The organism is Glutamicibacter sp. AOP12-B1-11 (assembly GCF_052379245.1).
Taxonomy (GTDB): domain Bacteria; phylum Actinomycetota; class Actinomycetes; order Actinomycetales; family Micrococcaceae; genus Glutamicibacter.
Genome location: NZ_JBQSYL010000023.1, coordinates 1 through 56,425 on the forward strand (window position 1 = coordinate 1; position 56,425 = coordinate 56,425).

General features: G+C 60.4%; 51 protein-coding genes and 1 tRNA gene (1 of these 52 cut by a window edge). 22 read left to right on the top strand and 30 right to left on the bottom strand.

What is annotated here, in order from left to right:
• Positions 1-905: AAA family ATPase (locus tag ACT3UQ_RS13825; RefSeq protein WP_444637326.1), on the bottom strand; the 905-nt coding region annotated here is incomplete at its 3' end.
• Positions 906-1,262: 357 nt separating this feature from the next.
• Between ACT3UQ_RS13825 and ACT3UQ_RS13830 the strand changes: the two genes are divergently transcribed.
• Entirely contained in the window at positions 1,263-2,189 is a 927-nt protein-coding gene (locus ACT3UQ_RS13830) for a NotI family restriction endonuclease (RefSeq protein ID WP_441687851.1), read from the top strand.
• On the opposite strand, the gene ACT3UQ_RS13835 is transcribed toward ACT3UQ_RS13830, so the two are convergent.
• The 13 genes from ACT3UQ_RS13835 to ACT3UQ_RS13895 all read right to left on the bottom strand — a co-directional run bounded on the left by ACT3UQ_RS13835 (position 2,186) and on the right by ACT3UQ_RS13895 (position 12,511).
• Positions 2,186-3,133 carry a DNA adenine methylase gene (locus ACT3UQ_RS13835; protein ID WP_444637329.1) on the bottom strand — a complete coding sequence of 316 codons (948 nt, stop codon included), beginning with the start codon at positions 3,131-3,133 and terminating at the stop codon, positions 2,186-2,188. The genes ACT3UQ_RS13830 and ACT3UQ_RS13835 overlap by 4 nt on opposite strands.
• Positions 3,134-3,269: 136 nt before the next feature.
• Positions 3,270-3,584, bottom strand: a complete 315-nt coding sequence (locus ACT3UQ_RS13840; protein WP_441687853.1) for a hypothetical protein — start codon at positions 3,582-3,584, stop codon at positions 3,270-3,272.
• 145 nt (positions 3,585-3,729) lie between these two features.
• Positions 3,730-4,191, bottom strand: a complete 462-nt coding sequence (locus tag ACT3UQ_RS13845; protein WP_441687854.1) for a hypothetical protein — start codon at positions 4,189-4,191, stop codon at positions 3,730-3,732.
• A 52-nt stretch (positions 4,192-4,243) separates the two neighbouring features.
• A complete protein-coding gene (locus tag ACT3UQ_RS13850) occupies positions 4,244-4,903 on the bottom strand; it encodes a hypothetical protein (RefSeq protein WP_441687855.1) in 660 nt (219 codons plus the stop codon).
• Complete coding sequence (locus ACT3UQ_RS13855; RefSeq protein WP_441687856.1) at positions 4,904-5,986, bottom strand: transglycosylase SLT domain-containing protein; 1,083 nt, start codon at positions 5,984-5,986, stop codon at positions 4,904-4,906.
• Positions 5,987-6,024: 38 nt separating this feature from the next.
• A complete protein-coding gene (locus ACT3UQ_RS13860; RefSeq protein WP_441687857.1) occupies positions 6,025-6,618 on the bottom strand; it encodes a transglycosylase SLT domain-containing protein in 594 nt (197 codons plus the stop codon).
• 39 nt (positions 6,619-6,657) lie between these two features.
• Complete coding sequence (locus ACT3UQ_RS13865) at positions 6,658-8,262, bottom strand: MinD/ParA family ATP-binding protein (protein ID WP_441687858.1); 1,605 nt, start codon at positions 8,260-8,262, stop codon at positions 6,658-6,660.
• Positions 8,263-8,410: 148 nt separating this feature from the next.
• Positions 8,411-8,818 carry a glutaredoxin family protein gene (locus ACT3UQ_RS13870; protein WP_441687859.1) on the bottom strand — a complete coding sequence of 136 codons (408 nt, stop codon included), beginning with the start codon at positions 8,816-8,818 and terminating at the stop codon, positions 8,411-8,413.
• A 9-nt stretch (positions 8,819-8,827) separates the two neighbouring features.
• Complete coding sequence (locus ACT3UQ_RS13875) at positions 8,828-9,313, bottom strand: hypothetical protein (RefSeq protein WP_441687860.1); 486 nt, start codon at positions 9,311-9,313, stop codon at positions 8,828-8,830.
• Between the two features lie 65 nt (positions 9,314-9,378).
• Positions 9,379-10,269 (bottom strand): tyrosine-type recombinase/integrase, encoded by an 891-nt coding sequence (locus ACT3UQ_RS13880; protein ID WP_441687861.1) that lies wholly within the window; start codon positions 10,267-10,269, stop codon positions 9,379-9,381.
• 142 nt (positions 10,270-10,411) lie between these two features.
• Entirely contained in the window at positions 10,412-10,651 is a 240-nt protein-coding gene (locus ACT3UQ_RS13885; protein WP_441687862.1) for a hypothetical protein, read from the bottom strand.
• 72 nt (positions 10,652-10,723) lie between these two features.
• Positions 10,724-11,170: a hypothetical protein gene (locus tag ACT3UQ_RS13890; RefSeq protein WP_441687863.1), complete on the bottom strand. Its 447-nt coding sequence runs from the start codon at positions 11,168-11,170 to the stop codon at positions 10,724-10,726.
• 507 nt (positions 11,171-11,677) lie between these two features.
• Complete coding sequence (locus ACT3UQ_RS13895; RefSeq protein WP_096287451.1) at positions 11,678-12,511, bottom strand: hypothetical protein; 834 nt, start codon at positions 12,509-12,511, stop codon at positions 11,678-11,680.
• Between the two features lie 173 nt (positions 12,512-12,684).
• Here ACT3UQ_RS13895 and ACT3UQ_RS13900 point away from each other — a divergent pair, with 173 nt between their 5' ends.
• Positions 12,685-13,014 (top strand): thioredoxin family protein, encoded by a 330-nt coding sequence (locus tag ACT3UQ_RS13900; protein WP_096287449.1) that lies wholly within the window; start codon positions 12,685-12,687, stop codon positions 13,012-13,014.
• Here the strand turns inward: ACT3UQ_RS13900 and ACT3UQ_RS13905 are convergent.
• Complete coding sequence (locus ACT3UQ_RS13905) at positions 13,011-14,216, bottom strand: ROK family transcriptional regulator (RefSeq protein WP_096287447.1); 1,206 nt, start codon at positions 14,214-14,216, stop codon at positions 13,011-13,013. The genes ACT3UQ_RS13900 and ACT3UQ_RS13905 overlap by 4 nt on opposite strands.
• 486 nt (positions 14,217-14,702) lie before the next feature.
• Between ACT3UQ_RS13905 and xylA the strand changes: the two genes are divergently transcribed.
• The 7 genes from xylA (at position 14,703) to ACT3UQ_RS13940 (ending at position 23,260) form a co-directional block, all read left to right on the top strand.
• Entirely contained in the window at positions 14,703-15,890 is a 1,188-nt protein-coding gene (gene xylA, locus ACT3UQ_RS13910) for a xylose isomerase (RefSeq protein WP_096287445.1), read from the top strand.
• 101 nt (positions 15,891-15,991) lie between these two features.
• Positions 15,992-17,386 (top strand): xylulokinase, encoded by a 1,395-nt coding sequence (locus ACT3UQ_RS13915; RefSeq protein ID WP_096287443.1) that lies wholly within the window; start codon positions 15,992-15,994, stop codon positions 17,384-17,386.
• Positions 17,387-17,642: 256 nt separating this feature from the next.
• Positions 17,643-18,452 carry a DUF4190 domain-containing protein gene (locus ACT3UQ_RS13920; RefSeq protein ID WP_096287441.1) on the top strand — a complete coding sequence of 270 codons (810 nt, stop codon included), beginning with the start codon at positions 17,643-17,645 and terminating at the stop codon, positions 18,450-18,452.
• Between the two features lie 257 nt (positions 18,453-18,709).
• Positions 18,710-18,901: a hypothetical protein gene (locus ACT3UQ_RS13925; protein WP_096287439.1), complete on the top strand. Its 192-nt coding sequence runs from the start codon at positions 18,710-18,712 to the stop codon at positions 18,899-18,901.
• Positions 18,894-20,420, top strand: coding sequence for a sensor histidine kinase (locus ACT3UQ_RS13930; RefSeq protein ID WP_096287437.1), 1,527 nt, complete (start codon positions 18,894-18,896; stop codon positions 20,418-20,420). The genes ACT3UQ_RS13925 and ACT3UQ_RS13930 overlap by 8 nt, the downstream gene beginning before the upstream one ends.
• Positions 20,417-21,976, top strand: a complete 1,560-nt coding sequence (locus ACT3UQ_RS13935; protein WP_096287435.1) for an SLC13 family permease — start codon at positions 20,417-20,419, stop codon at positions 21,974-21,976. The genes ACT3UQ_RS13930 and ACT3UQ_RS13935 overlap by 4 nt, the downstream gene beginning before the upstream one ends.
• Before the next feature lie 57 nt (positions 21,977-22,033).
• Positions 22,034-23,260 (top strand): glycerate kinase family protein, encoded by a 1,227-nt coding sequence (locus ACT3UQ_RS13940; protein WP_096287433.1) that lies wholly within the window; start codon positions 22,034-22,036, stop codon positions 23,258-23,260.
• Between the two features lie 28 nt (positions 23,261-23,288).
• On the opposite strand, the gene ACT3UQ_RS13945 is transcribed toward ACT3UQ_RS13940, so the two are convergent.
• The 4 genes from ACT3UQ_RS13945 to ACT3UQ_RS13960 all read right to left on the bottom strand — a co-directional run bounded on the left by ACT3UQ_RS13945 (position 23,289) and on the right by ACT3UQ_RS13960 (position 27,153).
• On the bottom strand, positions 23,289-23,843 hold the full coding sequence (locus ACT3UQ_RS13945; protein ID WP_096287431.1) for a TetR/AcrR family transcriptional regulator: 555 nt from the start codon (positions 23,841-23,843) through the stop codon (positions 23,289-23,291).
• Complete coding sequence (locus ACT3UQ_RS13950) at positions 23,840-25,753, bottom strand: MFS transporter (protein WP_255248479.1); 1,914 nt, start codon at positions 25,751-25,753, stop codon at positions 23,840-23,842. Before ACT3UQ_RS13950 ends, ACT3UQ_RS13945 begins: the two co-directional genes overlap by 4 nt.
• 262 nt (positions 25,754-26,015) lie before the next feature.
• Complete coding sequence (locus ACT3UQ_RS13955) at positions 26,016-26,390, bottom strand: PH domain-containing protein (RefSeq protein ID WP_096287429.1); 375 nt, start codon at positions 26,388-26,390, stop codon at positions 26,016-26,018.
• A gap of 289 nt (positions 26,391-26,679) precedes the next feature.
• Entirely contained in the window at positions 26,680-27,153 is a 474-nt protein-coding gene (locus tag ACT3UQ_RS13960; protein ID WP_255248478.1) for a 6,7-dimethyl-8-ribityllumazine synthase, read from the bottom strand.
• A gap of 348 nt (positions 27,154-27,501) precedes the next feature.
• Between ACT3UQ_RS13960 and ACT3UQ_RS13965 the strand changes: the two genes are divergently transcribed.
• Positions 27,502-28,131, top strand: a complete 630-nt coding sequence (locus ACT3UQ_RS13965) for a maleylpyruvate isomerase family mycothiol-dependent enzyme (protein ID WP_096287425.1) — start codon at positions 27,502-27,504, stop codon at positions 28,129-28,131.
• Between the two features lie 49 nt (positions 28,132-28,180).
• On the opposite strand, the gene ACT3UQ_RS13970 is transcribed toward ACT3UQ_RS13965, so the two are convergent.
• Positions 28,181-29,203, bottom strand: a complete 1,023-nt coding sequence (locus ACT3UQ_RS13970; RefSeq protein ID WP_096287423.1) for an LLM class flavin-dependent oxidoreductase — start codon at positions 29,201-29,203, stop codon at positions 28,181-28,183.
• A gap of 297 nt (positions 29,204-29,500) precedes the next feature.
• On the opposite strand from ACT3UQ_RS13970, the gene phnD reads away from it, so the two are divergent.
• From phnD to ACT3UQ_RS13995, 5 genes are read left to right on the top strand one after another with little or no spacing between them, the layout of a single operon-like run.
• Positions 29,501-30,409: a phosphate/phosphite/phosphonate ABC transporter substrate-binding protein gene (gene phnD / locus ACT3UQ_RS13975; protein WP_096287421.1), complete on the top strand. Its 909-nt coding sequence runs from the start codon at positions 29,501-29,503 to the stop codon at positions 30,407-30,409.
• On the top strand, positions 30,409-31,251 hold the full coding sequence (locus tag ACT3UQ_RS13980) for a phosphonate ABC transporter ATP-binding protein (protein WP_096287419.1): 843 nt from the start codon (positions 30,409-30,411) through the stop codon (positions 31,249-31,251). The genes phnD and ACT3UQ_RS13980 overlap by 1 nt, the downstream gene beginning before the upstream one ends.
• Entirely contained in the window at positions 31,241-32,092 is an 852-nt protein-coding gene (gene phnE / locus ACT3UQ_RS13985) for a phosphonate ABC transporter, permease protein PhnE (protein ID WP_096287417.1), read from the top strand. The genes ACT3UQ_RS13980 and phnE overlap by 11 nt, the downstream gene beginning before the upstream one ends.
• The gene (locus ACT3UQ_RS13990) at positions 32,089-32,847 is read left to right on the top strand and encodes a tyrosine-protein phosphatase (RefSeq protein WP_096287415.1); all 759 of its coding nucleotides are present in this window, start codon (positions 32,089-32,091) and stop codon (positions 32,845-32,847) included. The genes phnE and ACT3UQ_RS13990 overlap by 4 nt, the downstream gene beginning before the upstream one ends.
• Positions 32,848-32,872: 25 nt before the next feature.
• Positions 32,873-33,469, top strand: a complete 597-nt coding sequence (locus tag ACT3UQ_RS13995; RefSeq protein ID WP_444637338.1) for a TetR/AcrR family transcriptional regulator — start codon at positions 32,873-32,875, stop codon at positions 33,467-33,469.
• 144 nt (positions 33,470-33,613) lie between these two features.
• On the opposite strand, the gene bioD is transcribed toward ACT3UQ_RS13995, so the two are convergent.
• From bioD to ACT3UQ_RS14035, 8 genes are all read right to left on the bottom strand, one after another.
• On the bottom strand, positions 33,614-34,324 hold the full coding sequence (bioD, locus tag ACT3UQ_RS14000) for a dethiobiotin synthase (RefSeq protein ID WP_096287412.1): 711 nt from the start codon (positions 34,322-34,324) through the stop codon (positions 33,614-33,616).
• Positions 34,321-35,499 (bottom strand): cytochrome P450, encoded by a 1,179-nt coding sequence (locus ACT3UQ_RS14005; protein ID WP_096287410.1) that lies wholly within the window; start codon positions 35,497-35,499, stop codon positions 34,321-34,323. Before ACT3UQ_RS14005 ends, bioD begins: the two co-directional genes overlap by 4 nt.
• Positions 35,496-36,671 carry an aminotransferase class I/II-fold pyridoxal phosphate-dependent enzyme gene (locus tag ACT3UQ_RS14010; RefSeq protein ID WP_096287408.1) on the bottom strand — a complete coding sequence of 392 codons (1,176 nt, stop codon included), beginning with the start codon at positions 36,669-36,671 and terminating at the stop codon, positions 35,496-35,498. The genes ACT3UQ_RS14005 and ACT3UQ_RS14010 overlap by 4 nt, the downstream gene beginning before the upstream one ends.
• On the bottom strand, positions 36,664-38,022 hold the full coding sequence (locus tag ACT3UQ_RS14015; protein WP_444637347.1) for an adenosylmethionine--8-amino-7-oxononanoate transaminase: 1,359 nt from the start codon (positions 38,020-38,022) through the stop codon (positions 36,664-36,666). Before ACT3UQ_RS14015 ends, ACT3UQ_RS14010 begins: the two co-directional genes overlap by 8 nt.
• Entirely contained in the window at positions 38,022-39,257 is a 1,236-nt protein-coding gene (gene bioB, locus ACT3UQ_RS14020; RefSeq protein WP_444637341.1) for a biotin synthase BioB, read from the bottom strand. The genes ACT3UQ_RS14015 and bioB overlap by 1 nt, the downstream gene beginning before the upstream one ends.
• A 160-nt stretch (positions 39,258-39,417) precedes the next feature.
• On the bottom strand, positions 39,418-41,769 hold the full coding sequence (locus ACT3UQ_RS14025) for a GNAT family N-acetyltransferase (protein ID WP_105569918.1): 2,352 nt from the start codon (positions 41,767-41,769) through the stop codon (positions 39,418-39,420).
• A gap of 7 nt (positions 41,770-41,776) precedes the next feature.
• Positions 41,777-43,132 carry a lysine N(6)-hydroxylase/L-ornithine N(5)-oxygenase family protein gene (locus ACT3UQ_RS14030; protein WP_444637343.1) on the bottom strand — a complete coding sequence of 452 codons (1,356 nt, stop codon included), beginning with the start codon at positions 43,130-43,132 and terminating at the stop codon, positions 41,777-41,779.
• Complete coding sequence (locus ACT3UQ_RS14035) at positions 43,129-44,649, bottom strand: pyridoxal phosphate-dependent decarboxylase family protein (protein WP_105569920.1); 1,521 nt, start codon at positions 44,647-44,649, stop codon at positions 43,129-43,131. Before ACT3UQ_RS14035 ends, ACT3UQ_RS14030 begins: the two co-directional genes overlap by 4 nt.
• Before the next feature lie 317 nt (positions 44,650-44,966).
• Between ACT3UQ_RS14035 and ACT3UQ_RS14040 the strand changes: the two genes are divergently transcribed.
• The 3 genes from ACT3UQ_RS14040 (at position 44,967) to ACT3UQ_RS14050 (ending at position 47,574) form a co-directional block, all read left to right on the top strand.
• The gene (locus ACT3UQ_RS14040) at positions 44,967-46,235 is read left to right on the top strand and encodes an MFS transporter (protein WP_444637345.1); all 1,269 of its coding nucleotides are present in this window, start codon (positions 44,967-44,969) and stop codon (positions 46,233-46,235) included.
• Positions 46,236-46,288: 53 nt separating this feature from the next.
• Complete coding sequence (locus ACT3UQ_RS14045; protein WP_105649317.1) at positions 46,289-47,374, top strand: glycosyltransferase family 4 protein; 1,086 nt, start codon at positions 46,289-46,291, stop codon at positions 47,372-47,374.
• Between the two features lie 124 nt (positions 47,375-47,498).
• Positions 47,499-47,574, top strand: a tRNA-Asn gene (locus ACT3UQ_RS14050).
• Between the two features lie 287 nt (positions 47,575-47,861).
• Here ACT3UQ_RS14050 and ACT3UQ_RS14055 read toward each other — a convergent pair.
• A complete protein-coding gene (locus ACT3UQ_RS14055; protein ID WP_096287390.1) occupies positions 47,862-48,896 on the bottom strand; it encodes a DMT family transporter in 1,035 nt (344 codons plus the stop codon).
• Between the two features lie 589 nt (positions 48,897-49,485).
• Between ACT3UQ_RS14055 and ACT3UQ_RS14060 the strand changes: the two genes are divergently transcribed.
• Complete coding sequence (locus ACT3UQ_RS14060; protein ID WP_444637348.1) at positions 49,486-50,862, top strand: MFS transporter; 1,377 nt, start codon at positions 49,486-49,488, stop codon at positions 50,860-50,862.
• 815 nt (positions 50,863-51,677) lie between these two features.
• On the opposite strand, the gene ACT3UQ_RS14065 is transcribed toward ACT3UQ_RS14060, so the two are convergent.
• Positions 51,678-52,526: a MurR/RpiR family transcriptional regulator gene (locus tag ACT3UQ_RS14065; protein ID WP_219844278.1), complete on the bottom strand. Its 849-nt coding sequence runs from the start codon at positions 52,524-52,526 to the stop codon at positions 51,678-51,680.
• A gap of 148 nt (positions 52,527-52,674) precedes the next feature.
• Here ACT3UQ_RS14065 and ACT3UQ_RS14070 point away from each other — a divergent pair, with 148 nt between their 5' ends.
• The 3 genes in view from ACT3UQ_RS14070 to ACT3UQ_RS14080 are tightly spaced (at most 6 nt apart) and all read left to right on the top strand, a layout consistent with a single transcriptional unit that may run on beyond the window.
• The gene (locus tag ACT3UQ_RS14070; protein WP_105569924.1) at positions 52,675-53,850 is read left to right on the top strand and encodes a C45 family autoproteolytic acyltransferase/hydolase; all 1,176 of its coding nucleotides are present in this window, start codon (positions 52,675-52,677) and stop codon (positions 53,848-53,850) included.
• Entirely contained in the window at positions 53,847-55,499 is a 1,653-nt protein-coding gene (locus ACT3UQ_RS14075) for an ABC transporter substrate-binding protein (protein ID WP_096287380.1), read from the top strand. The genes ACT3UQ_RS14070 and ACT3UQ_RS14075 overlap by 4 nt, the downstream gene beginning before the upstream one ends.
• Before the next feature lie 6 nt (positions 55,500-55,505).
• Positions 55,506-56,425, top strand: partial view of an ABC transporter permease gene (locus ACT3UQ_RS14080; RefSeq protein ID WP_096287378.1) — the 5' portion only. The gene runs 31 nt beyond the window's last position; the window shows 920 of its 951 coding nt (coding positions 1-920); the start codon lies at positions 55,506-55,508; its stop codon lies off the right edge, out of view.

Consider the following 56,425-nt stretch of genomic DNA (forward strand, 5'->3'; position numbering starts at 1 on the left):
TTAATGGCAACACCATTTGCGCCCTGCAAAACGATCGAGAACAGGCTATGCCATCGGGGATCGCTCTTGAAATCAGGTATCAGCCCCTCAGCCACTGCCGGGTCAATCTCCGAGAGCGCATCATGAGTGCGAGTAGCAAGTTCTGTGGCACGCGTTCTTACGGCTTCAACGACATCTGTCAGTAATGACTGAACAGTCTCTTCAGCTAGCGCAGCAGCGATCGCGAGCTTCATCGGTTCTTGAACCTCATCGTCTGCGTCGGTGCTTTTTCGATCGGACTGGAATAACGCGAAATGAGGAAGGTATGTTGAGAGCCTATTCCAGATTTTCACTCCATCCTCTTTGCCAAGTGAGATTGCTGCCTCGGCCAATTCGAGCTCAACTGCGTTCCATAGGGCTGCTCGTAGTTCAGGGTTGGTTGATTTGTTTACGCCTGCAAAAGTCTCGGCGTCCAAACGATCTTTCGCCAGCTTTTTGAGGCCTGTATTCCCGAGTGTGATTAATTCACTTAGCCCGTCATTTATCGGATGCTCGCAGACCGCATAGATTTCTTCTTTGGGCTTCGAACCGGAGCAGATCCATCTTCTCCTAATTTGAAGATGGCCGTCAGCGTCCAGAAGATGTTCAGCTTCAAGGCTCGTGTTGGCTTGGGCGTCAAGAACGAGGTCGGCGGGCAGCTCGGAGAACTTGCAGCTGATTTGGAAATAGTTTTCGTCAGTCGCAACATTCTTGTCAGTGACGTCAGCTTTCACGACGGCGCCACCGAAGAAGATGTCAAGTGCTTCGAGAATCGTTGATTTTCCAGCGTCGTTGCGTCCAACGATGGTGGTCAAATCTCCGAACGAGATCCACTGTTCCTGTTCGTAGCCTCGAAAGTTCTTCAGACCGACTGCAACTAGTTTCATGGTTGGTTTCCTTCAGAGCAATAATTATGGGCTCTTCAAGTCAACCATCGTTGTCCTTCGTAAGCGACTAATTATGAAATCGCGCAAATGAAACAGACAGGAGAAGCTCGATTTCCTCAAACAATTATACGTTATTCAACGCGCGATGTTGTAGCTACCACTGAACAGCTTCTATCGCCATTCAGCTGTCCGGGTAACCAAACGAAATCACATTGCGCTGAACGCACCACAGGAGTTTGGCTGTTCATTAGAGCCTGGCGCGGTCGCGATTTGCGAGTGTAGACGCTAGACCGATGATGGTCTCAACCGCGTTCTCCCTTATCCTAATGACAAAACAGGTTACTTTAAGGAAGAAAAATGGCTGCACGCTGGGGCATAGGTGAATGGTTCGGACATGATATATCAAAATTGACCCCAGGGGAGCGAGCCCACCTGGCACAGTTAGCCCTAAAGCAGCCTGGTACTGAACCTCCTATCTGCCCTTTCATGCAAAGTGTTTCTCCAGGCGCGTTGTGCAATAAAGAAGGCGGAGTGTGTTCTATGCGTCAGTATGAAGAAGGGCCAGTTCGGTTGGTGTCTTCCCAGCCAGCGACAACTTGTCCCAGTAGGTTCTTAGAACAAGGAACCGAAGGATCGATCTTTACCCAGATTGCCAAAGTCTTATTTAGCTCTACCGACGATATCTGGGTCATAAAGGAGATCCCATTTCTTCAAAAGATCAATCAGGATGGTTCCAAGGAGCGATCGGCGAAAGCCGGACGTATTGACTGGGTCATTGCTAAGGGCCAGCCGAAGCAGACTGGTCAGGCTTTGGAATGGGCGGCCGTTGAGACACAGGCGGTGTATTTTTCTGGCGGTAAGTTTAAGCCGGACTTTGACTCATACTTGACTGCACCACAGGGATTAACTTTTCCGCATGAGCAACGTCGTCCAGACTATCGGTCGTCTGGTGCGAAACGTCTTGCGCCGCAACTGGATGTGAAAGTTCCAGTGATGAGACGTTGGGGTAAGAAAACCGTAGTGGTAATAGATAAAAGTTTTGCCGACGAAATGAGTCCCATCGACGTCATCTCAGATGACGTCGATGGGAGTGAAGTAGTTGTTGCAATTGTCTCTTATACTGATGAAATGCACCTAGTGCTTAAATCGGTGATTCTTACCGAGCTTACTTCAATAGTGTCAGCCCTTCAGGCAACTGCACCGGTCGGGAAAGCGCAGTTCGAGAAAGAATTGAAAAGCGCTTTGTTAGATCCCAAACAGTTGAAGGTACACAAGCCGAACTAAGCTTTGAAAATTGCTAGTTCACGCATCACAACATGATGGGTCGATTTCATCGCAATATCACCTGTTACCAGTCCATGCGATGCGGCCAGTTCACGGACTTCGTGGGTGTCATCGTAAGTTAGAAGTGCGGGGCCAGGGTTATCTGCCGCTGCTTGAAAGAGTTTGTCGTGATCAAGTTCGTTATGCGTGTACAGTCTCTTTCCTGCTTTCTTCCCCGCGGCTGTGTACGGAGGATCCAAGAAAAGAGCTGCTCCCTGATTGCTGGCGATAGCTTCAAAAGCATCACCTTGTTTAAAAGATATGCGGTCTTGGATCTCACGGATGGCTTTCATACGCTTAACAAGAGTCTCTGGATACCAGCGTGAGGAAAGTCCTTTACCGCTTTCACCGGCCTTAACGAGGCCGGCGCCGGGAGCTAGGATTCCGCCGCGCTGACACCGGTTTTTTACGATGGTTCTGAAAGCGCGATTTGATATGCTTCGCGGCTTGCTGGCGATGGTGGATTGCACATTTTCCAAAGTAACTGTGAAGTTTAGGATTTTTTCACAGAGCTTTTGAACATCCACGTCACTTCCGTTGATTAGGCATTCCCAAACAGATGCAACTTCATCATCAAGTTCTACAAGCTTAACCCGATTCACTAGACCCTCTTTGGCAGCAGTAAGTCCGATCATCGCTCCACCAGCGAAAGGCTCAAGGAGAACATCGGGTTTGTTCTCCATATCTAGAAGCCAGCGTCGCGCTGTTGGTACGAACCATGTCTTGCCGCCTGGGTAACGGAATGGGCTGATTTGAGAGACTTGGGCAACATTGGTGGGCGTTTTTGAAGCCATGTCGCTGATGAGTGATGCCAGGGCGGTGGAGGACTGCTCGTCAACCAGGTGAGGGCGTAGTTGTTCGAGGTTCTCGCGGTTAGATTCATGTACAAGTATGTTGGCTTGCACGATTCCTCGTTTGGCGAGGTCTTCCAACCTGCGGGCCTGTCGAGTGAGTACTTGGGGCATTGCTTGTCCTCCGTAAATAGTTACGGGTTCACATTATCAAATTTTATGCATGAAGAGCTACAGGTGTGCCGGCATGTTATAGCTTGTCGATCCAAGTATCTTCGTCACGGTCATCCCAGGCCGAACGGGTGCTTTTTGCTTGTTCGCCGGCGATGGAATCGAGAATACGATAAACGATGGTTTTAACTTCTGAGCTTTTCACTTCCGTCAGGGCTTGTACATTGCGTCCGAGTGCTTGGACGATGAGGTGCTGTCGGTCCAATTGGTGACTGATACCGGCTTTGTCGAAGGCCTGGCGTATCTCTTGGATTTCTAGTTTGTTGGCCAAAGCGTCACGGGGGAAGCTTTCGTTCGTCGGGGCATCGCCTAAAGTGAATAAGTATTCATCCATAGCCAATCATCGTACTAGTGATCTGGTCTTCGCGAGTATCAAAGATTGCTTCGAAGTCTACGGTGTTATGAATCTAACCCTTGCGATATTTTCTCAGTATGCGAATGAGTGTTTTTCAAACCTGACTCTTTTTCTACAAGTTGTGTCAAAAGAGCTTTGGTTGATTGGCCGAAAGCCCTAAAGTAATCGCACCTATGCGGTCTTGATTCCATCCGTGTGCTTTGACTTCGTCTCTAAGCTCTCGGGCACGTAACGAACGGTCTCGCCGACCTATCCCTCGTGTGCCTCGACCGTTGTTGAAACGCCGCTTATTGGTTCTGTCTTGCATGTTCTCTGCCTTGGTGCCCGGTGATAAATGGTCAGGATTGACGCAGATGGTCACGTCGCACATGTGAAGTAGTTCTTCATCGGCAGCAAGTATTGTTCCGGTGGCCAGCTCGTAGAGATACCTGTGCGGCCGCACCATGCCACCGTAGCCTTTGCCTAGATAGTAGCGTCCGTATCCATCGTCGGCGATGGCTCCAGTCCAGATCCAGCACTTCTCATCGGGGCCTTGAAACACTTTGCTGGTAAAGCGATTGGGTACTTCAAGGTCGCGTAGGTTCATTGGTTGGCACCTTTCTAAGAGTGTGCGCTTGTCCTGTTAGAACTGGGAGCGGTTAGTTTTGGGTGGCCCATTCCATGAAGTCGACGGTGTAGTCGGCGACTTCCCAGCCGCGCTCAGGATTGTCTGTCATGGCCAGGTAGTAGATGCGTTGCTCGTCGCTGTATTCGGAGTTGTAGCCCTCTGCAATCCACCGCCACACCACGGGGACTTCGGTGTTAACAAATTCATTAGTCTCGTCGTCGCTCTCAGCTCCGTGTAAGGGTTCGCGGACTTTGACTGAGGGGATAGACCAGCCGTTGCGTTCTCCCCAGACTCTCCATGGTTCGTCGGTTGTGGGGCGGTCGGGGCCTGCGATTTTGTCAGCGAGGTCGGGAGACATGAGTCCGCTGGCACGTAGTATTGCTTTGGTTTCGTTGTAGTCGGTGCCCGGGTACCAGGTGGTGGAGATTTCTACGAACTTCTTGGCCACTGCTTCACGGTTAGTGCGGTCTACATTGGAGACATCGACAGCGTATTCGGACGGGTTCGCGTCGTCGAACGGGTTCTGCCCTTCGATGATGCTTGGCATGGGTTCAGCGGATGGTTCTGTTGTTTGGGATGCTGCGCGGTCGCCGAAGATCGCCCAGGCGGCACCTGAAATCAGAACTACGGTCAGTAGCGCGATTCCGATCAGAATGAGTCGGTCTTTGAGCAGTGATCGTTTGCTGGTCATTTAGAGCACCTTCTTTGCGATCAGGATGGGCTTGGGATCTACAGTATGGCGGCGGGTCGGTGTGCCACCACTGGCTTTGAAGCCTGGTTTGCCGATTTGGAAGTGGTTGTGTGCGCCACGTGCATTGCCAGTAGCTCCCTCGGTGCAGATTTTGGTACCGGCAGCTACATTCTGACCCTTTTTGACGCTGACTGACCCCTCGGCGCAGTGATGTACTTCGATGTAGAAGCCCTCGCCGTCGATTTGTTTACCCAGGATCCATGGCCCGTACCATTTCGACCAGTAGCCGTCTTTGCCAGCGTGGACGATTTCCATGTCTACCGGTGCGACGTTCTTCCCGCCGCCGCCTGTGGAGAAGTCGATTCCCTGGTGGTTCTTGGTGTCCCAATTGCAAGTAGTACCTTGTGGGCAGGGACGCGGTCCGTAGCCGGAAGTGATTCTGGAGCCAGGCAGTGGGTGGACCCATTTACCTGACTTTTCAAACTCCACCAGCTCAATGTCTGGATTGTCGCCGTCGATTGGGTTGCATGAGCCGGATTCGGAGTATTTAGTCTGTGCGAGGTTCTTGATTTTTTTGACGTATTTTTGTGTTTCTGCGAACGGTGGAATACCGCCGTATTTCGTGACGTTGCCCTGTCCAGCGTTGTACCCGGCCATAACGAGATCGGTCAGATCATTTCCGTTTTTTCCTACCAAGCCGGAGTTTTTCATATAGTCAACGAGGTACTTTAGGTAGCGTCCCTGTGCTGCGATGGCATCGTGTCCGTTGAAACGGTCGCCTTTACCGAACTGTGCCCAGGTACCAGGCATGAACTGCGTGAGCCCTCCGGCACCTACCGGTGAGACAGCTTTTGGATTCCAGTTCGATTCAGCTTCAATTTGAGCTGCATGGATTGCAGGTAGCATCCCCGACACTTCGGCAGCTTTGGCGATGTCTTCGCGGTACTCTTCTGGAATGGCTTTCCCATCGGCCTGACATGAAATGCTGTTCTGGTTTTCTGGGTTCTCCTTGTCAGTAGATTTTGAACCTGCAACCGATGAGATGACAACGAAGAGCAGGACGATGAGCATGATAAAGCTCATGAGTCCTAGTCCGCTGACAAGTCCTATCCCCTTTTTCATTAGGATGGATCTTTCGCGCAGGATTTAATTTGTTCTGCATAGGCTTTGACCTTGTTGACGTAGGTGCGAACCTCTGGGATGGCTGGCACCTCTCCTGCGTTGAGCACTGCGGTTTCGCCAGCAACATGGGCTGCGATAACAAGGTCTGTGTAGTCGGCGCCGACACCCTGACGACCTTTGAGCGTGTCTGCCAAGTGCTTGAGGTAGACCCCTAAAGTCCTGATGTGATCATGGCCATTAAGGATGTTTCCTTGTCCATGCTCTTTCCATACCTCCACGCTGGTCAACGCAATTCCGCGACTACCAACGGGTGATACCGCGTCCTCCTGCCAATTACTTTGAACCGTGATGATTGCGGCAATGACGCTCGGCTCTAGTCCTGATTTTCGTGCGGCACTGTTTACGTCGTCCTGGAAAGACTGCGGGACTTTCAGCGATTCACAGGTGGGCACGGGGGATTCCGCGGCCACACTATTGGAGGGAGAAGGACTGAAAGTGGCTTGGTCTCGTGGCTCCACACAGGAGGTCAGCAAGGTGCCTGCAAGTAGCAGTACGCTGAGGGACAGGGCCATTTTTTTAGTTTTTTTAGTCATCACAGTTCTTTCCGTTCTGGGATTGGCGGCTTGGGACGTTTAGCTTAGGCCGTTCATGATCGCGGCTCCTGCGTGGAGGTATGCTTCCTGCGTCCTTGGTGAGAGGGCATCAAAGTTGATCATTTCCCCGGCAGGTAGCTGCTTGTCGTAGGGGATAACTTTGACTTCCCGAACCCAAGGCTCAAGGTCAGTAATGCACTCTGAGGTGCTTCGGGTGGCTTCAGAACGCGGCAGTAGCTCGGTGATGACGGCGACTGAGTTGGCGAGCTTTTCAGCGTGTCCTTGTGCGCGGAGCGCGTCAATGGTCGTCATTGCTCCAGCCATGGCATCAGACTTGTTAGCGGTGGCGATGACTAGTTCGTCGGCTGTTTGTACCGATGCTTTCCAGGTGCCGGCATTAGATGCGTTGCCCGTATCGACGACGATGAGGTCATAGAATCGGTGCAGAATTTCGTACATGCGGTCGAAAGCGCGTCCGTCGATCACTTGCTTGTCTGAGCCCTGGTCTTGGGAAGGGAGCATGTAGAACCGGTTGTCGCCTTGGGACAGCACGTATTGCTTGAGCTTGTGTGATAGCTCGGCGTTTTCGAACTGGTCAATGTCGCGGAAAAGGTCAATGGCGGTTTTGACGTTGACTCCTTGCGGGACGATCCCGCGTGCGAGCATGTTTCCGGCGTTTTCGTTGTTATCCCAAACCAGGATGTTCCCGCCACGTACACGGCCGAGAACAGCGCCTAGGCAGTAGCTCAGAGTGGTTTTCGTTGCGCCACCTTTGACGTTGGGTACGGCAATGGCCCGGTGTTCACTAAGGGACTTCTGTACGGTAGCGCGGGAGGTGCGTAGAAGACGCTCGTGTGCGCCGGGAGCCAGGCGCGCATGTAGCGTGCGGTTTAGCGTGCCACGGAGCCCTTCTTGCGCGGGAGCGATCATCTGTGACTTAGTTTCAGCACGCGTAGCAAAGGCACGAGCTGCGCTTTCGGGCTGCGTGTTTATTTCTTCCGGTGCGGCTTCTGGTTCAGGCTTTGCTGTCGTTTCGACTGGTTTCACTGGAACGGCCACGGTTTCAGGTTTCGCATGATGTGCTTTTGGTGCAGGTGCTGCAGCTGGCTCTTCGGGATCTGCTGGTTGAACTTCCTCTTGGGAATCGGCGGGGGCGCTCACCGACGCTGGCACCTCAGCGGTTAGCACTTCATAGGCAGGTATCTGGATTCCGTCGAGGGCTTCAAAGTCCGAGGTGATCAGAAGATCAGGTGCCGCTGCTCCGGGGGTTGCTGCGATGTCGTGTGATGCGGTGACGGCTTCTTCGAACGTGTCGAACTTGTAGGTACCGAGCTCTGCGCCGAAGGCGTAGCTGGTGACTCGCAAAGTGATGGCCTGACGACGCTGAGTTGGTGTGATTTTGGTCTGCGCTGCCTGCAGGGTCACGGTGTCGTTGTCTAAGGCGACAGTCCATGCACCGACCGTCCAGGGAACATCGGCGCTACGATCCATCAACAGGTGCAACGTTCCGTTTTGGTTGTTGCGCTTGTGGGTGCGCAGGACACGCAAGACGCTGGAAAATGAATCAACGGTAATGGTGGTACCGTCGCGGGATTCCAGCTCGTAGCTGGCGGGGTTCAACGTGATGTTGTGAAGGGCACTCATGACTGCTTCATTCCTTTGGGTTAGGCACTGAATTCAGCGTTGAATCTTTGCTGGCCCTCGGGATTGTGTGTCACAAAGCAAAAACCCGTGGAGAGTTGATCACCGGTGATCAACTCTCCACGGGTTTTGAACCAGGGCTTCGTGGTTCCTAACGCGATGCCCCGTGTTGGGCCGCCTGTTGCGTGAGTAGCTGCTCTTGCATTTGCTGGCGCTGCTGTTCCTCCTGCCGGTATTCCTGGGCTGCCTGGATCATCAAGTCTGGTCGCATTCCTTGCCAGGTTTGATTGCTGGTTCGGACGATTGGCAAGGACTCGTAACCTTCAGACTTCAATCGCATCAGGATCTTGGCGTTGCTCTCGTTCGAAAGGTTCACGTACTCCACGGGGATGCCTTGGCGTTCGTAGTATTTTCGGGTTTGATCGCAATAGTTGCATTCATCTTGCCCGTACACGGTGATGCTCATGGTTTTTTCCGCTCTGTTTCGCTCGTCCGGGCTGCCCGGACAAGCGCTGGCGCTGTCCTGGGTTTGCGTGGTGTGCTTTGGCTGTTGAGACATGAGTAGCCCTTAGAAAGGGTTTTCTGTTTCCACGGTATCGGTGGCCTGCTGAGCTACTTTGACTGCTCCTGTGGTGACGACTTCGTGCACTTCATCGGGGTCGGCATCTTTGTAGTCGATCCACCAACCGGAGCGGGTGATTGTCCGGGCGGCGCGAAGGAGTTCCTCGATCTTCTCGTCGTCTCCTTGCAGCTCGTCCATGCCATCAGCGAGGAGCTGGTAGCGGACTCTCGTTGCCCAGGGGATCTGCTTTTCCGAGCCGGTCAATTCGGGAAGGTCATGTTCCAGTTCGAAGGCTTCTGCTTCGGCGAGGGTTTGCGCGTTGTCCTTGGCAAGCTCTTCGCTTCCTTGTGCTTTGAAGCATTTGTTGCAGGTGAAGTTTTGTCCCATCCAGCTTGCTTTGTTGGCTCGTTTGCCAGCCGGAGTTGCGGACAAGTCCTTAATTTCAGCGTGTCCACAGGTGAAATTGATCTTGTACTTTGTTGCGACAGCCATGATGTCGTCCTTTCGTGTGGCTGATGTGTCGCGGGTGAATCTGCTTTTTTGATCCTGGGCAGGTGTCAGTTGTTACTTGCATCGTGTTTTTTCTGTTGTTGACGCATGTCTTCGAGAGTTCGTGTCGTCGCCTGCGACACGGTGTCGCGTGATGGCAGCGCTTGCACCGCTGGCGCTAGGTGTTCTGTATTGCCCCTGGTGTAAATGCGAGTCGTTGAAATTGATGCGTGCCCGAGCAGTTCTTGAACAAGGATGAGATTGTGGGTTTCGGCGAAAATGTCGGTGGCGAAGCGGTGTCTTAGGCTGTGTCCACCGGGCCGCCCGGGGCCGAGTAGATCGCTGAGTCGTTGGCTGACGGATGCTGGAAGATAATGCCCGGTGGGGTTCTTACTCGACGGGAATACCCAGCCATTCGGAATATGCGTGATGAGTGGTTTGAGCATGTCGTGGATGGGAACGTAGCGGATTTTGTCGCCTTTACCCTGAACTCTGATCTGGTCCTCGTCGAAATCGCTGGTGTGTAGTGACGCGATTTCCACGGCACGCAATCCTGCGTAGAGTGCGAGGACGATCATGATCACGTCGCTGAGCCGACGGCACCGGGCTAACGCATCGTCGATGAACTCAAACGGTGTTGGGCGGGGCATGCTGATTGGCACACGGATTTTAGGGATGGACTTCACCGGACTAGCGTCAGTTTGTTCAGTATTGTGTCCCCATTTGTAGAGCGTCACGAGGGCATCACGGACGTTCTTTTTTGTTGAAGGGGCTTTTCCTGCGTGGATGATGAATTGACTGACGTGATAATGCTGGGCGTCCCAGGGCGAGCCGATGTCTATGGTCGAAAGCCAGTTGACGTATCTATGCGCGTAATACATGCGGTTCTTGACGCTGTTCGGCATGAGGAACGTTGAGAGCCAGTTCTTGTAAGAATCAAGGTTGTAAGCAGGTTCCATTACATGATTGTGGCTATTACACGGGTGGTAGTCGAAGAATTCCTGTTTCTGTCGCGTCATAGTTGGTCATGGAGAATCGATGAAAAAAATTTGGCCCAGCCAAAGGGCTGATCCAAATCAACACGGAGTATAAGCAAGCGTCTTATGCAGTCCGCATTTTGGCGACCAAGAGTGCGACCCAACCGATGGTTCCGAGAATTGCGAGGGCCAGCATAGATCCTTCGGACTGGTATCCACTACCGCCGACGATCCCGATCCAGCCATAGGCAGCGACGAGGAACGCGATAATGATTGCGGAGTTCAGCATGGCTCGTATCGGGTTGAGGATGAACGTAATCACGCACCCGATGAGTCCTGCGATAATCCAGAAAATGGTGAACATGGCGGGTACTTCCTATCTATTCTGGTGCGGTTCGTCGTGTTAAATCTCTATCGATTGGCACCGACAGTTTGGCTACATTGCTGCGCGTTGCCGTGGGGTAGCTTTCGAGCTGATGAAAGCTGTGTTGATGAATTGTGGGGGACAGTCCTTGATGGTTTGCCAGGCGCGTTCAACTAGGGCTGTTGATCGACTTGTCTCGATGATGATGCTGTCAGGCCACCCAGTAAGGAGATTGGGGCTATATGTTGTGGCACCGGCATCTTGGGCGACTTTACCCAGGAAGCATTTGAACTTTTCTTCATCTTCTTTGCGCAGCGCACGTTCTTTCATTCCCGGCATTGGGTAGTGGTCGCGCACTAGCGTGTCTGGATAGAAATTGTAGATGACTTCGTCGTAAAGTGACGCCGATTGAGGATCAATGCGAAAGCGAAGTGGAACTGACTTGTCGAACTGTTGCCGTTTGACGGTCACCGTAGTAATCACTGCTGCGACCAGGGCAAGAATGATCAGAATCTCCATGGTGATCACGCGCCTTTAGGAGGTAGTGGAGCACTTGTTGTTTGCAGAGGACCTGTCACTTCGATTTTGTACTGCGTTGGCGATTCGGGCCATGCGGGGATGCGTAGGTGTTCTTGGCAATAGACTTCTGTGAGTTCGCCGTTGGTGTTGGGGTGGCCTGTTGTCTTGACCTGCCATAGAGCATGTTCGGAGCAGGTGCGGATCTGGCAGATGCGGTTAGACATGTTGCTCACCAGACATCTGGGTGGTTTTGCTGTAACTGATAGTCCAGATCATCCAATCCGGTGATGGATCGGTTACATAGGTTTGACTTGCGCTTATGAGGGAATCGGGCGATTCAGAGTCAAACTGATAATCGAAGGGTTACTGGTTCAAGTCCAGTTGGAGGAGCTTTCAAAAGGCCCCGGTTCTCATTGCGAGAATCGGGGCCTTTGCCTTTGAGTATTCCTGCCGGATGTTTGAAGCCTCACGCCCGCCTAGGGCGCTAAAGGGATCCACTGTTGGGGCCTATGCCTGCGCGGGGTGGTTCCACAGTCTTCGAGATTCCAAATACCAGAAATAGGTGAAGAGGCCGATCTCGTACCACTCGATGATAAATAGCGCCTGCGCTACGCCCATGAGGGTAAGCACGAGCCATCCGACGATGCCCAAAGCCATGAGTACCAGCAAGACGGCGTACTGGGTTGAACGCCCACCGCTGGTATCGGTGTCGCAGAGGTCTTCGCGCCCCAGATGGCTGGCGATGGCTACTCCCATGCTGATAATCAATAGAAACGCGGCAGCATAGTGAACACCGGCAAAGTCTGTGCCTTCGATGCTGCGCCACAACAGCAAGCCGATAAACGCGATCAGCAGCACGGTACTGACGAGGGTCAAAGTTTTACTGAGCGTGCTGAAGTGCAACGAGCGCGGCGACCACTTGCTAGTTTTCCATTCAAGCCAGACAAATACCGCGGAAACCACGAGGACGGCAAACACCGATATTTGCACGGAGCGGATCAGCTGTAGTTGACCGTGTGGGGTCAGCGTGGAGAGCGTCTCGCCCAGCCGGGTTGGAACCAAGGCTACAAATATCGCGTAGAAACCGGCAAGGTTCAGGGCATAGTCCTCCAGGGGCGCGCCTTTGTAAACTACGAGCATTACTCCGGTGGCGACAAGCATTGCGACGAATAGGTCCCGGCTAGGTCCCAAGTAGTAGGAACTGATCGAGTCTTCAACTTTTCCGTTTAAAAGCCCATAAATCACGATGGCAACAACCAGTAAAAGCGGTAGGACCAGCAGAGCTAGCCTGACGTAGCGTAGCGTGTCGCGGCCATGATCGATTTCGTCGTTGGTGCCCATACTTGAATTCTGCAACAGCAACTACGTGCTGGCTAGGAATTGTTTTCATCTCAGCGTGTCGCTGGGTTAAGCGTTTGTGCACCGTGAATCCCCGCATCGCTTAGCCGTGTGGCAGCCGGGATAGCGAATCCAGAACTTCCTGGATCTCTGGATCCTTCGAGGAGAATGTACGTATGCGCATCGAATTGTTGGTTATCGAGAATTGCCCCAACTCCGCCCTTGCGGCCGAGCGACTGGGCGCTGCCCTAGAAGCACTCGGGGTCAGGAACACGACGATACTGCAACACGTTTTGAAAACGAGCGCCGAGACGCGTGGCACTGGTTTTGCCGGTTCCCCAACGATCATTGCAGGAGGCATTGATCTTTTTCCGGCGGCGACTACGCGCGAACTCGCTTGCCGCATCTATCCGACGCCGGATGGGCTGCAAGGTGCGCCAACTGTTGACCAGCTGACCGCGGCATTGTCGGCCCGAGGCTACGGGCAGCGGCAGGCAAACCGCTAGGGCGTCTGGTCCGCGGCCCTGTACCCGGCTGGGTCCGAAAGCAACCGGGCGAATGCCAATTCGGCGGCGCCAATGAGCAATAGATCCGAACCCAGCACAGCCTTTCTGATTCTGACCTCGCGGCCTAGCCCTGCAATGGGGCCGCTGGAGACCGCATCGGTCAACCGTTCGGCGCGCATTGCGTAGATGGTTCCCAAGAAACCGCCAAGGACGATCATTTCTGGGTTGAATATATTAACGAAATTGGTAAGCGCCACGGACAGCAGATCAATCTGCCGGTCGATTTCTTGGTGAAGCTGCGCGGACTCATTGCCGGCAATTGCCTGCTCAAGAGAGTCTAGGTCGGCGCTGTCGAACTGGAGGATATCCAAGAGACTTTCAACCCGCACCTCGGCATCGAGGCAACCTCGGCGCCCGCAATGGCAGAGGACCCCGCCGGTTCTGACCAAGGTATGCCCCAGTTCTCCGGCAAAGCCCGAGGCTCCACGAAGCGGGGCACCGCCGGTGAGGATGCCGCCGCCAATGCCACTGGCGCTTCCATTGAGATAGAGCACATTGGCGTAACCTTGCGCGGCACCGTGAATGCTTTCGGCAACGGAGCCTAGGGTTGCGTCGTTTCCTACGAGTAGCGGAAGTCCGAGCGCGGGTTCCAGCAATGACGACAAGGATTCATTCGCCCATTGCAGGTGCGGTGCGAGGAGGATCTTTCCGTCGCTGTCTTGCACCAGAGCGGGCACCGCTACGCCCACGGCGACGATGCGATCCAGCACATCGATATCCGCGCGCATGCCGTCAAGAATTGCCTTGCTGATGTTGGCGGTTTCAACAGGAGTCGGTTTCGCGGCGGCTTCATAGCGAATTCTGCGATGGACCTTGCCGCCGAGCCCGACAAGCCCAACATGCACGGCATCGATGTCCGGGTTGATGGCGACCGCGACGACTTTGTCGTTGGGATGAACGAGCGGGCTGGGCCGGCCAGCCCTGCCAGCTGCTTGTGGCTCGCTTTCGAAGACCAGCCCCAGCTCGCAAAGTTCGGCGACTAGTGCGCCGACCGTGGAACGGTTAAAACCGGTGCGCTCGGTAAGTTGGGCACGCGATAGCCTGCCTTCGCGGTGCAACAAAGTGAGAATGACAGACAGATTATTGCGCCGCATGGTTTCAGGGCTCTGCACCGCCTTGGACGCACGGGGTGAGGCCGTCATCTAGTGTCCTTCAATTCTTCATTCTTAGGCTGAGCTGGCTAGCTGATGGATGAGCAACGGCGGCCAGCGACCGAGTGCCATAAATTCAATCGGCTGGGCAGGGGTAACGAGCCACGAGCACCAGTGGCGTCCGTCTTGTCAGTCGTTGGAACATCTTCAAACTTTCGCCATTTTATCAACTACGTTGCCGCTCCCAATGACCGTTCTTGCGCTTGCAAGCCACGCGACGTGACGACGGGATGCCATGCGGCACGGGCCCGGCAGAAGATTGCCGCGTTTCAAGGAAATGGACAATCAAAATTCCCATAAGTTGTAAACGTAAACTTATAGGAGTTAGGGCGCTACATCAAGTCTATACCCCTTGTTTTACTTGGTGGAGAAACGCTGCCAATTTCGTTTATTCGCGAATGAGGGGGAAGTTTTCCTTGACTCTGAGGATCGTTCTGCAATAAGTTGTTGCTAACTACAAATCATTCAGGAGTACGCATGACTTTGCAACCAACGCCAGCAGACCGTTTCACCTTTGGCCTATGGACGGTGGGATGGACCGGGAACGATCCGTTCGGCACGCCAACCCGCCAGGCGCTCAACCCGGTCGAAGCGGTCAATCGGCTCAGCGAGCTGGGTGCTTACGGTATTACCTTCCACGACAACGACCTGATCCCGTTTGATGCAACGGCAGCAGAACGCGAGAGTATCCTCAAGGATTTCCGTGGAGCCTTGGAAACGACCGGTTTGAAGGTCCCAATGGTTACCACCAACCTGTTCAGCCATCCGGTCTTCAAGGACGGCGGCTTCACTTCCAACGATCGCTCCATTCGCCGCTATGCCTTGCGCAAGGTGTTGGCAAACATTGACCTCGCTGCCGAGATGGGTGCCGAAACTTTTGTCATGTGGGGTGGCCGCGAAGGCAGCGAATACGACGGATCCAAGGATCTGTCTTCTTCACTTGACCGCATGAAGGAAGGCGTTGATACCGTTGCCGCCTACATCAAGGAAAAGAACTACGGGCTGCGCCTTGCGCTGGAACCTAAGCCAAACGAGCCACGCGGTGACATCTTCCTGCCCACGGTAGGCCACGCGCTGGCTTTCATTGCCGAGCTTGAGCACGGCGATATCGTAGGCGTTAACCCGGAAACCGGCCATGAACAGATGGCAGGATTGAACTTCACGCACGGCATCGCGCAGGCGCTTTGGGCAGAAAAGCTGTTCCACATCGACCTCAACGGACAGCGCGGAATAAAGTACGACCAGGACCTCGTCTTCGGCCACGGCGATCTTACCAGCGCCTTCTTCACTGTCGACCTGCTTGAAAATGGATTCCCGAACGGCGGGCCAACCTACAACGGTCCACGCCACTTCGACTACAAGCCATCGCGAACCGACGGCTATGACGGTGTATGGGACTCTGCCAAGGCGAATATGTCCATGTACTTGTTGCTCAAGGAACGCGCTACCGCATTCCGCGCCAACCCAGAGGTGCAGGAAGCGCTGAAGACCGCAGGCGTCTTCGAGCTGGGCGAAAGCACTCTGGCCGCCGGCGAAACCACCGCGGATCTGCTGGCGGATACGTCGGCATTCGAAGGCTTTGATGCAGACGCTGCCGCCGAGCGTTCCTTCGGGTTCATCCGCTTGAACCAGCTGGCCTTGGAACACCTGATGGGCGCACGCTAAGCCTGAGGTTTTTACAAGAAAAGTTTGACCGCGTCCCCGGTTCTGTTGCCAGATCCGGGGGCGCGGCGCTGTTATTCATCCCAAGCCCGAAAGTTATCTAAATGCAGCTGGTTGCCGGAGTGGATAGCTCCACCCAATCTTGTAAGGTCGTCATTCGTGACGCCGGTTCCGGAGCCCTTATCCGACAGGGCTCCGCGCGCCATCCATCGGGCACCGAGATCGACCCAGAGCACTGGTGGACGGCACTACAGCAAGCCATCGAAGAGGCCGGCGGTTTGGAGGATGTCTCGGCTATTTCGGTGGCAGGCCAGCAACATGGCATGGTTTGCCTCGACGCCGACGGCGCGGTAGTTCGTCCGGCCTTGCTGTGGAATGACACTCGCTCCGCGGGCGCAGCTCGGCAGCTCGTCGAAGAATTCGGCGCCGAGTATTGGGCGCGAAGCATTGGAACCATCCCGGTGGCCTCACTCACCGCGACCAAGCTGTTGTGGCTGGCTACCGCGGAACCAGAGAACGCCGCGCGCACTGCCGCGGTATGCCTACCTCACGATTGGCTCAGCTGGCGCCTGGCAGGATTTGGCCCAGGCAGCGGTGCCGAAGGCCTAGCCGCGTTGCGCACCGACCGTTCGGATGCCTCGGGAACCGGGTACTGGTCACCGAGCACCGGCGAGTATCTTCCAGAGGTGCTCGAACGCACCCTAGGGCATGTGCCGGTCCTGCCAAAGGTCCTGGCGCCATTGGAAGTCGGACAGTTGACCTCATCTGGAATGCTGATCGGCCCCGGCTGCGGCGATAACGCCGGAGCGGGATTAGGCGTGAACGCCACGCTGGGCACCGTGGTGATCTCGGTTGGCACCTCCGGGACGGTATTCACCGTGTCCGACCAGCCTACCGGGGATCGTTCGGGGCTGGTGGCCGGATTCGCCGATGCCACCGGCAGCTACCTGCCACTGGCTTGCACCTTGAATGCCTCCCGCGTGCTGGATGCGACGGCGGCGCTGCTGAAAGTCGATCTTCCGCAACTGTCCCAGCTGGCATTGACTGCGCCTGCCGGTGCCGAAGGTTTGAGCCTGATCCCTTACTTTGAGGGGGAACGAACCCCTAATCTGCCCGACGCTACAGGCTCGCTGCACGGGCTGACCTTGGAGAACTTCACCGCCCAGAATCTGGCTCGAGCCGCCTTCGAGGGGATTATCTGTTCGCTGGCGGACGGGCTGAAGGCACTGACGGACTTGGGGGTGCTGGCCGAGCGTATTGTGCTGGTCGGTGGGGCGGCGCGTTCGGTTGCACTGCAGGAAATTTCGGCCAGTGTGCTGGGCCTGCCGGTAAGCGTTCCGGAACCCGGGGAGTACGTTGCCGATGGGGCAGCGCGCCAGGCGGCGGGAGTGTTAAGCGGAGTATTGCCGCTCTGGCCAACCAATGAGGCCCTGCTGGCGACAAGCGAACCGGACAGCCGGGTCCTCCGCCAGTACCGGCAGGCTGCTTCCGGTTACTGAGAGCCCAGAGGACTGCCCTTCGGCTACATGGTCAACTTGAAGTCGAGGGGCAGTCCTTTGCCGGAAGCGCGAGCTAAGCCGAGGCAGGGGCGGAACTTCTCGGGAGCTGAAAATTTACTGTGAGGCTAAAGTGTCGGAGCGTCCTCGTAGTGTCGTTGATGGATCAAGCAAGATTCAATCCGGATCACGACCATGGGGTATGAGCCGGTTTCACTTAGGCGCTGGCTAAGCGCCGTCATCACTTGAGGAAATATTCATGTCTGCTGGAACTCCACTGGAGCCTGCACCGCACTCGCAGCTCCCACCCGCAAAGTCCACTGCCGGCAAGGGGCTGGGAATTGCCGCACTGGTCATTGCCATCGTTGCCCTGACCCTGTGCTGGGTCCCGATCGTGAACAACTTCGCCGCGGTTCTAGGTTTTGTCGCCCTGATCCTCGGTATCATCTCGCTCGCCATCGCCGCGAAGCGGCGCGGCAGCAAGGGGCTGGGGATCGCCTCTAGCGTGATCGCCATCGTTGCCATCGTGCTGGTCTTCGTCACCCAGTCCGCCTACGTCAAGGCCTTGGACGGTGTCTCGGCTGCCATCGATGACGCCGCGGACGGAGAGGTCGCGGCTCCGGAGAAGGTCATCGAGCAGGCAGCAGATGAGTCTCAGGTGCTCAAGCTGGGTGAGGCGGCCACTATCGGTGAATATTCGGTCAACGTCAGTTCCGTGAACCTCGAAGCCGACGAGGCCATGGCCAAGGCCAACTCATTCAATGAAAAGGCCGAGGGGCAATATGTCCTCGTAGATCTTTCCGTGGTGTACAACGGCGAGGAAGAAGGCGACGCCTGGCTTGACCTGTCTCCAGAGCTGGTTGGCTCCGATTCGCGCATCTACAGCACCTCCAGCTCCATGGCCATGGCTCCGAAACCAGCCATGGACGTGCCTACGCTGACCAAGGGCGGCAAGGGAACCTACCAGGTCGTCTTCGATGTACCGGCCGATGCGCTCGATGACGCGAAGATCCGCGTCACCGAAACCCTGTCCTTCGACGACGAAGCGGGACTCTGGGAGACCAAGTAGTCGAACCGCAATAACGAGCTCCAACGCGAATGCACGGGCTGCGCCGCAAGAAAAGACCATGCGGCGCAGCCCGTGCCTTGTGCGCCGCAAGCCGGTAGGCGCCCCCACGCCGGAGCCATCGAACTCACCGTCGCGCAGACCGTGATCGGGAGCCCGTAAGGTACTTTCTCACCTTCTCATATTCTTCTCATCGACGAATCATGAACCTCTCACCAGTACTTAATTTGTGTCTCACAAGGGTTTTCTAATGTAGAAGCATGATCCGTCGCATACTTCTCATCCTTGCTGTCCTGGCCGTTCCCGCCGGGCTGGCAAGCGCCAGCCAAGCGCTGGCCGACTCCGCAAGTCCGCCGACTCCGCACCAGCAGCCGATCGTGGTTCAACTGGACGTGCGACCGCAAACTGCGCTGCCCAGCGCGCAGCCGGAACGCGGTGGCAAGGATGGCTGAATCTGCTGAGCAGCAGGGGTCCAAGGTCTCGGCCCGGTTGCGGATTGTCGGCTGGATCGTTCTCACCACGGCGCTGGCCTTGCTCGCGGTGACGGTCACCATGCGTTCGATCATGTCCGGGCAGGTCGCCGAGGCGGCCAATGTGGGCATCACCCAGGAGATCGAGGAATTCAGGACCTTCGCCGCCGAGGGGCTGGATCCGCAGACCGCGCGCCCCTTCGCCTCGATGGACGAACTGCTCGAACGTTATCTCGCCCGGCAGCAGCCCATGGCGGGCGAAGCAATTGTCGGCCAGGCCAACGGCCGCGTGTTCAGCGCGCACGGCGCCTTGGACCAGACCGGTGTTGTGCTGGCCGCGGATGCGCAGCTGCTGGCTCGGATCCTCGAAGATTCGCGGACCTCGGCGGTGTATGAAACCAAGTACGGCACCGTGCGCTGGGCCAAGGCGGTAGCCGAGGAAGCCGCTACCGCGAACCGGTCCGGCCCGATGCAACAAGCCCAGCTGGTCGTCGCACAGTTCACCTCCGGCGCGCAGGAAGAAGCCAACCGGCAGGCGGTGCTCCTGTTCGCGGTGGCCGCCGGAGGGTTGGCGCTGACCGCGGGGATCTCCTGGCTAGTGGCAGGTCAAATCATGCGCCCGATCTGCACCGTGCGCGAGACCTCTGCAGCCATTACGGCGCATGACCTTTCGGCCCGCATCCCGGTGTCCGGGCGCGACGACCTGGCGCAGCTGGCCCAGACGCTCAACGCAATGCTCGACCGGGTCGAGTCCTCCCATCTGGCCCAGCGGCACTTCATCGCCGAAGCGCGCGAGCATCTCAACGAACCGCAACGTCGGCTCGCGGCGACGCTGCACGAACTGGTCCGTGAAGACCTGCCCGCGGTGCAACGCGCCGACATCGCTTGCGGGGCGCAGGAGCTCATCTCGCAGATGGGTCAAACCCTCGCCGACCTCGACGTACTTGCACACAGCGGCCACCCGGATTTCGTCAGGCCGCGGCTGGTGGCCGTGGGCGAGGTCACCGCGGATATTGCCGCCGAGGCAGCGCAATCGGACACCTACCTGCAACGGCATTTCCGCATCGAGCAGTCGGCTCGCGCCGAGGCGTGGCTTGACCCGGAGCGCATCACCGATGCCTTGCGCCAACTGATCCAGAACGCCGTCGCGCACACGGACCACGGGGACACCATTCGACTGGGCTCCGCCGCCGATGAACAGTCAGTCAGCTTCTGGGTGGCCAATGACGGCCCGGGCTTGGATTCCGAGGTGGCCCGCGCATTGCTTGATACCTATCGCAGCGGGGGCACCGGCACTGACCAGGAACCGGGCATGGGCCTTGGGTTGGCCGTGGTCAAGGCGGTAGCCCAAGCGCATCGGGGGACCGCGTGGGTCGAATCCGGCCCAGGCGCCGGAGCCCGCTTCGGCCTCTCACTTCCGCGACTGGCTTTGGCTTCGGAAGCAGGCTCCGAGGAGAACTTCGCCGAGCGCATGGCGAGCACTCTGGGAGCCGAGTCATGAGCACGAGACAACACACTACGGATACCGGATTCCGCTACAGCACCGACGCACCGCAGCCGGCGGCTGCCGTTGGACCGGCACAACGCGCCCCGCGGCGGCGCTGGAACCGCCGACGCGCCAGCGGATTGCTGGCCGCGATGCTGCTCGCCGCCTTTCTGGTCTGGTGCGCCTTCGGGGCTTTTGGCTCCGCGGCGGGAACGGCGACCGCGCTGCCGTCCCAGGGCGCACTGACCCTGGCGGTCTTCGCCGTCGCGATCTGGCTATGGGTCTTCTCCCCGGTCGGGGACACCTATGTCGCTCTCGGCGCGGCCTTGGTGCTGGTGCTCATGGGCGTGCTGCCCGAGGACGTGCTCTTCGCGTCGCTGGGTGAAGACACCATCTGGCTGCTGTTGGCCGCGTTCGTGATTGCCGCCGGAATCACGGCAACTGGTTTGGCCACCCGCGCCGCCGCCTGGATCGCCGTCGGAGCCCGCAACCCGAGACAGTTGATGCACCTGACCACCGGTGCACTGGTGGCCACCGCATTCGCGGTGCCTTCCACCTCGGGCCGGGCGGCGCTGGCAATTCCCGTCTTCATTGCCTTGGCCAAGGTGCTTGCCGCCCGCCCGAGGGTTGTCCTGGCCCTGTCGCTGCTCTTCCCCTCGGTCATCCTGCTTTCTGCGGTCGCCTCGTATTTGGGGGCCGGGGCGCATCTGATCACCAGCCAGATCCTCGCCACCTCCGGCTATGAGGGCTTCTCATTCGCAGGCTGGCTGCTCTACGGGCTGCCGCTGTCCTTCGTCTCCTCGCATCTGTGCGCGGAACTGGTGCTATGGCTCTTCACCCGCGGCTCGGATCGCCGCCAAGCGCTGGAGGTGAGCATTGGGCAGCTCCAAGAGCATTCTCCGGTTCCGCTGACCGGACCGCTGAGCGTCGGGCAATCCCGCGCCGCCTTGCTGGTATCCGCGGTGGTGGTGCTCTGGTGCACCGAACCATTGCACCACTTGCACCCGGCCGTTGTGGCTCTGCTCGGATCCTTGCTCGTGGCCAGTCCGGGCTTCGGCTCGGTGGGCCTGGCCAAGGCGCTGAAGGCGGTGCCGTGGTCAATGCTGATCTTCATGGCCGCCACGCTGACCCTGGGCACCGCGCTGGCCCGCACCGGCGCCGCCGACTGGCTGGCACGCCGTGTGCTTGGACCGGTCGAGGGGCTGGGAGCCGTCGCCCCGTGGGTGTTCACCGTCGTGGTGGTGGTCGTATCCGCCGCGGCCCACCTGGTGATCCAGTCCCGTTCGGCGCGCTCGGCGGTGCTGATTCCGCTGGTCGTTTCGCTTGCCCCGGGTGTGGGGGTGGACGCGGTGGCTATCGCTTTCGCATCCACTGCCGCCGCAGGTTTCTGCCACACGCTCACCAGCAGCGCGAAGCCCGTCAACTTGTTCTCCGATATCGAAGGTGTGGACAGCTATCAACCCGCGGACCTGCTTCGGCTCAGCGCGGTGCTGGGACCGGTCATGGTCGCCCTGATCCTAGTGTTCTCCTTCTGGATCTGGCCGGCCATGGGCCTGCCGCTGTTCACCTGAGATCGCTGACCCAACAACCATTGCCTACACCAACCACATTAAAAAGGACTCATCATCATGGTTCATGCATTGCCGCAACGCATCCTGGTCGCCCCCTCCGGATTCAAAGAATCCCTCGACGCCTCGGCCGTCGCCGCCGCGATCGGTGCCGGCGTGCGCCGCGCCTTGCCCGGAGCAGTGGTCAAGGCCGTCCCGATCGCCGATGGCGGGGAAGGGACCGCCGAAACCCTCGCCCGCGCCACCGGCGGCCATCTCGTCCCAGCGGTCGTCACCGGACCGGTAGGGCAAAAGGTCGGCTCCCACTATGCGATGCTCGGCGGAGAATCCGCCGGCACCGCCGTCGTGGAGATGGCCGCCGCGGCCGGTCTGCGGCTCGTTCCCCGGGACCAACGCGACCCGGGAACCACCACCAGCTACGGCGTCGGCGAACTGATCGCCGCGGCGATCGACGCGGGCGCGACCAAGGTGCTCGTCGGATGCGGGGACTCCGGAACCTCCGACGGCGGCATGGGGGCGCTGCAGGCGCTCGGGGCACGGATCCTGGACGGCAGGGGCCGGGAGCTCACCGCCGGAGGAAACCAGCTCGGACGCATCGACCGGCTTGAGTTAGCCGGGCTGCACCCGGCGCTCGCGGACGGAACCGTGCAGATCACGCTTGCGCTGAATCAGCACAACGTCCTGACCGGGCCGCGCGGCGTGGCCCGAGTCTTCGGCCCGCAAAAGGGCGCGACGCCTCAGCAGGTCGAGGCGATGTCCACTGGCTTTGAGCGCTGGGCCGCGGTGCTGCGCCGCGATGCGCTTGCCTCGGCGCGTGAGACCGACTTCGCGACCGCGCCGGGCACCGGGGCCTCGGGAGGGCTGGGCGCCGGACTCGCCGCGGTGGGAGCGGTGCTGCTGCCCCGCTTCGAAGCGATCCTCGACTCCGGGCTGGCCGGAATCGACCTCGATTCGATGCTGCGCGGAGCGGACCTGGTGATCACCGCCGAGGGCGCCATCGATTTTCAGACGCCCAAGGGCAAGGTTCCCGCGGAGGTCGCGCGCCGTGCCGCCCTGCAAGGAGTGCCGGTGGTGGCTCTCGCCGGAACGCTGGGGCGCGGCTGCCGCGACGTCCACGACATCGGCATCGATGCGATTGCCTCGATCGTGCCGATCCCGATGACCCTGCAAGAAGCGGTGGATGACGGGGAACGGCTGCTCATCGAGGCCGCCGAGCGCTTCATGCGCACCATCATCCTCGGCGTCTCGATGGCAGCCAGCAAACTGAGCCCGCACGAGGCCTGGTGAGCGGACGCCGGTGAGAGTCAAGGGTGCGCTAGCCGGAGGCGCCAGCCCGGTCGATGTGCAGTTGGACCGCCGCCGCATACTGCTCGACGACCTCGTCTGCATCAAAATCTTCGGCCGCGAAATAGCCCAGGACTCGAATGCCCTCGGCCAGGCCCAGCAGCTGGCAGGCCACGGCCGAGGCGTGGCGGCGGTCGGCGGTGGTATCTGCGATGGTCCTTGCCAACCCGGCCAGATAGGTCTCGCGCAGCTCGCGCTGGGTTACCTCCGGTGTGGGCGATTGCCTGATCCGCGGGACCAGGGTCTCCCAGGGATCAACCACCGCGGCATCACGCCGGTTGAGGATCTGCTGCACCAGCGCCCGGCCCAGGCGTTCGCGGGGCAGGTCCAGGTCTGCCAGCGGAACGGTGATGGTGCTGGCCACGGTGTACAGCTCGGCCTTGGAGCCGAAGAGCTTGATCACCAAGGCGGGGGAGACCTGGGCGGCCTCGGCGATCTCGCGCACCGTAACATCATGAAATCCGCGCTCGCCGAACAAGGCCGACGCCGCTTGCCGGATGCGTCCCCGGCCATCGATGGCGCTCATGCGGGCAACTCGATATCCACACGCTCGGTCCGCGCCCGCAGAATGAGCTTGACCGAAGTGGCGGTGTCACTGTGCGGTGACGCGGCGGTTAAAACGTAGGTTCCCACCGGAGGCAGATCCAAGGTGTAACTCCCGCGCCCGTCGGTGTGGGTCGCGGCGATGAAGTCGCCGGCTCCGGCACTCAGGCTGACCAGGGCCCCGGTCACGGCCATATTGCCGGTAGCCACCACGCCACTGAGCGAAAGCGTATCGTGCAGTTCCACATTGTGCTCCGTGGTTCCGCCGGAGAAGGTCACCAGCTGGGAATTTGGCACCCAGCCTGCGGCGTTGGCGACCACGAGATAGCGTCCTGGTCCGGGCAGCGCCGCGGTGAAAAGCCCCTCATGGTCGGTGCGCGCCCAGTCACCGGGGACGCCGTCCTGGCGCACAAAGGTCACAATGGCCGGACGCTGGGTACCGCCGGCAGCGGACATGATGACCCGGCCATGCACCATGGTCTCTTCGACGTTGTTGTCTGCCTTCGGCGTGCGCCCGCCGCTGGGGATGAACAAGGCAATGGCGATGCCGATGGCCGCGGCCAGCGCCGCGAGCCAGAACGCCAAATGCAGCGCATCGATCGAGGGCAGCACGGTGCCGTTGTGCTCGACGACCAGCGTGGCGAGGATCAGGCCGGTCAGTGCGCTGGCCACGCTGGTGCCCAGCGAACGGATCAGCGCATTGACCCCGTTGGCCGAGGCGGTTTCGGTAATCGGCACCGCGCTCATGATCAGCGTCGGCATCGCGGCGTAGGAGAAGGCGACTCCGACGTTGACCAGGGTTGCCCCGACGATCACCTGCCACACAGCGTCATCCAGGAAGACCCGGCCCACGTAGGTGAGGGCCATAATCGCCGCGCCGAAGATCATCGTCGGTTTGCCTCCCCAGCGATTGAGCATCGCGCCGGCAACCGGGGACAAGAAGACCATGGCCAGCCCCGAAGGCACCATGGCGAGCCCGGCGACCAGCACCGACAAGCCAAAACCATAGCCGGTCTGCGTGGGGATCTGCAGCTGTTGGGTGGTGATGAGCATGTTGACGAACATCGCCACGCAGAGGAAGAACGAGGCGACGTTGGTCAGAAGCACCGGCCGCTTCACCGCGGTGCGCAGGTCCACCATCGGCTGGTTGACGCGCAGCTGCAGCGGGATCCAACCGGCAAGCAGCGCGAGTGCCAGAGCAAATAGGCCGAGTGTGAGCGGACTGTTCCAGCCCCAACTGGCACCCTTGGTGACGGCCAATAGGGCGGCGGTGAGTATTACGGAGAGGACCAGCGCCCCGGAGATGTCGAAGCGGCCGGGGGTGGTGATCGTCGATTCCTTGACCAGCAGCAGCACGCCTACGAGGAATACCAGGCCCAGGCCTGCGGAAACCCAGAACAGTGATTCCCAGCCATAGGCGTTGTAGAGCAGTCCGGACATCGGCATGCCCAGCGCCGAGCCGATGCCCAAGGTTGCGCTCATCAGCGCGACGGCCGAGGCCACCTTTTCCTTGGGCAATTCGTCGCGAAGTACCGAGATTCCCACCGGGATCAGCGAGGAGGCGAAGCCCTGCATGGCCCGCCCGGCGATCAGTGCGCCAAAGGATCCGCCGAGGGCGGCAACAAGCGAGCCGAGGGTCATCACGGCCAAAGCGAGCAGCAGCATTTTGCGCTTGCCGTACATGTCGGCCATGCGGGAAATGACCGGGGTGAAAATCGCCGCGCTGAGCAGCGTGGCGGTGACCAGCCAGGAGGAATCTTCGGCCGAGACGTCGAGGATCACCGGAAAATCAGGCAATAGTGGGACAACGAGGGTCTGCTGGAGCGCGACCACCATCCCGCATAAGGCGAGGATGGCGGTGGTAGCCCACGCGGGAACGGAACGAATCGGCACGACGGTGGCCTTCGGATAAAAGATGACGCAAACGGGGTGAACGGCTGTTTACCCTTTCTAAGAACACACCGCCGTCCGGTGTACTGTCAAGTAGGTTCCGGTGCGGAAGGAGACGAATAGTCTGTCGGAATCGGACTATTGGATCCTCAGTGGGCATGGCAGTCGGGCGTTCCGTGCCCCTTCGGTTGCTTGAATTTCAACTAGCAATTGTGGATCCGAAATTGTTCATCCCGGACAATTTTCCCAAAGCGCCAACGTACTTCTACAGAACGTAGCCGGCGATGACTTGGGAAAGGGCTCGGATGTCCACCTTGCCCTTGAAATCCAGGCTCACCTTTCCAAGACCGCTAAACCACAGCTCCAATTCCGCGTCGAGATCAAAAGTTCCGGCCGTTTCGACGGAGAAGGCTTGGATACGTGCGTAGGGCAGCGAGGTATAGTCGCGTTTCTTGCCCGTCAGGCCTTGGACATTAACCGCGATGAGCCGCTTATTGGTGAAGACTACATAGTCACGTGCACCCTTGAACGCGGCGAGCAGCTCTTCCGCTGGGACGAGCATGGGGGTTATCTCCGGTGCTACCTCGGCCAGGTTCCATGGGCCGAGTTTGAACACTGAGGAGTTATTAAAATCGATCATGCCTTGATCCTAGGCATGACTAGGGACAATTTGGAGCGCATTTCTCGGTGGGCGAGTCCGTGCGGAGGTGGCGAGGCATGAGGCGCTGCTCATCTATTTCTCGGACGGCGCTGGAGACATCGTTCCCGATGCAACACTCGACGAGGCGTAGCGAGCTGAATGACGAGCATCCCGCTTAACTCCGCAAATTCCCGCCCACGGGCCAAGAATGTCGTACGAAAAAATGCGTGACGGTCGGTCCGGACGGTTCTCGGAGCGACCATCACGCATTGCGTATTAGAAGCGAAGGCTACTCGCCGAGCGTTGCGATCGTACGCACCGCGCGTGCGGCTTCGGCACCCTTCTTGACGAAGTGTTCGAAGTAGAACTTTTCGTGTTCTTCGCTCGAGTGGAAGTGGTGTGGGGTTAGGCTCACAGAGAAAGTCGGCACATTCGTGTCCAGCTGCACGCGCATCAGCCCATCGACAACCGCCTGAGCGACAAAATCATGGCGGTAGATTCCGCCGTCGACTACTAGCGCCGCAGCCACCACGGCATCATACTTTTCGGTCTGTGCTAGCCGTTTGGCCTGTAATGGCATCTCGTAGGCACCAGGCACGGTGACCACATCGATGCCGTATTCAACGCCGGAAGCATCCATATCTGCTTTGAATCCGGCCAAGGCCTGATCAACGATATCTGCATGCCAGCTGGCCTTGATGAATGCGATATTTAGTGGCTTGCTCATGTAATTCTCCTGTGTCAGTTTTCTTGTGTTAGGCAAAATCTAGTAGGAGCCATTCGAACTGCTCAATGGCTCGGGCTGTATGAAAACCAAGCTCTCCCGCTCCAGCCTAGTGTCCTACATCTCATTCGCTTCAATGGCGGCGAGAAATCTTGTAACGATTGTCCTCCGCCGAGCTCCTGCCCCGTAGCGGCGCCATCTGCGCGAACCTCGAATCGATGGCTGGCACGTTGTAATTGACTCCTGACTGGATCGGGGCAACCGGGCTATTTTCCTGCGGCGCGCTGCACTAGGCTGAACAAGCCTCGGGAGCTTGCCCACCCGATGCGCAGTGGAGTGCCATCAGGCGGGACCTGCCCCGACAAGATCAAACCGGACGGAAACGTGATGTACGAGAATGACTTCTGGGATGCAATCCATGCCGAACGGCACCGGCTTCTCGAAATGCTGTCGGGACTGGATGATGCGGCTTGGCAAGCTCCCACGTTGTGCAGCGATTGGTCGGTCTCCCAGGTTGTCGCCCATCTGACCGCCGCCGCAAACACCGGCACGATGTCGTGGCTGCGCAGCATCGTGTTGGCAGGCTTCAACTCCACTCTGCATAACGAGCGTAGGCTGCGCAGATATTTGGGGGACACTCCTGCCCAGACGCTCGCGAACCTTCGTGCATCCGCCGAGAACAAGGTCGCCCCGACCATGGACTATGCGGCGATGCTCGGGGAAGTGATTGTCCACGGCCAGGACATCGCCCGGCCGCTTGCCCTCGATCTGGTCCCTGATCCGGATGCGGTGCACGAAGTTGCCAAATTCTTTTCCGAGCGGGATTTCGCGGTGAACAGCAAGCGCCTCGTCACCGGTCTCACCCTGGAAGCCTTAGATTCTTCCTTCTCGGCGGGAGACGGGCCACCGGTCAAGGGCAAGCAACTCGATCTTGTCATGATCATGGCGGGGCGACCTGCCTACCTGGCGTCTCTTCGCGGCGCGGGCGTAGAAGCGCTCGCGCAGCGCCTCGCCTAGGTAAACCCGTGAGGTTGCCTAACCGGCAACCATTCGCTCGGCGTTCTCCCTAGCGCCAGCCCAGCAGCGGGGCCACATGTTTGAGCACCGATTCGATGACGTGTGCGTTGTACTCGACGCCCAGCTGGTTAGGGACGGTCAGCAGCAAGGTATCCGCCGCGGCAATGGCCTCATCTTCGGCCAAGGTCTTGGCCAGTTCATCGGGTTCCCCGGCGTAGGACTTGCCAAAGATCGCGCGGGTTTTGGCATCGATGTTGCCGACCTGGTCGGAGCTGTAGCGGTCGCGTCCGAAGTACTGCCAGTCCCGCTCATCGGTCAGGGCGAAGATGCTGCGGCTCACCGAGACCCGTGGCTCGCGATCATGGCCCGCGTCTTTCCACGCCTGGCGGTAAAGCTCAATTTGCTCGGCCTGCTGCACATGGAACGGCTTGCCGGATTCATCGTCTTTCAGCGTGGAGCTTTGCAGATTCATGCCAAGTTTCGCCGCCCACACGGCGGTGGCGTTCGAGCCCGAGCCCCACCAGATACGCTCGCGCAAACCCTCCGAGTGAGGTTCTATGCGCAAGAGCCCCGGGGGATTGGGAAACATCGGCTTGGGGCTGGGCTGGGCGAAGCCTTCTCCAGAAAGCACTTCGAGCAAACGCTCGGTATGCCGGCGTCCCATCTCGGCGTCGGTCTCGCCCTCATGCGGTTCGAAACCAAAATGGCGCCACCCGTCGATGACCTGTTCCGGTGATCCACGGCTGATGCCCAACTGCAGGCGACGGTTGGAGATGAGGTCGGCGGATCCGGCATCCTCGGCCATGTACAACGGGTTTTCGTAGCGCATGTCTATGACGCCCGTGCCGATTTCGATGCGGCTGGTGCGTGCACCGATGGCGGCGAGCAGCGGGAACGGGGAAGCATACTGCTGGGCGAAGTGGTGCACCCGGAAGTATGCGCCGTCGGCGCCGAGCTCCTCGGCCGCAACTGCCAGGTCGATTGCTTGCAATAGCGCATCCGAGGCGCTGCGGGTTCCGGATTGCGGGTGGTCGGTCCAGTGGCCGAAGGACAAAAATCCGATGTTCTTCATACTTGTGCCCAACGTACTTTGTCGTGTCGATATTCCTCGCCAGAGGCAACCCGAAACCCAAACCGGCGGGCCGGGGAGTGGGCATCCGGTTTTTGGTGGTGCCAGCACCGCGGCGGCCCAGCGGAGCAGCCGCCGGAGCTTCGCGCAGGAGGAGAGTTACCTGGCAATTCCAATTGTTCACCTGCTGTTTGTTACGAGTCTGAGAGTCTCGTAATTGCGTGTTGCCCCGGGCGAGTTAGCTAGTGGCATACGGTCCACGAACGACCTGAACCTACTACCGAAAGGCACTCGATCCCCATGAACACTCGCAGCATTCTGGGCGTTGGAGCCCTGTCCTTGGCTAGCCTTCTGGCGATCACCGGTTGTTCCGGCAGCGCATCCGCCGACAGCGCCGAAGCCGACGTGATCCGCATCGCCACACTGCCGGCGGGAGATGACCCCACCGCCGTTAACCCAATCGTGGCACTTGGCGAACTCATCACCGCGGAGACCGGCCTGAGAGTCGAAATCACCGATGCCCCCGATTATCTCGGTGTGGTGGAGGCGGTGCGCGCCGATCACGTCGACATCGCCCTGATGAGCGCCTTCCCAAGTGCACTGGCCGTGAACACCGGTGAGGTGGACGCGCTCATGACCTGGCCCGGTTCCCCCGACCCGGTCTCGAAGTGCTACGTGCTGGCCGATTCTCCCATTCAGTCGGTCGAAGAGCTCAAGGGCAAGACCGTCGCTTTTGCCGACCCCGGCTCGAGCTCGGGTTTCTTCATGCCAGTGCACCTGCTCGACAGTGTTGGCCTGGAACGCGATGTCGATTACGACGCCATGTTCACCGGCGGGCACGATCGAAGTGCCATCGCCGTCAAGGAAGGCCAGGTTGACGCGGCCTGCACCGCTACCATGCTCACGCAGATGACCGGCACCGACTACTTCCCCTTCGAAGAGGGCGATGTGCGCTTCATCGGAGAGAGCCTGCCGATGGATGTCAGCATGGCCGTCATAGCCAGCCAGGGCATGAACGATGCGAAACGCCAGGCGCTTCTTTCGGGACTTCCCACGGTCTTTGCCGAAGAAAACGCCGAGGCGCTGGGCGTCTACGCCGAAGCCGGGATCGTTGGCGTCGACCCGATCCTCGAGCCCGGCAGGGAAGCCTTCCAGCCCCTTGTTGATGTTGCCGCGGTGGCCGGCGTAGACATTTCGGATCTGAAGTGATGACCGAGTCCATCACCCGCGCGGCCGCGCATGAAGCGCCGCAAACGCCGGTGCCGGCGGATGGCAAGGAGCGCGTGCTCCTGCCTCGCGTGATGGTGCGTGACCTGGCCGTTGCGTACAACGCAGCCGATGGGCTCGTGCTCGACGGGGTGAACCTGGAGCTTTTCCCCGGTGAGATGGTCGCGTTGCTGGGGTCCTCAGGATCGGGCAAATCGACTCTCATGAAAAGCCTCACGGGATTCGCTCCGATTACCAGTGGAGCGGTGCGGGTTGCGGGCTACGACGTCGCGAATCTTCGGCGGGGGCAAATCCGCGATCTGCGCGCTAGCACCGGCCAGGTCTTCCAGCAGTTCAACCTGATCGGGCGCTTGAGCGTCCTCACCAACGTGCTCACCGGTGGGCTGCACCAAGCCGGCCCGCTCAATCTCGTCGGGGGCTTCGGCAACCAGCAGCGCAAGCGGGCCCTGGATCTCCTGGATCGGGTGGGCATCGCGCACAAGGCGAAGGATCCGGCGCGCTCGCTCAGCGGCGGCCAGCAGCAGCGCGTGGCGGTGGCCCGGGCGCTCATGCAGGATCCGCAGCTGATCCTTGCCGATGAACCAGTTGCGTCGCTGGACCCGAAGCTCTCGGATTCCGTGCTCGAGCTGCTGCGCAGCATCGCGCGTGAAGACGGCATCCCGGTGCTCGTGAGTTTGCATGTGCTCCCGCTCGCGCTGCGCCATAGCGACCGCGTAGTCGGGTTGAAGCACGGCAAGCTGCTGGTTTCGGCACCGACCGCTCAGCTCGACGCCGCGCGGCTCGAAGCGCTCTATGACGGAGAGGAACTATCCGATGACCAGTGACACCGAGCAGTGGAAGCCGACGAAAACCGCCGGCAAAGGCAAGCAGCTGGACCCGGTGGAGCGCGCCCGCCTCGAACGGGCCATGAACCTCCCCCGCACTCGATCTGTCGTCGGCGTGGCCGCAGGCCTGATCTTCCTGCTCTGGTCGTTCCGCGGAGTCGGCTTCGACTTCCAGAAGCTCGGGGAAGGCACGATCAACATGGGCGAGTTTCTCGCCCGGCTCTTCCCGCCGGACTTCTCGAAGCTCGGGCTCATCGTCGAGTTGCTCATCGAGACGGTGCAGATGGCCATCGTGGCCACGGTACTCGGCGCGGTGCTCTCGCTGTTCGTGGCCCTGGCCGCGGCATCGAATCTCGCGCCGAAGTGGGTGTACTTCCCGGCCCGCTGGATCATGAACGTGATTCGCGCGGTGCCCGACCTGGTCTTCGCGCTGATGTTCGTCTCGGCCGTGGGTCTTGGCCCGTTTGCCGGCATCCTCGCGATGACACTGGGATCCATCGGTTCGATCGGCAAGATCTACGCCGAGGCCATGGAATCCGTTGACCAGGGCCCGATGATCGCGATGAAGTCGGTGGGGGCCTCGCACCGCCAGGTGATCCAGTACGGAGTGCTGCCGCAGGCGGCCCCGCTGCTGGTCTCCTACACGCTGCTGCTGTTCGAAGGCAGCGTGCGCGGCGCGACGATCCTCGGCCTCGTGGGTGCCGGAGGCATCGGCCTCGAGCTCACCACCGCAATGCGCATGTACGACTACGGACACCTGGGCGCGATCGTCATCTGCATCATCATCGTAGTCACGGTGATTGATCAGGCGAGCGCCTTTATCAGAAGGAGAATCACATGACCGAAGTACTTGAAATCCAGCTCAGCAAACCAGTGAACCTGCGGGATCTGGGCGGGTTGCCCGTCGCAGGCGGCCTGATCAATCCCGGCTTCGCTATCCGTGCCGATGACCTGTCGACGATTCCGCCGGAGTCGGCCCAGGCGCTCGTGGACGGCGGCTTGCGGGCAGTCATCGACCTGCGCAGCCGCGGCGAGGTGCAGGCAACGGGGCGCGGCCCGCTGATGGAGCAAGCGGTGATGTACCACCACGTGCCGTTCGTAGCGGACCTCGGCGACGCCATGCCCACGAAGCTGGAGCCCGGGAAGATGCCGGAGATGGCATCGTTCTACCAGGCCTTGTTTGCCTCGGCAGCGCCGCAAATCGTGACGGCGCTGGCCATCATGGCGCACGCGCCGGGTGCTGTGGCATTTCACTGCGCGGCTGGTAGGGACCGCACCGGTGTCTTGGCCGCCTCGCTGCTGCTCGCGCTCGGCGCCGAGGATGAGGTCATCATCGCCGACTACGAGCTGACCCACCCCAATACGGCCGCCATCATGGAACGCACCCGGCCGAATCTGCAACGGGTGATGAAGGCTGCGGGATACGATCTCGATGCCTCGGCAAAGCTTGCGGTGAAGGATCCCGGCGCGGATGATGCCATGCGTCTCACCTTGCGCGCTTTGCGTGAGCGGCATGGTGATCCGCTGGCCCCGCTGAAGGCCGCGGGCCTCAACGGCGCGCTGATTGGCAGACTGCGTGAGCGGGCCGGGCTCTAGGATGGCCGGCGGACACCTGGCGCTAATGGCCCGCCGACCTGGTCGTCCGCGGGACACCGAACTGCAAGAACGTGTGCTCGTCGCGGTCAATGAGCTAATCGACGAGGCGGCGACGATCACCGTGAGCGCAGTTGTCGAGCGCAGCGGGGTGAGCCGTGCAGCGATCTACCGCCGTTGGGAAACCCTGGACAAGCTCACCGCCGCCGCGCTCGATGTCGGACGCATGGTGGTCCGCCCGCCCGAGGGATTGCCGGTGCGCGAGGCGCTCAAGTACGGGTTCCCGACGCCGGGCAAGGGACGCGTGGGCGCTTTTCCCGAAGACCGGCTGCGCCAGCGTCTGCTTCTCGCCCTTGCCGACATAGATCTCCAGCGTGAATACTGGCGCGGGCACGTTTCGCAGCGGCGCGTACCGCTTCTCGAGCTCCTCGAGCGCGGCCGCGAGCAAGGGGAGATCCGCGCTGATGCCGATCTGGAGGCGGCACTCGACCTGCTCTCCGGGGTGTTTTACTACCAGATAGTGGTGCGCGGCGAAAGTCTCGCAAACCCGGAGACCCTGGAACGGTGCAACGCCGCAATGGACATTATCTGGAGCGGCATATCGGTTGCGGCTGCTGATAGGTGAGATGCGAGGATCAACCCGGGAGCGGGGTGAAAACTTGGCGGCAGGGAGTTCCGCTACCCGCCTCGGCGCCGGGGATACAGGCTAACTCTGGTGCGGAGTTGGCTCACAGGCGGCTCGTGGCTACCGCGGAAGCGACCAGCGCGGCTAGGCCGGAGTCGGAGCCAGGGCATGGGCCGCTGCGGCCAGCGCCTCCGGGCGGCGTGCCGGATCGCGGACCAGGTTTGCGGGCAGTCTTCCGGCGAAGCTCCACCCGTAACGGGTCGCCAATGTCCGCAGACCCGCCAGATTGCATTCGGCAAGCTGCGTGGGACGGTCCGGGTAGCTGCCCAGCACCAGCGTGCCGCGGGAGAAGCCGCGCACCGCACAGGCCTCCAAGGTCAGCGCGGTGTGGTTCAGGGTTCCCAGTTCCGGCCGGGTGACCACCACAAGCTCCGCCGAGAGGGCCGCGGCCAGATCCGCGATGGTCTCTCCCGCGGAAGTCAGCTCGACCAAGAGCCCGCCGGCGCCCTCGACAAGTACCTCGTCATAGGCAGCTGCCAGCTCGCGGATCCGCCGCACGTGCTCGGCCAGGGGAGGCAGGACCTCGGCGGGGTCGGCGAATCCCGCGCACCGGGCCGCATCCAGCGGTGCCATCGGCTCACGCAGCCGCACCCCCTCGGCGGTGCCCAGCCGCTCCGGGTGGCCAAGCCAGCCGGCCGCGTCCTGCACGTCCCCGGGCTGTCCGGGAAGCACCCCGGTCTGCGCCGGCTTGTAGATCGCCACCCGGGTCCCGCGGGCCAGGGCCCGGGCGGCGAGCACGGCGGTGGTCACCGTCTTGCCCACCTCGGTGTCGGTTCCGGTGATGGCCTGGATCATCTGTCGGTCCTTTCGAAGGGGAACCTAGTCGGCACCGCAACCGGCGCCTGGAAGGAGAGCAGGTGGGCGAAGCGCGGGGCCGCGCCGGCGGCTTCGAGGTCCGGAAGGCAACGGGCCGTTTCGGCGAGCACCAGCTCGGCCTCCATCCGGGCCAGGCCCGCCCCCAAGCAGCGGTGGATCCCATGGCCGAAGGCCAGCGAATCGTCGCCGCTGGCGCCGAGAATTCCGCCGGACAGGCGCAGCACCAGTTCCTCACCGGCGGCGAATTCATGCTCGCCGACGCGGGCGTCCACGGCGGCAATGCGACGCCAGGTTGGCACCGAGGAGGCGACGGCCAGCACCTCGCGCACCACGGCTTGGGCCGCGGCCGGCCCGGTGTCCGGGTCGGCGCAGGCAGCCCAGTGGCCATCGCGCAGCGCCGCGTGCAGGGTGCTCTGGATGAGCATCGCGGTGGTCTCCTGTCCGGCGATCCCCAGGAAGTAGGCCAGCGAGCGGATCTGGCGTTCGGGAACTCCCGATCGATGCAGCGCGGCATAGAGGTTCGGCTCCTCGCTTCTGACCGCCCCGTGAACCGTCTGATCCAGCCAGGCATAGAATTCGGCGGCGCTGGCGGCGAGCACCAGCTGCCGGTCCTCCGCGGGCCACCCCCAGAACAATTCCAGCGAATCCTGGCTCCAGCGTTTGAGGTTTTCGGCCGGAGGCACGCGCACCCCGGTCAGCACCGCCATGATTTCGACGGGGATCACCGCGGCCAGCTCCGCGGCCAAATCGAGGACCTCCCCGTTGCGGTAGCGCGGTTCGAGCCGGGCGCAAATTTCCCGCACTCGTTCGGTGATCGGCCGCCGCTGCCACTGGATCTTGGCGGGGCTGAAGAATCCGGCGACGAGCCGGCGCACGGCGAGGTGTTCGCTGCCCGAGGCGCTGGAAAGCGCCGGTGGCAGCGCGAATTTCACCGCGGCCAGGATCCGCAACGCGGCCGGGGCGAGGTTGATGGCGGTGCGCAGCGCGTTGGCCGTGGTGAATTCCCCGGGGCGGCGCAAGATGCCGCGCACAGTGTCCGGATCTTCGATGCTGCGGTAGCGCCGGTTGATGGCTTCGGGAAAGGCCGCGGGCAGCGGGCCGGCCAGCGGGGCGTCGGCCAAGCTGCCGGTGGTGGGTGCGTAGGGGCAATTCATGATTCCTCCTCGATGGCCGTCCTGGCCACCTTCCGGATGGCCGCGGACAGTTCGGCCGGTTGCTGGTGGGCGTGGGCGGTCAGCCGGATGCGGGAGATTCCGTCGGGAACGCTGGGCGGGCGGAAGCAGGCCACCGCGATGCCCTGCGCGGCCAGTGCGGCGGCGGCCCGCACGGCGGCCGCGGCGCTGGGCATCTTCACCGAGTGGATCGGCCCGGCCCCGGCTTCCACCCGCCCGGCCAATTCCGGGTACTCCGCCAGGAGGCCGCGGATCAACCGCTGGTTCCGGGCCAGCGCGGCAAGCCGGGCCCGGTCCGCCAAGCGCAGGGCGGCCAGGGCACCGCCGGCGGCGGCGGGGGCCAGCGCGGTGTCGAAGATGAAGGTGCGGGCGGTATTGAGCAGATGTTCGCGCAGCGCTGCGGCCTCCGGGCCGCCGAAAAGCACCGCCCCGCCCTGGGCGCCCAGCGACTTGGACAGGGTTGCGGTGCTGATCACCTGGCCGCAACCTTCGAGGCCGGCGGCGCGGAGCGCCGACCCGGATTCGCTGGCGGCCAGCGAGTGGGCCTCATCCACCAGCAGCAGCGCGCCGAACTCCCGGCACAATGCGTCCAGCCCGGGCAGCGGCGCGGCGTCGCCGAAGACCGAGTAAACCGATTCGACGGCCAACAGCACCCGGGGCTTGGGTTGGGTGCTGCTGCGGTTGGCTTTCAACAGGCGCGTGAAATCCTTCAGGTCGTTGTGCCTGGCGGTGGCCACAGTCGCGCCGGAGAGCCTGGCCCCGTCGACCAGGCTGGCATGGGCATGCTCGTCCAGGATGAACAGGCTGCCCGGACCGCCCAGGGAGCCGAGCACCCCGAGGTTTGCGGTGTACCCGCTGGAGAAGACCAAGGCGGCATCCCGGTGCGTATACCGGCACAGCGCAGCCTCCAGCTCCCGGTGCACGGACAGAGTTCCGCCGGCCATTCGGCTTGCACAGGCCCCGGCGCCGGAGCTTCGCAGGGTTTCGGCGGCGGCCCGGAGCACCTCGGGATGATGCGATAGGCCCAGGTAGTCGTTGGAGGCCAAATCGATGGATCCGGCCCGCGGGGGATCGCTGCGGCGTAGGCCGCGGCGTTCGCGCACGGTGGCTCGGGCGGACAACCAGCGCTCCCAGCCGGGGGTGGTCTCAGCCATGGACCTGCTCCACCGCAGCCAGCAGTCCGCGGCCGAGCACGGCGAGCTCTTCGGGGGTGCTGATATAGGGAGGCATGACGTAGACCAGATCGCGGAACGGGCGCACCCAGACCCCGTGCGCTACCGCCGCCCGAGTCACCGCGGGTACGTCAACCGGGGCGCGAAGTTGGACGACTCCCACCCCGCCGAGCACCCGCACATCCTTGACTGATTCCAGCCCGGCCGCCGGTGCGAGCCCGGCGCGCAGTCCGGATTCCAGCGCGGCGACCTGGGCCCGCCACGGAGCGTCTTTTAGCGCGGTGCCCGGTGCCCCGGCGAGCAGGTCGAGCGAGGCGCAGGCCACCGCGCAGGCCAGCGGGTTGCCCATAAAGGTCGGCCCATGCAGCAGTGCGGACCCGGCGGAGCCGGCACCGGTGGCAAGCGCGGAGGCGATTTTGCTGCTGCAAAGCAACGCGGCCAGGGTGAGATAACCTCCGGTCAGCGCCTTGCCCAAGCACATGATGTCCGGGACGATGCCGGCATGGTCCACCGCGAACAGCTCGCCGGTGCGCCCGAATCCGGTGGCGATTTCATCGGCAATCAGCGGCAGGTCGTGTTCGTCGGCGAGCTCGCGCAGGATGCCGAGCACCGCCGGCGGGTAGATGTGCATGCCTCCGGCACCCTGGAGCACCGGTTCGCACACGATCCCGGCCAGCTGCGCGGAGTTCGTGGAGACCAACGCGCGCACCGTGCTTTCCCAGTCGGCCAGCTCGGACGCGAGGTATTCCCAGTGCCCCGGTGCGGTGCGGCGTGCGCTCGGGGGCTTGGGCAGGAAGAGTTCGGCGGAGGAGCGCCGGGTGAAAGCCGCATGCATTCCGTCCTGCGGGTCGCAGATGCCCATGGTGGCGAAGGTGTCCCCGTGGTAGCCGCCGCGCAGGGCCGCGAACCGGTGGCGCGTGGTGCGGCCCTTTGCCTCCTGGTATTGGAGGGCGAGCTTCAGCGCCACCTCGACGCTGATTGACCCGGAATCGGCCAGGAACACGTGGCGCAGGTCGCCCGGTGCCAGGGCCACCAGACGCTCGGCCAGCTCGATGGCCGGTTGGTGGGTCAGTCCGCCGAACATCACATGGCTGAACTTCTCCAGTTGTCCGCGCGCCGCGGCATCCAGCGCCGGGTTGCGGTAGCCGTGCACGGCTGACCACCATGAGGACATCCCGTCGATGACCTCGCGGAGGGTGCCGGTTTCGTCTTCGAGGACCAGCCGGGCGCCGCGTGCTTCGGTGACCGCGTAGCCTGCCCCCGCATCAAGTGCGGCGTAGGGGTGCCAGAGCAACCCTGCGTCGCGGGAGAGCAAGCTCGCATCGGTGGCCATCACGCGTTCGGGTTCTCTGCGGTCCCGGCGCCGCGGCGGCGCAGCACCGGTTCCGTCTCGCCGGCGCCGCCACCGGAGGCCGCTTGGCCGCAGGCCGCTGAGGCCGCGGAGGAGCAGCAGGATCCGGCGCACCCGGCCGCGGCGGCATTGCCTGCATCCGCTGGCTGGCGGGCGGCGTGGGCGGCGGCTGCGTGCAGGGTCTCGGCGATCTGCGCGGTGTTTTTGCCCTCCTGGCCCAGCACCACGAATCCGGCGTCGGCGATCATCGCCAGATCGGCGCGCGCATCCTGGCCTTCACTGGTCAGGTAGTCGCCCAGGAAGAGCGAATTGGCCACTTCCAGCGCGGTGGACTGCAGGGAGCGCAGGTGCATTTCTCGGCCGGCGGCGATACGCAGTTCCTTGTCTGGACAGGCCAGACGAACCAGTGCGAGGATGCGCAGGCAAGCCAGCGGGGTGAGGTTCCAAGTTCCTTCCAGCGGAGTGCCGTCAAAGGGCATCAGGAAATTGACCGGAATTGAGTCGGTATCCAACGCACGCAGCGCGAAGACCGCTTCGATGAGCTGGTCGGTGCTTTCGCCCATGCCGACAATGAGTCCAGAACAGGGGGAGAGGCCTGCCCCCTTGGCCTGTTCGACGGTGGCTATGCGCTCCTGGTAGCTGTGTGTGCTGCAGATTTCCGGGTAGAGGGATTCTGCGGTGTTGAGATTGTGGTTGTAGGCATCGGCGCCGGCCGTCTTGAGCTGTTCGGCCTGTCCGCCTTTGAGGATGCCCAGGCAAGCGCAGACCTCTACCTGCGGATGTTCTTCTTTGAGCTGGTCAATCATGGTGCTTACGCGATTGACATCCCGGTCGGTGGGTCCTTTGCCCGAAGCCACCAAGCAGACTCGCGAGGCACCTGCGGCAATGCCAAGTCCGGCCTGGCGGACCGCTTCGTCTGGTTTGAGCCAGGTGTATTTCAGGATTTCTGCCTTGGATCCCAGGCGTTGCGAGCAGTAGGTGCAGTCTTCCGGGCACAATCCAGATTTGAGGTTCACCAAATAGTTCACCTTCACGGTGTTGGAGAAGTGCTTCCTGCGTAGCCGGCCGGCTGCCGTGACGAGCGTTAGTGTCTGCTCATCGGATGTGGCCAGGATAGCGCGGGACTCGGACGCGGTCAGGCGGTGCCCTTCGCTAATCCGTGCGGCGAGGGCAAAGGGGTCAAGCGCGGTGCGCTTCGGGCCGGTTAGTGTTGGCATCAAAAATCTCCTGTTGAACAGTGTTCAATATTGTTTGAATTCACTGTACAGCGGATTTTCGAATCATTGAACACTGTTCAGGTAATTGACTCGAAGATTAAATGAAGCAGCTCGCGTCGTTTGATGCCAACCAAACGACGCGAGCTGCGAGAAACTAGCGCTAAACCGGAGAAACCACCTGAACCAAGGGATTGTCCAAATCGCCGGCATAGAGCAACCCGCCGGATTGATCCGAAAGATCCAGCATCTGCTGGTTATTTCGCAGTTGCAGTCTGTTCAGGCAGGAGAGCGGGAAGCTGTCGGCAAACAGGCCCAAGGCCTCGAAGCGGTCTGCAAAATCAGGATGCTGTTCCCGGTAGTTCAACAGGCTTTCGGTGACGACCTGCCAGAATTCGGCTTCCGGAAGCAAGTCTTCGGCATCCAATAACGGGGCGAGGAAGCGGAAGAAGGAATCAAAAACATCGGTGAATATCGAAAGCACCGGGTCGCCACCGGTGCGCACCCGACGAATTGTTTCCGGAAGTTCTACGCGGTCCGAGAGCACCGCAATTTCTTCGCCCAGGTCCTTGAGCAGCACCCGCTGCACCGCCCCGTCGCGCAGAACCAGGATGATGTTCTCGCCGTGCGGCATGAACACCAAGTCATAGGCCGCGAGGCAATGCACCAATGGAGCCAGATAGGCGTCCAGGTATTGGTTAAGCCACACCTTCGGTTCAAGTCCGCTGCGGCGGATAAGCGCCGCGGCGTAGCTCTTGCCGTGGGCATCGACATGGAGCAAGCTGGCCATCGTGGCAAGGGTTTCGCCCGGTTCCAGCATGTCGATGGGCGACTCACGCCAGAGCGCGGCAAGCATCTTGCGCTGTGGTGCGCTGGGCGTGGTGGCCGCCTCGAACTGCTGGTTTCGATATCCGACTGCCGCGACCTCGCGCAGCAACGCTACCGGTTGCGAGGCGAGTACCGGATCCGCGGCGAAGAGCTCATAAAGCCACTGATTGATGGCCGGGGTGACCTTCATATAGTCGGCGCTGAGTCCGCGCATGAACCCCATGTTAAGAATTGACATCGCGGTCTTGACATAGTGCTTGCGCGGTGAGGTGACATTGAAGAATGTGCGTATCGACTGTTGCGCCTGATACTCGTCCGCAGAATATCCCAGCCAAATCAACTGACCACGAGCAATGTCGTTGGCAAAGGTGGTGGACAGCCGGTTCTCCCACTGCCAGGGGTGGACCGGAAGATAAATGTATTGCGCAGGATCGAGTTCGGTGCCGGCCAGGCGCCGGGAGAGGTGCCGATCCAATGTCGCTTTGGCTTCACCGCCCAGTTCTTGTTCAAGCAACGACTGGTAGTCCAGCCCGTCGATGGAGTCGAATGAGGCCTGTGAAATATGCGCGGCAACCCAACCGAGCCGGATAGCGGATCCCGTTTCCGGCGCATAACGCAGGTAGTCGGAGCTTCCTACGCCGATGCGCCCATTATTGGCCACGAAGCACGGATGCCCCTCGGTCATGGAGGATTCGATGCGCTGGAAGGATTCTGCCGGGCTGCCGGTGGCTTCGGCAAGCTGTGTGCTGTCGTGGAGCGCATGCGCCTGCTTGTAGCAATGGCTGCCTAGCGTGCTGTTTAGCTCCTCTAGATAAGTGGGGAGCTGTGCCTCGCTGAGCGTGAGTTCGGTGGCGAAAAGGGTGACAAAATCCAATACGTCTACGTCGCCACCGTGCCAGCCCTCGGCGGCCTGGATTAGATGTTCAACCGATGACTGCGAGATCTGCCAGTGATTCAGCGCGTAGCGTTGGGCGGTAAATTCGTAGCGGTGTCCCTGCTTTTCGACCCGGTAACGGTCCTCTCCCAGGGGGAGCGGCTCCAGCAGGCGCTCGTGGCTGAATTCGCCTAGGGCCTTGGCCAGAACATGCCTATTCGCCCGTTCCCAGCGGGCCGGACTTAAGTGGTTGGCGCCGGCTGATATCCCGGTGGTGCGCTCAAAATCCTCGCGGGTACAAATCGAAAGCAACGCCTGCTTGGGACCTTGCGGCTCATCAAGCGTGACTTCCTTCAGCGGCTGTAAGCCGACGCGCGAGTTGAGAGCTTGAATCGCCTTGTTCCGTACATCGGGTTCGACCACCACCCGTTCAATTCCCGGTTGCGCGAAAGCGTGCCGGATGGCCGCACCGAGGGCATGCAAGGTAAACCCGGTCTCGACTTTCCCCGCGGGGACCGGAGCAAGGAAGTGCAGCCCGCGGTCTCCACGGACATACGGGTACTTTCCCGCGAGCGTGGATGTCGAGGGATCGTAGAGTTCAACCAGGAAGCGTGGTTCACCGCGAAGCTCTCCAAGGAGCACCTCATAGTTGGGGAGCTCCAGCAGTCCGCGATATTCGGTTTCAACCTCGTCAAGGCTCGCGGTGGCCATTCCCCAATAGCGGGCATGCTCGGTGGCGATCCAGGAGTGCAATAGCTCAGCGTCGGAGGGCAGCTGAATGCTGCGGAAGGTAAATGAGTCGTAGGTCGTCATGGGGCTCCTAGTCTTGGGCCGAGATTGGCTGCGGTTGGGAAGTTGGCAAGTTCTCCAGCGATGCGGCACCGAACCGTTGGAAGGAGATGCGCTCCTCGACTCGGTAGACCTCGCGCCCGGCAATGCGGTTGATGAGTACCGAATTCCTGTAGGCGCCCATGCCGAGATCCGGGGCGGTGAATCCGTGCGTGTGCAGTTCAGCGTTTTGCACGAAGATGTCGTGGTTCGTGCCTACCGAGTAGTTGCGGTCCACGTCCAGGCGGCCGTCGGGCAGGCGGGTGATTCGGTCTTCGAGGCCTTCGAGGAAGTCTGGTGTGCCGTTGCGGTAGCCAGTGGCAAGGACCAGCGCGTCGGTGAGGAATGCGAGATTCTCCTTTTCCCGTTCGTGGTGCAGCTCGACAAGGATCGCTCCGTCCTGAGGGGCCACGGCTGTTGCGGCGCATCCTGTGCGCAGGTGAATGGGGGCCGGAGAAGTCACGCTGCGCTGGTAGAGCTCTTCATGTATTTCATCGATCAGGTCGGCATTGATGCCCTTGTACAGGCCTTTTTGCGCCTTGGACAGCGCGTCGCGCTCCGAGATCGGCTGGGCATGGAAGTGGTCTATATAGTCTGGCGAAGTCATTTCCAAGGTCAGCTTCGTATACTCCAGCGGGAAGAAACGCTCGGAGCGTGTCGCCCATACCAAATGGTCTTGTTCCGGCAGGTTGCGCAGCAGGTCGAGGAAGATTTCCGCGGCGCTCTGTCCACTGCCCAGCACCGTGACGACCTTGGGCGTCTGCTCGGCCTTTGGCTCAATGATGCTCTGCCGTGAATGCAGGTACTCGGAGGAATGGGTCACCGAGCTCGTGGACAGCAACTGCTCGTCGACAAAGTCCGGGAGATAGGGCTGGGAACCGGTGCCGAGCACCAGCTTGTCCGCGCTGAAATGGGTCAGGCCTCGATCGGTGAGCACCGAAAGCTGGTAGGCGCCGTCCGCAAATTCGGCAGAAAGTACGCGATGTCCGAAGCGGACACTGGGCAGCAGTTGCGCAGCCCACGCTAGATAGTCGCTGTATTCGTTGCGCAGCGCGTAGAAGTTTTCGCGGATGTAGAACGGGTAGATTCGCCCCTTTTCCTTCAGATAGTTCAGGAAGGAAAACTTGTTGGTGGGATCTGCGAGCGTGACAAGATCTGCCATGAAGGGCACCTGCAGGTGCGCGCCGTCCAGCATCATGCCCGGGTGCCACACGAAGTTGTCGCTGGCCTCCAGCACCGCGACCTTCAACTCCGGGAGCGGGTCGGTGAGGGCAGCGAACCCTAGATTGAAGGGGCCAGCGCCAATGGCGATCACATCAAAGTGCTCCTGGGCTAATCCACGGTTCATGCGCGAGCTCCTTCTAAGCGTTCGAGCAGCAAGTCATTGCCGACGCGGCAAATTGCGTCGAGTATCTCGGTCAGGTCTTTCATGGTGGTATTCGGGTTCAGCAAGGTCAGCTTGAGCACGCGCTGACCGTCCACGGTGGTGGCAGCGATCATCGCTTCGCCGGTGCGGTAGAGCCGCTGGCGAATCTGGTTAGTCAGTTCATTCATTTCGGAGCAATTCAGGTGGCTGCCGGGATCTTTGAAGCTGAAGACCAAGGTGCTCAGTTGCACCGGGGCCGCCAGCTCCAGCTGCGGCCGGAGAGAGACCTCGGCCTCGAGGGATTCGGCGAGTTCGATCACCCGGTCGAACATGGCACCCAGACGCACCGCCCCAAGTGTGCGGAGGGTAACCCAAAGCTTCAGCGCATCGAAGCGCCGAGTGGTCTGCAGCGACTTGTCGACCTGGTTGGGGGTCTGCTGGGCTTGGGACTTCGGGTTCAGGTATTCGGCGTAGTGGACAATGGATTCGAAGGAATCTGCCTCGCGCAGGATCAAGGCGCTGGAACCTATTGGCTGGAAGAAGGACTTGTGGAAGTCCACGGTCACCGAGTCTGCAAGCTCTATGCCCGACAGCCGTTCGCGGTGCGAGGAGGAAAGCAGCAGTCCACCGCCATATGCGGCGTCGACGTGGAACCATGCGCCGACCTCATTGGCCAGGGCAGCTATGGGTCCCAGCGGATCGATGGCCCCGAAATCGGTGGTTCCCGCGGTCGCCGAGATCGCCATCGGAACCAATCCACGATTGATATCGCGGGCAATCTGCTCGCGTAACTTGTCGGCGTCCATCCGGTGGTGGCCGTCGGTTTCAATGCCGACGGCGGCCTCATGCCCCAGCCCCAGCATCATCGCTGCGTTAGAGATACTGAAGTGGGCATCTTGTGAGGTATAGATGCGCAGGTTCTGCAGCCGCTGAGGCAAGGAGCCGGAGGTTTTCGACACCGCGGCGTTGCGGGCGATCAACATGGCTTGCAGATTGGACTGGGTGCCACCGGAGGTGAAGATGCCATCCGCGGCGAGTTGCGGGAATCCAATGAGCTGCGCGGTCCACGCGGTGAGGCGACGCTCAATGAGCGTGGCCCCGGCGCTCTGGTCAAAGGTATCCATTGAGGTGTTCAGGCTGGTGACGAATGCTTCGGCGGCCACCGCAGGAATTACCACCGGGCAATTGAGATGCGCGGCGTATTTCGGGTGATGGAAATAGACGGCGTCACGCAGGTAGATCTTTTTCAGCTCGTCAAAAGACTCGGCGTTGCTCCCAAGCGGTGAGTCGAGGTCGATGGCATCGACCAGGCCTTGCAGATCCTCCGGCGAGGGGCCGGTGGTGGGTGATTCGACGGCGGCTAGCTGATCGGTGACCCGCAACAGTGCCTCTCGGGCCTCGGACTCATAATGATCTAAGGTGCCCGAGCACAGCAATGAGTCATCAAAAAGCTGCGAGTCAAACAGGGGGATGTGCAGGGTCTCAAGAGAGGTTCCCACGGATACTCCTCACATGGTGAATTAAGTATTTGGTTAGTCTTCCCTAACCGCGAACTAGTAACATCACAACTAGGTAACGTATTGCAAGCCCTTTGCGGATATGACGATCCGCGGGGAACCATTTGAAGATGCTCAAGGAGTCGAAATCGCAGCGAATCTTGGGCGCGAGACGAAGATGGGAATCTCGCCAAATTTCGCCGCTCAAACACGCAAGATTGCCGGTCGACAAGGAGAAATGCTGGTCGACTCGGTTCGCGATGAGGTAGCGTTGCCGTGAGGCCTCGGTGTGACCTTTCTGACAATTTTCATGGAGCGTAATGGAAACGATTTTGCGTGGTGAGCGACGTTTCCTTTATTCAAATGCCAGCGACGCAGCCGGCAGAAACCTGGCGGACTTCACCGTGGACCTCATCTTCGTCACCGCACTTGGTGCAAGCGCCTGGCAAATGGGCCTGCTCAACACCTTGGGTTCCGCCGCATTCCTCGTCGCCACAATTCCCATCGGATACCTGATTGACCGTTACCGGCCTCTGCGGTTGCTGCGCATTGGGCTTGCCGCCAAGCTCGTGCTGGCCGGTTGCCTCTTGCTGTTGACCTTCACCGGGACCCTGAACATCGGCTACGGATTCCTGCTGGTCACGCTGCTGGGCGTCTGCAATGTCGTAGCAGAGACTGCACAAGTCTCGGCCGTCCCGCAATTGAACACGAACACCGGCGCGAAACGCGCAACCTCGATGAGTCGGCTGATCGCTAAACTCACCGCCGCGGATCAGTCGCTGGCGATTATCATCCCTGTTGTCGCGGGCACCAGCTTCGTCATCTTCGGAGCGTCAACCCTTCTGGCGGTCGTCGTGGTTCTAGCCATGCTGGCCCTGGGGTTCGCCTATCTGGTCAGGCTCCCACGCAAGCCAGGGTCGCAAGGAAATCAAAGTCCCGGTACTGAGGAAGAAAAACACGATACCCGCTGGCTTTCCGGGCTGAAATACCTGCGCACAAACCGGATTCTGATTGCGGTCACCGTTGCGGTCATGTGCTCAAACTTCGGGCTCGCGCTAGGCTCCGCGGTAGAAGCGTTGTTCATCGTGAATTATCTAGGATTCGGTGCCCAAGGATTTGGCATTTTTGCCGGACTTGGCGGTGCCGGTGGGCTGCTAGGCGCCGCGCTGGCCACACGCATTGCCACTCGGTTTTCAACGGCTCGGCTGACGACGGTGACATTGCTCAGTCAATTTTTCTTGGCCTCCATGGTTTTTATCGCCGCATTCACTGCCCCGTTGGTTTCCATGATTCTGCTCGGTGTGCAAGCAGTGGCGTGGGGGATCGTGGTGATTGTTTTCAACATCGCCGTCTCGGCGTGGGTTGCAGAAATTACGCCGGAGCAGCTCTTGGGCAGGGTGAGCAGCGCTCGCCGATTGTTCACTTTCGGCGCGATACCGTTGGGAAGCCTTGCCGGCGGCGCCATCGGTTCGGCCTTCGGCATTCCGGCTGCGCTGGGGCTGTGGCCGCTGGCCGTTGCCGCCGGGCTCATCGCATACCTCATGGTGCGCCCGCGAAAGGCACTTTTGAGCGCAGGTCAGACTCGGTGACCTTAAACGATAAGCTTGGAAAACCAGCTCCCCAAACGAAGGCTTCCACGCTCGTGAAACTCGTCATCGATGCCCGATATACCCGGGTCACCCATCACGACGGAATCAGCCGCTATACCGCGGGACTCATCGAAGCAACGGCCAAGATCGCCGACGTGACGATGCTGATCAACGATCTGCGGCAGTTGGACCTGCTGCCAGATGTTCCGCACCTCAAGATTTCTGCCCCCACGAGCGTCCTTGAACCGTTGGTGGCGCTGCAGATCAATAAGCTGCAGCCAGATGTGGTGTTCTCCCCGATGCAAACCATGGGCACGCTGGGGCGAAAATTCCCGGTCATTCTCACCCTGCACGATCTGATTTACTATGCGCACCCGCATGCCCCGAAATTCTTGCCCGCGCCCATCCGCTGGGGCTGGTTCCTGTTCCACCAGGTCTACTTCCCGCAACGAATTCTGCTGAACCGTGCCGACGCGGTAGCTACCGTTTCACAAACCACCGCGGATCTGATGCGCAAGCACAGGCTCACTAAGCGACATATCGGCTTGGTATCCAATGCTCCGTCGCGCGAGAGCGCAAGCCGCGATCTGCGAGCGACCGCGAAGAACACGCTGCTCTACATGGGATCATTTATGGAATATAAAAACGTCGAGACGTTGATCCGGGCCATGCGGCTGCTGCCCGATTACGAGTTGCACCTGCTCAGCGGCATCAGCCAGCAGCGTCGCGCCGAGTTGGAAGCTGAAATTCCGCACAACGCCAAGGTGGTATTCCATGGGGGAGTGAGCGACGAAGAGTATGCCCGCTTGCTGGCTTCGTGCACCGCCTTGGTGACCCTGTCGCGTGAAGAAGGATATGGGCTTCCGCTGGTGGAAGCGATGAGTGCGGGCACTCCGGTGGTAGTCACCGACATGCCGATCTTCCGAGAAGTGGCCCAAGATGCGGCCCTTTTTGCGGACCCCGATAGCGCGGAAGCCTTCGCGCAACAGGTGCAGAAGCTCTCGGACCGGGATGTCTGGAGAGAATATGCGGACCGTGCGCTTGTTCGTGCCGGCCAATATTCGTGGGATGCCTCGGCCCGGCAATTAGTTGAACTGGCGCAGTACGCGATTGAGAACTCGCGCCGTTCGCCAAAATAGGTTTCGACTTGGATTTGAAAGGAATCGCCGACTCTCGGGTCGGGTAGCTGCATGCCTTGCGCGCGAGTTGAATCCCTGATTTCAAAACAGTACTTGGCTAGTGCTAAAGTAGTTCTCGTAGCTTTCCTCCATAGCTCAATTGGCAGAGCATTCGACTGTTAATCGAAGGGTTACTGGTTCAAGTCCAGTTGGAGGAGCCAAGTGAACACCCCGTATTCATCTTCAGATGAATACGGGGTGTTTTTTAGTATCGATCCGTTGTTCGGCACCCGGGCACGCGAATGGTCCTTCTGGTGGGTCAATGCCTGTGCGTTTACAGAACTATTACGCGCCACGACGGTCTCAAAAATTGCGTTGGGTTGCTGGGCGCAGCCGTCGGCGTCAATCAGGAACAAGCTTCCTCACTGGCCTAGTTGGAGAAGGAGTTATTTTCCGCGAAAACGAGTAGGGTCGGCGGTCACGAAACCAATTGATGCAAGAGGGTCCTTCACTTCCGACGCTCACGTGTTTCATGGTGGTTCTTGCCACGTCTGTTTTCGTTCGTATCATTGATATTTGCAACTGTATCCACGCGAGGGCGCGCAGACGGACGCTCCAGGAGCAGGCCAACTCCGGCAAGAATGATGAAAAGTCCGCCAATGAGTCCGAAGGTCACGGGCTCGTCCAGCCACAGCACGCCTATGGTGGAGGCCGAAATGGGAACCAGAAGCGCAACGGTCGATGCAGTCACCGGCCCAGCTTGGCGAATAACCCAGAAATAGACCAAATAGCCCGCGGCGGTAGCTCCGAGGCCCAGCGCAAGGACGGCAATTAGCGGACCGCCAGTGATTGGGCCAATCGGGGGTGCGATGGCGGTAAGTGGGACCAGAAGTGTTGCAGCGGCAAGTTGCTGGCCGAGGGCGAGTGTCATGGGAGGAGTGCCGAGAAATGACTTTCGGGCGTAGACGCCGCCCACAGCGTATAGCAGAGCCGCTGTCAAGGAGGCTCCAACCGCCACCAGTGCGCGGCTATCGACCTGCAACGGAGCTCCTCCCACGAGCATCGATACACCGACAATGCCAGTTATGACACCTACCATCTGGCGTCGAGTGACCCTTTGCCTAAGCCAGAAAGCGGCAACGAATACCGTGAACATTGGTGTTGTGGCGTTCAAGATCGACGCCATCGACGCGTTGAGTCCAACGATTGCCGTTGCGACAAGCGTGAGTGGAGCCGCGACATTAAGGGCCGCTAACAGTAGGAATGCAGGGAACCGCCGGCCGACTGCGTGCCAAGTTGCTTTGCTGGCAGCAGTCATAAGCGTAAGCGCCAACGCTGCGACGATGAAGCGACCATGGGTCGTTCCGACGGCTCCGAATGCCGGAGCGGCAATGGCAATCAAGGGGAACGAACTTCCCCAGAGCAGGCCAACTAGCAGTAGGGCGCCGGTTACTCGTACTCGGCCGGACAGGGCAACTCGCGCGCGTCGCCTTGGCCTTTGGTTGTAAGTTTTCGAAATGTCCGGTCGATGTGCGTCAGTCATGCTAAATCGCGACCTTTCGCTTCAGATCTTGGAACAACTGGAAATGCGCGGAGGATCCGTACCGCGCGCTCCCTGACTGGAGTAAGTTGCTGATTCGCCGTCGTTCTCCTTGGCGCCACCGCACGGCCGTGTCACGCGGCATGTCCCGATCAATATTGGCGTTCGCGCCACTGATTCCAGCTGCGTCCAGCCGATTCGCAACGGAGTGTTCGGCTTGGTGCCAATCGAAGCCAACGGTCTCAATGCGTTTCGTCAGCAAATTAGATGCGCCGAAGAGTTCTGTGGACTCTCTCATTAGGTCTCCTTGGGTGAGGTTTCCGGAAATTCGATGTTGTTTGCCCTATGAAGAGCGTTAGCTGTCATTTGAGGTCAGCCATCGGGCCTTTCTCCTGCCGTATGACCGGTCGTGATGACGTCTCGGTGTGCTTAATTGACAGATATACCCCCCTATGGGTATACCTTATACCCATACCCCCTATGGGTATAGATTGTATCCATACCGGATATATCCTGGAATCTTTCAGGAGGAACTCACATGTCTGTCCACCCACCACCATCGCCAGCAAAGCGATGGTTCGGCTGAGCACTGATCGCCACGGCCCAGTTCGTAGTCATCATGGACACTTCGATCATTGGCGTCGCCCTGCCCGACATGCAACGAGATCTCGGTTTCACCCCGGAGTCCCTATCATGGGTATTCAACGCCTACGTAGTGGCATTCGGCGGCTTGCTCTTACTTGGGGGTCGTCTTGCGGATGCCTTCGGAGCGCGGAAGGTCTTTGTGTTGGGCTGGCTCGTATTGATCGCAGGATCGCTGATGGCTGGAGCAGCCACCAGCATTGAGCTTGAGATCGCAGGCCGCGCCGTTCAGGGTGCCGGATCTGCCCTGATCGCGCCGGCGGCGCTGACTCTGCTCATGATGCTCTTTGGCGGCACTGCCGAGCTTCCTAAGGCCTTCGCGGTCTACGGAGCTGCGGCACCAATCGGGGGCACCGCCGGCGTCTTCCTCGGCGGAGTGCTGACCGAATACGCGAGCTGGCCCTGGGTTTTCTATGTCACCATTCCGATCGCGGTCTTCGTGCTGGCATTCACCGCAACGGTGCTTCCTCGAACCGCGAGGAAGGCGTCGGGATCAATTGACATCGCCGGGGCATCCACCGTGACTGGCGGGCTTGCTGCGACCGTCTACGCTATTGTGAATGCCCCAGAAGTGGGGTGGCTTACCGCGCCTACTCTCGGCGTCCTGGCCGGAGGCCTCGTCCTTTTGGCTATTTTCTTCGTGATTCAGGCAAGAAGTCGCAACCCCCTGCTGCGCCTCGGACTGCTTCGCACGCCGCTCCTCGGGGCGGCCAATGGCGCACAGCTCCTGCTGGGTGCGGCATGGGTATCCATGTGGTTCTTCCTGAATCTGTATCTACAGCAGGTGCTTGGTGCTACCGCTTTCGCTGCTGGTGCCGCGCTCCTGCCGATGACCGGCCTGGTCGTGCTCGTCATGGTCGCGTTGGCGCCACGGCTTCAAGCCCGGTTCGGTGCCAAGGCGCTGATTGTCACCGGGCTGCTCGTGCTGGCGGCCGGACTCATGTGGCTCTCCTTGATGCAACCGGACGGAAACTATGCCACAGACGTTCTACCGGCATCGCTGCTGGCGGCCCTCGGGATGTCATTGGCGTTCGTCCCCTCACTTGGTACCGCGATCAATGCCGCACCGCCCGTCGAAACGGGTGTTGCCTCCGGGTTGGTGAGTACCAGCTACCAGATCGGATCGGCCCTCGGCCTCGCAGCCCTCACGGCAATCGTTTACGGTATCTCCGGTGCCGAACCGTCCGCGGTGGATCTGACGCGGGGGTATTCGGCGGCCTTCATCGGTGCCGCCATCCTCGCCTTTGCAGGAGCGGTGATAACTGCCACCACTATGAGCAAATCCGCTGCTTCCACTCCCTCGTCAGGCGAATCAATCTCCGCATGACAGCGGGGACGAGGTATTAGGGCGCATCACTTCAGCTTCTTTTATTTCAGTCTGGATGCATCAACAGGTAATCAATAATCGACAGGCGGATACAAAAAGCCCAACACCAACTGCTGATCGCTCGCGAAGGGTCACTCAACTCATTGGGAGCCAAGCGATCCGCGGCAACCCTAAATCCAGAGGTAATGGGGGTGTGGCTCATAACCTGTGAGGAATTGAGGGCCGTGCGGCGGATTTAGCAGCGTCTTGACATCGCAGCCAATTCGCTAGTTTAGAAACTGGGGCCGGAGGCGGGCAACTAGCTCGTCTTCGGTTTCGTTAACTGTCCGTTGAGTTCTTCAATTATTGATACGGCTTCCGGAGCCTATATGGACACCGTCAAAGAACCGACCGTGAACTTCATGATTCGAGAGTACTGCGGACTAAGTGGGAGCTGTCACGGACCGTTGGACCGTAAAAACGTAGGCGGCCTCATTCTCTGGTGTAACGAGTGAGCATGGAGATTTTGGCATGCGGATTTGCACGCTGAAAGAAAGAAGCCAACGTGCACGGGAATCAGCTGGAGAACCTACCCTATTGAGCCGTCCGTGGTAGGGGCAGCGCACCTGCGCGAACGCTGGTGAACCGGTACCTCGCGGCGCAATCCACCATGTCACGATGGACCCCCGAAGTGAACTACAGCCAGTAGCCGGGCGATGGAACCAGTACCCTGGTCGGCGGCCCATAGGTTCTTGGCGTTACCGAAAACACGACGATCCGCCGATCTGTGTAATGCCGTGGAGCCAGCGTTCATCCGAAACCCCATGAAAAGCTCGTTAATGGGCCAAGGCGTGACGCAGGACAGTAAGTTCGTGTTTGGTCTGTACCGTTCGGGTTTGCTCCATAGCGGAAATTGTCTGGACTAGAACGTCGGCCACCAACAGGGAGGTCAGCGCTTCTGCGGTGAGTCCCGTCGGGGTATGTGGAGCGTGCAGGCAGACCTCGACCTCGCCGCTGAGTTCCTCTTGTAGTTCGTCGCTAATCAGTACGACTTTTGCTCCTACGTCGCGAGCGCGTTGGAGCAATACGCGAAGGTCGGCAAGCATTCGCCCAGGGGCGAAAACCATCACTGCGTCCTCGGCGCTGATCATCAGCAGTTGGTCGGCCAGTTGAAAGCCACTGGCGGATATGAAATGGGAGGGAAGCCCGATGCGATTGAGCTTGAGAGCAAGATGCTCCGCTGCCAATCCCGAGGCTCCGACGCCATAGGTGATTACCCGCGGGGCCGCCAGCGCCAAGTGCACGGCGCGCGTCATTGGTTCGATGGAGGATTCGGCGAAAGCCAGTTCCAAGCGTTCCGAGGCCTCCGTGTTCACGCTGCGCCAGACCTCCTCAATGTTCCCTCCGATACTCTTGATCCGTTGGCGTGCCCGAATCTCGGGGGAGACCGCGGCGGAGAACGGCGCCGCGACCTGCTGTTTGAGTTCGGAGAGACCGCTGTATCCGAGTGACTGGATGGTGCGCACCACCGTGGCGTTGCTGGTTCGGCTCTCTGCGCCAAGGTCTTGCGCCCCGGCGTAGAGCAGCCGCTCGGCAGTGGTGCGCACTAGTAGTTGGGCCACCGAACGTTCGGCCCTTGATAGTTCTTCCCAGTGGTCGCGGACCCGCTGCTGTAAAACTAACAAGCCTGGATTCTCCGTAATGTCTGTTACATCACCAGATTTTGTTGTATCGTTCATTTCAAGCACTTCCCTTCTTGTAACAGACAATACATCTGTTTATGGGAGCGGCACCAACGGCAACGGGCATTCGCGCCAATAAGGAACACCTTCAATGGAACAGTTGAAACTTCGCACCCTAGAGATTTCGGGAACCCCGCGAGAACGGGGTAGGCAATACGGACAAGGAGCTGCCGACCTAATCACGAAGGCCATTTCCTTCTACACGGAGGCCTTTGACCAACAACTCGGACGCAGTTGGGAGGGGATGCGTGAACGGGCGGCGGCTTGGGTGCCACTGTGCGCCGAGAAGGCTCCGGAGATCATGGAGGAGATCGCCGGGATTGCCGAGGGCGCCGGGGTCCAGATGCTTGACATCCTGTTGTTGAACCTGCGAGGGGAGGTCATCTACGACGCGGCGGCTCTGCCCGCCCCGGACGAAGATGAAGTTGAGGGTTGCACGAGCTTTGCGCTGCTGGATTCTGCCAGCGGAGACGGGCACGTCTACGCTGGACAAAACTGGGATTGGCGCCATGGCACTCGGGACACGGTGCTGATCCTGCGCGTTGTTCAGGACCCGCTGCCAACGCTGATCATGCAGGTGGAGGCCGGGCAGATCGGCCGGCACGGGGCCAATAGCGCGGGCATTGCGCTGAACGCCAATGGGTTGGGTGGCCGATTCGGCACTGCCTTGGGGCTACCGCAGACCTTCATCCGCCGTATGGTGCTGAATCAGAGCGAATTCGCCGACGCCCTGAACACGCTGGTGCGCACCAAGACTCACATCGCCTCCAACGCGTTACTCACTTTCGCGGACGGATTTGCCATTGACGTGGAAACCACCCCGGGGCGCAGTGGCTGGATGTATCCCACGAACGGGCTGCTCGTGCACGGAAACCACTACCAGGCATTCATCCCCGCCCAGCTGGCTGAGAGCTACCAGCCGGTCTCGGTGGACTCCCTCTTCCGGGTACCGCGCACAGAAGCGGGCTTGAGCCAGGTACGCATGGCCACGGACAGCCAGCAGGCACGCCAGCTGATTCATCAAGCCATGTCTGATCATCTGGGCTACCCGGAGTCGGTGTGCACCCACCCGGATGTGCGCCGTCCCGAAGTCCGCCAGTGGTCGACGCTGCTCTCCAGCTGCATCGACTTGACCACAGGCGAGTACTTCATTGCCCCGGGCAACCCCTGCACCAATGACTACCAAATTCTTCCCTGGAACGTCCTTGATGGCCCGGGCAGCCGCAACTCAATCGCAATGGGAACCACGAAGGAGAACGCATCATGAACAGTCCACTTCGCCGTAGCGCCGGACGCCGCACCATTCCGGCGCTGCTCGCCGCCCTTGCTCTCGGCCTCAGCGCCTGCTCCGGAGCCGGAGGCCCCACGGCGGTGCCCGAGGTCGAAGTGAGCTTCGGGCCCACCACCACACCTGCAACCGGGGACCTGGCCAAGGCAGTGTGGATGCTCTCGAAGGAACCGAGCACGCTGGATCCCGACGCCGACAGTGCCACCAGCGCCAGTACCGTGCTGGCCAATATCTGTGAGCGTCTCATGCAGCTCCAGCCGGACCTGAGTATTTCCGGCCATCTGGCGCAAAAGGCCGAATGGGTGGACAAAGCCACGGTCGTGTTCACGCTCCGCAAGGACGTGACGTTCCACGATGGAACCCCGATGACCGCCGATGACGTGCTTTATAGCATGAAACGCCACATGGCCGAGGGCGCCGAGGAATCGGACGAATACGCCAACGTGAAATCGCTGGAGAAGACCGGATCGCACGAGGTCACTGCCCACATGCTGGACGAAGACGCCATCTTCATCCAGGCGATGGCAGGCAACGGTGGCATCATCTACAACCGCAAGGCCCTCGAAGCTCAGGGCGAGGCTTTTGGCGGCCCGAGCGGCTCCGATGCCTGCAGCGGCCCCTATGAGCTTGGCAGCTGGAAGTCCGGCAGCGAGGTCGTTCTGAACCAGGCCGTCGAATACTGGAACCCGGCCAAGGCCGCGAAGACCGAAACCCTAACTTTCCGGTGGGCAGACGAAAATGCTGTGGTGAACGCGTTGATCAGCGGGGAAGCCCAAGGCGCCTACCTGGACTCGCCGGCCGCAGCCGTTCCGCTGCAGGGCAAGGACAATGTCGCCGTGTCCCAGGGGCCGGCCACCAACGTCTGGTCGCTGATTGCCACCGAACGCGGGATCCTGAAGGATGCGAACATCCGCAAGGCGCTGTCCCTGGTGCTCGACCGGCAAGGCATCGCCACCGCCGCATTCGGATCACTGGCCGAACCCTGGAAGACCCCCGTGGGCCCGGGCTCCTGGGGTTATGAACGCGAGACGTTCGAAACCGCCTACGACGCGCTTGAGGGCGCGCCCGCCAAACCGAGCGAGGCAGACATTGCCGCGGCCAAGCAGCTCGTTGCATCCTCCGCATTCCCCAACGGCGAGTTGGTCATTGCCAGCGACGGCAGCTCGGTTCGCAACGTGGTGTCCAACGCCCTGGTCGCGGCCGCCCAAAGCATCGGCCTGAGCGCAAAGATCATCACCGTCCCGCCACAGCAATACGGCGACTTCTATTCGGACGAGACCCTGCGCACCAGTGCCGACTTCTTCTCCGATGAGTACTACATCTCCAAGAACGACCCGGTGGGCTTCTACAAGAACGGCGAGAGCACCGCCCGGGTGAACTATGTCGGATTCTCCGATCCGGCCTACGACGCACTGGTGGCCAAGGCCAAGGCAACCACCGACGACGCGGCGCGCGCCAAGCTCTCCATCGAGCTGGAAGCGCGCTGGACCGAAGCCATGGTCTGGGTTCCGGTGGTTCAGACCCCCGCGACGGTGGCGCTGAATGCCGAAGTCACCGGCGCCCCCTCGTCGGCCGCCTTCATCTACTACCCGTGGGCCGCCGACCTTGGCGCGGCGGCGGGAAAGTAGCCTCACATGAAACGCATTATTGGCCGGCTGGCAGGTATGCTGGTGACCCTGCTGGCCGGGTCGTTCATCATCTTCATGGCCATGCACGCGGCCCCGGGGGATCCGGTCACCTTCCTGATCGGCAACCCCGAGGGCATCACCCCGGAACGAATCGCGGCCGTGCGCGCCCAGTACAACCTCGACCAGCCGGTGCTTGTCCAGTACTGGCTGTGGCTCACCCACGCGTTCACCGGCGACTTCGGGACCTCGTTCCACTACCTGCAGCCGGTGTCGGACTTGATGGCCACCCGGTTGCCCAACACGCTGTGGCTGGTTGGCTATGCCTCGGTGCTGTTCATCATCCTGGGCATCGGGCTTGGCATCGTTTCGGCGATCCGCCGTGGCTCGCGGGTCGACTCGGCGATCACCGGCTCGACGACGCTTGCAGCATCGATCCCCTCCTTCGTGACCGGCTTGCTGCTGGTCTACTTGTTCTCCGTCACCTTGGGCTGGTTCCCGGTCACCGGGGCCGGGGACGGAATCGCCGGACGGCTGCACCACTTGTTCCTTCCCGCGGTCTCCCTGTCCATCGGGGCGCTGGCCATCGTCAGCCGGGTGACCCGGCAGTCGATGATCGAACAGTTGGACGCAGACCACGTCGAGGCGGCCCGCAGCTTCGGGCTGGCGGAACGCAAGCTGGTGGTGCGGCATGTACTGCGCAACGCCTGGGGTCCGGTGATCACCATGGTCGCCCTGGTGGTGGCGAGCATGCTCGCCGGCACCGTGGTGATCGAGGGGGTCTTCGGGATCAGCGGCGTCGGCGCGCTGCTGGTCGACGCCATAAACACCCATGACTTTGCCGTCGTGCAGGCGGTGCTGCTCTACATGATCGTCGCCTACATGCTGGTGACCACGCTGGTGGACATCGTCCACCCACTATTGGATCC

Bases quoted from the DNA above. Each gene is read 5' to 3' on its own strand.
- ACT3UQ_RS13830 (WP_441687851.1), top strand. From the start codon at position 1,263: ATGGCTGCACGCTGGGGCATAGGTGAATGGTTCGGACATGATATATCA.
- ACT3UQ_RS13840 (WP_441687853.1), bottom strand. From the start codon at position 3,584: ATGGATGAATACTTATTCACTTTAGGCGATGCCCCGACGAACGAAAGC.
- ACT3UQ_RS13845 (WP_441687854.1), bottom strand. From the start codon at position 4,191: ATGAACCTACGCGACCTTGAAGTACCCAATCGCTTTACCAGCAAAGTG.
- ACT3UQ_RS13850 (WP_441687855.1), bottom strand. From the start codon at position 4,903: ATGACCAGCAAACGATCACTGCTCAAAGACCGACTCATTCTGATCGGA.
- ACT3UQ_RS13855 (WP_441687856.1), bottom strand. From the start codon at position 5,986: ATGAGCTTTATCATGCTCATCGTCCTGCTCTTCGTTGTCATCTCATCG.
- ACT3UQ_RS13860 (WP_441687857.1), bottom strand. From the start codon at position 6,618: ATGACTAAAAAAACTAAAAAAATGGCCCTGTCCCTCAGCGTACTGCTA.
- ACT3UQ_RS13865 (WP_441687858.1), bottom strand. From the start codon at position 8,262: ATGAGTGCCCTTCACAACATCACGTTGAACCCCGCCAGCTACGAGCTG.
- ACT3UQ_RS13870 (WP_441687859.1), bottom strand. From the start codon at position 8,818: ATGTCTCAACAGCCAAAGCACACCACGCAAACCCAGGACAGCGCCAGC.
- ACT3UQ_RS13875 (WP_441687860.1), bottom strand. From the start codon at position 9,313: ATGGCTGTCGCAACAAAGTACAAGATCAATTTCACCTGTGGACACGCT.
- ACT3UQ_RS13880 (WP_441687861.1), bottom strand. From the start codon at position 10,269: ATGGAACCTGCTTACAACCTTGATTCTTACAAGAACTGGCTCTCAACG.
- ACT3UQ_RS13885 (WP_441687862.1), bottom strand. From the start codon at position 10,651: ATGTTCACCATTTTCTGGATTATCGCAGGACTCATCGGGTGCGTGATT.
- ACT3UQ_RS13890 (WP_441687863.1), bottom strand. From the start codon at position 11,170: ATGGAGATTCTGATCATTCTTGCCCTGGTCGCAGCAGTGATTACTACG.
- ACT3UQ_RS13895 (WP_096287451.1), bottom strand. From the start codon at position 12,511: ATGGGCACCAACGACGAAATCGATCATGGCCGCGACACGCTACGCTAC.
- ACT3UQ_RS13900 (WP_096287449.1), top strand. From the start codon at position 12,685: ATGCGCATCGAATTGTTGGTTATCGAGAATTGCCCCAACTCCGCCCTT.
- ACT3UQ_RS13905 (WP_096287447.1), bottom strand. From the start codon at position 14,216: ATGACGGCCTCACCCCGTGCGTCCAAGGCGGTGCAGAGCCCTGAAACC.
- xylA (WP_096287445.1), top strand. From the start codon at position 14,703: ATGACTTTGCAACCAACGCCAGCAGACCGTTTCACCTTTGGCCTATGG.
- ACT3UQ_RS13915 (WP_096287443.1), top strand. From the start codon at position 15,992: ATGCAGCTGGTTGCCGGAGTGGATAGCTCCACCCAATCTTGTAAGGTC.
- ACT3UQ_RS13920 (WP_096287441.1), top strand. From the start codon at position 17,643: ATGTCTGCTGGAACTCCACTGGAGCCTGCACCGCACTCGCAGCTCCCA.
- ACT3UQ_RS13925 (WP_096287439.1), top strand. From the start codon at position 18,710: ATGATCCGTCGCATACTTCTCATCCTTGCTGTCCTGGCCGTTCCCGCC.
- ACT3UQ_RS13930 (WP_096287437.1), top strand. From the start codon at position 18,894: ATGGCTGAATCTGCTGAGCAGCAGGGGTCCAAGGTCTCGGCCCGGTTG.
- ACT3UQ_RS13935 (WP_096287435.1), top strand. From the start codon at position 20,417: ATGAGCACGAGACAACACACTACGGATACCGGATTCCGCTACAGCACC.
- ACT3UQ_RS13940 (WP_096287433.1), top strand. From the start codon at position 22,034: ATGGTTCATGCATTGCCGCAACGCATCCTGGTCGCCCCCTCCGGATTC.
- ACT3UQ_RS13945 (WP_096287431.1), bottom strand. From the start codon at position 23,843: ATGAGCGCCATCGATGGCCGGGGACGCATCCGGCAAGCGGCGTCGGCC.
- ACT3UQ_RS13955 (WP_096287429.1), bottom strand. From the start codon at position 26,390: ATGATCGATTTTAATAACTCCTCAGTGTTCAAACTCGGCCCATGGAAC.
- ACT3UQ_RS13965 (WP_096287425.1), top strand. From the start codon at position 27,502: ATGTACGAGAATGACTTCTGGGATGCAATCCATGCCGAACGGCACCGG.
- ACT3UQ_RS13970 (WP_096287423.1), bottom strand. From the start codon at position 29,203: ATGAAGAACATCGGATTTTTGTCCTTCGGCCACTGGACCGACCACCCG.
- phnD (WP_096287421.1), top strand. From the start codon at position 29,501: ATGAACACTCGCAGCATTCTGGGCGTTGGAGCCCTGTCCTTGGCTAGC.
- ACT3UQ_RS13980 (WP_096287419.1), top strand. From the start codon at position 30,409: ATGACCGAGTCCATCACCCGCGCGGCCGCGCATGAAGCGCCGCAAACG.
- phnE (WP_096287417.1), top strand. From the start codon at position 31,241: ATGACCAGTGACACCGAGCAGTGGAAGCCGACGAAAACCGCCGGCAAA.
- ACT3UQ_RS13990 (WP_096287415.1), top strand. From the start codon at position 32,089: ATGACCGAAGTACTTGAAATCCAGCTCAGCAAACCAGTGAACCTGCGG.
- ACT3UQ_RS13995 (WP_444637338.1), top strand. From the start codon at position 32,873: ATGGCCCGCCGACCTGGTCGTCCGCGGGACACCGAACTGCAAGAACGT.
- bioD (WP_096287412.1), bottom strand. From the start codon at position 34,324: ATGATCCAGGCCATCACCGGAACCGACACCGAGGTGGGCAAGACGGTG.
- ACT3UQ_RS14005 (WP_096287410.1), bottom strand. From the start codon at position 35,499: ATGAATTGCCCCTACGCACCCACCACCGGCAGCTTGGCCGACGCCCCG.
- ACT3UQ_RS14010 (WP_096287408.1), bottom strand. From the start codon at position 36,671: ATGGCTGAGACCACCCCCGGCTGGGAGCGCTGGTTGTCCGCCCGAGCC.
- ACT3UQ_RS14015 (WP_444637347.1), bottom strand. From the start codon at position 38,022: ATGGCCACCGATGCGAGCTTGCTCTCCCGCGACGCAGGGTTGCTCTGG.
- bioB (WP_444637341.1), bottom strand. From the start codon at position 39,257: ATGCCAACACTAACCGGCCCGAAGCGCACCGCGCTTGACCCCTTTGCC.
- ACT3UQ_RS14025 (WP_105569918.1), bottom strand. From the start codon at position 41,769: ATGACGACCTACGACTCATTTACCTTCCGCAGCATTCAGCTGCCCTCC.
- ACT3UQ_RS14030 (WP_444637343.1), bottom strand. From the start codon at position 43,132: ATGAACCGTGGATTAGCCCAGGAGCACTTTGATGTGATCGCCATTGGC.
- ACT3UQ_RS14040 (WP_444637345.1), top strand. From the start codon at position 44,967: ATGGAAACGATTTTGCGTGGTGAGCGACGTTTCCTTTATTCAAATGCC.
- ACT3UQ_RS14055 (WP_096287390.1), bottom strand. From the start codon at position 48,896: ATGACTGACGCACATCGACCGGACATTTCGAAAACTTACAACCAAAGG.
- ACT3UQ_RS14070 (WP_105569924.1), top strand. From the start codon at position 52,675: ATGGAACAGTTGAAACTTCGCACCCTAGAGATTTCGGGAACCCCGCGA.
- ACT3UQ_RS14075 (WP_096287380.1), top strand. From the start codon at position 53,847: ATGAACAGTCCACTTCGCCGTAGCGCCGGACGCCGCACCATTCCGGCG.